This is a genomic window from Rhodanobacter glycinis (assembly GCF_900114325.1).
GTDB classification, from domain to species: domain Bacteria; phylum Pseudomonadota; class Gammaproteobacteria; order Xanthomonadales; family Rhodanobacteraceae; genus Rhodanobacter_A; species Rhodanobacter_A glycinis.
In genome coordinates this window covers 1-40,864 of the sequence record NZ_FOSR01000022.1, presented here as the reverse complement: position 1 = coordinate 40,864, position 40,864 = coordinate 1, and the positions used below count along the sequence as shown (strand labels likewise).

Below are 40,864 nucleotides of genomic sequence, written 5' to 3'. Positions count from 1 at the left end.
GCGCCTTGCGCCAGCGTGGACAGGGCCGCGCCGTAGCCAAGATCGGCCGCGCGCTGGTTATCGTCCAGATGCTTGAAGTGGCCGAGGGTGAGGGCACTTTCGTAATCGGTGGTGGCGAGCTGGGCGTGGCCTTGGGTTGGCGTGTCGTCGAAGCGCAGTTGGCGGTAGCCGCCACTGCCGCTGGCGCTCTGAGCCAGGTCCTGGCTCTTGAAGCCTGAGAGCACGCCGGCGTGCTCGTTGCCGGTGAACCAGGCCGCGGCGTTGCCCGTGGCGCCGCTGGGGCCGCCGGATTGCTGGTTGAACGGGGCATCCGTATTGCCCTGGCCGTTGTACAGGCTGGCCATGACGATGGGGCGGTCGATGTCGCCTTCCAGATAACCCAGCCACACTTCCTGACCGACGCGCGGCAACGCGACGCTGCCCCAGTTAGCGCCGGCCAGTGGCGTGGTGACGCGCGCCCAGGTGCCGGCGCTGGCGTCGGCGGGAGCGTTGGCATCGCGCGGGTGATCGAGCCGGTTGGCGGCGTTGCCGCCACGCTGCCAGTGTTGTTGCACGATGACGCGATGGTCGCGGTCGGTGTGGATGGGGTTGCCATTGCCCACGACGACGGCACTCTGCGCACCGCTGACGCTGGCGACGGGATGGCGGCGCAGGCCGTAGCCAGCGGGCGTGTGCGGGCGGTAGGTGCGCGCGATGGGCAGGGCGATGAAGGTGTTCTGGTAGAGCGGGGTGTGGTCGTTGGCGACGTCGCCGTTTTTGGCTTCGTTATCGCGGCTCGTTTGGGAGGCTGTCGCGAGCACCCGCCCCTCACCCTGCCCTCTCACACCCGCAAGGGGACTCCCTGGGGTCGCCGCAGGGGGGAGGGTTTGCATCGCGTTGCCGAGCGCTTTTTCGATGGCGCCCTGCACATCCGCATCGAGGTTGTTGCGGGCGTGGTGTTCGACGCGCAGGCAGGCCAGCGCGTCGGCGGTTTGGGTGGGATGATCGACGAGCTGGAAGCTTTGCCCGGGTGCGAGACGGCGCACGCTGCCGCTGCCGTCGATCAAGGCGGAGTCGACGTGACGCGCATCCAGATGTTGTTGCGCGTGGCGCTGGCCGGTGGCGAGGTTGGGCCACGCGTAGGGGCCGGCGGTGTCGTCGTCGGTCGCGTCAACAGCTGGGCCATCGACTTGCGCCTGCGCGGGGCGGGTGGACAGCGTGCGGTAATCCCAACTGGCGCGGGCCAGTTGACCGGTTTGCCAGCGCCGGGCCGGCGCCCAATGCTGGATGGTGTCGTCTTTTTCGGTGGCGTTGCTGCGGTGGTAACGCACGCTGGGGGCACGGCCGGGCTGGAACGCGGTGTTGCTGTCGGCCAGCACCAGGGTGTGCGTGCCCAGGCTGGGCGAAGCGGCATCGCCGGCATGCTCGAACCAGTAGAACACGCCCTCCTCGGCCAGCAGACGCTGGACGAAGGCGGCGTCGGATTCCTGGTATTGCGTGGTCAGGCTGCGCTTGAGGTAGACCGAGCGATCGGCCAACTCCCAGCGCCAGGCCGGCGTCACCACGCCCTGGGTGTAATGGCCGAACACCTGCTCGACGATCTCGATGACGCTGGCATCGTGGAAGGCATAGCTGTCCTGACGAAGATGCAGCAACGACAGCCACGGTTCGATCACCAAGGTGTAGCGCGCCATGCCGCCATTGCTGCCCACGCGCTCGAACGCGGTGACGTGGCCATGAAACGGGCGCAGGTCGGTGCGCGAGTCGGCGGTGAGCAGTTCCACCAGCACCGGCGCGCCGAGCAGCGCATCCAGCGGCAGCATGGCGTTGGGCGACAGTGCGCTCAGCTCGAAGCGGAAGCCGCCCTGGTCCACCGCCTCCCAGCCGTCCAGCCGCTCGGCCACCAGTACGTCGCTGCCCAGCGGCGTATGCAGGCGCAGCAGGCGGTTGCTCTGCCGTACCGAGCCCCAGAGAAGTTGCAGAATGTCCGTCGCTGCCATGTCGTTGCGTCCTGCTCGAATGTCCGGAATCGTGGGTGACTTCAGTCGGGGTCTTACTTCAGCGAATACTTGAAGGCGCCGTGCTTGTCTGCGCCGACCTTGATCTTGACGATCGCGCCGCCTTCGGCCATGCGCGCCAGCACGCTGTCGGCCACCTCGGGCAACAGGCTGCCGTTCAAGATGTGGTCGACGTTGCGCGCGCCCGAATCCACTTCGGTGCAACGCGCCAGCACGGCATCCACCAGCGCCTCGTCCCAGGCGAATTCGGCCTGGTGGTTGGCGGCCACGCGCTGGCCGATGCGGTCGAGCTTGAGGCGGATGATCTGCGCCAGCACGTCGTCGCTGATCGGGTAATACGGAATCACCTTCATGCGACCGAGGAAGGCCGGCTTGAACGCCTTGTACAAAACCGGGCGCAGCAGCTCGGCCAGCGCGTCGGCATCAGGGAGTTCCTCGGCCGGCTTGTTGAGGCAGGCCTGCATGATCTCGCGCGAACCGACGTTGCTGGTGAGGATGATCAACGTGTTGCGGAAGTCGATCTCGCGGCCTTCCGCGTCATCCATCACGCCCTTGTCGAACACCTGGAAGAACATCTCCAGCACGTCCGGGTGAGCCTTCTCGATTTCGTCCAGCAGCACCACCGAATACGGGCTGCGGCGCACCGCTTCGGTAAGCACGCCGCCTTCGCCGTAACCGACGTAGCCGGGCGGCGAACCCTTCAGCCCGGAAACCGTGTGGGCTTCCTGGTACTCGCTCATGTTGATGGTGATGAGCTTGCGCTCGCCGCCGTAGAGAATGTCGGCCAGTGCCAAGGCGGTCTCGGTCTTGCCCACGCCGGAAGGGCCGACGAACAGGAACACGCCCTTGGGCTTGTTCGGGTCTTCCAGGTTGGCACGCGCGGTGCGCACGCGCTGGGCAATGGCTTCGAGTGCGTGGTCCTGGCCGATCACGCGCGCCTGCAATGCGGGCTTCAACTGGCGCACGGTGCGGATTTCGTCCTTCACCATCTTGCCCAGCGGAATGCCGGTCCACGCGGCGACGATTTCGGCGATGACGATGCCGTCGACCTGGATCGGAATCAGCGGGGCTTCGCCTTGCAGTGCGGCCAGCTCGTCGTAGAGTTGCTGCAGTTTGGCCTTGCCCGGGTGCACGTCGGCAGGCTTGCTCGCGCTTTTCTTCTTCTTTGCGGCAGCAGGTTTGTCGGCCTCGGCAACTGGCGTATCGATGGTGGCCTCGGGTGCGACGGCGGTGCCCGCTTCCAGCTCGTTGCGCAACGCCTTGATCTGCTCGACCACGGCACGCTCGGCTTCCCAACGCTGCTCGTCGGACGCCAGCTTCGCTTGCACCTCGGCTTGCTGCGCTCGCAGCGCAGCAAGGCGCTTGTCATGCGTGCTGCCGGCGGCCTCTTCGCGCTCCAGCGCACCGACTTCGGCGGCCAGCCGGGCGAGCTGTTTGCGTGCGTCGTCGATCGCGGCGGGCGTGGCGGTCTGCCCCAGCGCCACGCGGGCGCAAGCGGTATCGAGCACACTGACGCCCTTGTCCGGCAATTGGCGGCCAGCGATATAGCGATGCGATAGGCGGCAGGCTTCGGTGACGGCTTCGTCGAGAATGCGCACGTTGAAGTGCTTTTCCATCAGCGGCACCATGCCGCGCAACATCGCGGCGGCCAGTTCCTCGCTGGGCTCTTCGACCTTGATGACCTGGAAGCGGCGGGCCAACGCGGCGTCTTTCTCGAAGTACTTCTTGTATTCGCCCCAGGTGGTGGCGGCAATGGTACGCAGCTCGCCGCGCGCCAGCGCAGGCTTGAGCAGATTTGCCGCGTCGTTCTGGCCGGCCGAGCCGCCGGCACCGATCATGGTGTGCGCCTCGTCGATGAACAGGATGATCGGCTTCGGGCTTTTCTTCACTTCATCGATCACGTTTTTCAGGCGGTTTTCGAACTCGCCTTTCACGCTGGCACCGGCCTGCAGCAGGCCCATGTCGAGCGTGTGCAGCTCGACTCCCTCCAGCGGCGGCGGGACGTCGCCGTCGGCGATCTTCAGGGCCAGGCCTTCGACCACGGCGGTCTTGCCCACGCCGGCTTCGCCGGTGAGGATCGGGTTGTTCTGGCGGCGACGCATCAGGATGTCGATGGCCTGGCGGATCTCGGTGTCGCGCCCGACCACCGGATCGAGTTTGCCGTCGCGCGCGCGCTGGGTAAGGTTGGTGGTGAACTGGTCCAGCGCGGGCGTCTTGCCCAACGCGTTCGGCGCAGGTGCCGCAGCATCGCCTTCGTCGCCCTCGCCGGCCTGCGCATCGGCAAAGCCCACGCTTTCGCCGGCTTCGCTCGAGCCCCGGGTGAGTTTGGCGAAATCGTGCTTGATCTCGTCCAGCTTGAACCGTGCGAACTGCGCCGAGGCACGCTGCGCCAGTTGCGCCAGTTCAGCCTGGGTAAGCAGCGCCAGCAGCAGATGACCGCTGCGAATGCGAGTGGTGTGCGAGTCCAGCGACGCAATCAGCCAGGCATGCTCGAACAGCGTCGGCAGGCGCGAGGAGAACACCGGGGTGCGCGTATTGCCATCACGGAAACGCGAAATCTCGGTGGTGAGGTCGCGCTCCAATTGTTCCAGGCTCACGCCGCTGTGGCGGGCGATAACGGCAAAGTCGCTGGCCGACTGTTCCAGCAGCGCCAGGAACAGATGCTCCAGATCCACCTCGTAATGCCCGCGCGCCATGCACAGGTTGGCGGCGCGTTCCGCGGCATGGCGGCAGGTATCGTCCAGTTTGCCGATCAGGGTCTTGAGGTTGATGCTCATCCGGTGAGTGCCTTAGTTCAGAGTGTGTACGAGATAGCTGGCGTCGGCGCGATGGTCGTTCGCGGGCTGGGTATTGACGATGGCATCCCAGCCAAGCCGGCCGCCGTTGAGAGGCGTGAGCCCGGTGGAACGCACGTCGTCCTTGTGCAGCACCAGGCGCACTTCGTATTCGAGTGAGTCGCCACCCAGCAGGGTCAGCCACTTGGCCAGTGCCGCAGAGGCCTTGCCGCCGGGCAGGAATTCCTCGAAACGCGCGCGCCGCAGCGGACCGACCCACAGGCGCATGCGCAGGTCGCGCTGCCATACGCGCTCGCCGGACAAGGCATTGCGGCCGAGCACGGCATTGCCTTCGCCCAGGCGTGAACGCTGTTCGGGGGGCACCGCGTACCACGCACCCACGAATTGCTCCAGCCGGATATCGGCGTCGAAGTACTCGCGCAACATGCGCTGCAGGAAGGCCGCGGACAACGGGCGCTGGCCGATGCCGGCGCTGTAATAGGCGATGGCCTGGTCGAATACCGCACCTTCGCCTTCCGCCAGGCGTGAACGCAATGCCGGCGAACCCATGCCGGCCAGCGACATTACCAGCGGCAGGAAGCGCTCGCGCTTGTCCAGTTCATACTGGAACGCCAGCCGGTACTTCTTCCACGCGCCGTAAAACAAGGCCATGGCGCGGTTGTTGAAGATGTCGAGGAAGGCGCGCGCGGCATGGTCGCGGTGATAGGTCTCCCGCTCGCCAAGCTGCTCGGTATAGCCGTACGGCAACACGCCACGCCCACCCAGCATGCCCATGAAGGCCGGGGTGAGGTCGACTTCCGCCAGCGCATTCCAGGCCGGCGACTGGCCATCCTCGGACATCGGCAGCGGCGTGTCGTCCGCGGCATAGGCGCGCAGCTGCTCGATTTCGCTGGCCGGGAAACCCATCGACAAGGTGTTGCGGAAACGCAGCTTGCGCGTCACCACGTCCTGCGGACGCGCACCGTTGCGCACGAACAAGTGCTCCAGTACGCGCACGGCCTGGAAAAACTGGAAGCGATGCGGCGCGTCGAGCAGCCGCTGCGCTACACCAGGGTCGATTCGCCGCTTCGCGCCGGACATCGGATCAGTTCCTCGCCGCTGCGACTGGACAGCAGGACAAGTTGGGTGAAGCTGTTGGCGTGCACGTACAGCCCGAAGAAATGGTCGAGCACGCTCGCGAACGCATGAATGCCGGTACCGACGAAATGATCCTCGTCGATGCCGATGCGGATTTCCGTGCCACGGGCCACGCTGGCGAAATGCCGGCCGGGCAGCCACGTGGTCACGGCTCGGTGTTCCAGGCTGGCGATGCCGTCGATCTGCCGCGCCGACGTAGCCGAGCGCGGCAGGTCGTACAGGCGCAGCATTTCCTTCAACGCCGTGGCGCCCCCTTCGACCAGCGAGATGTGATTCAGCGACAAGTGCGAAATCAGTCGCCACTGTGCGCCGCGGCCCGTGTCGAAACGCAGCGACGCGGTAGGTTTGCGCAACAGCGAAATGCTGCGCGCCACCGAACCGCCTTCCATGGTGAGATCGCCACCAGGCACGCCATAGGCCAGCTGCGATGGCAGGTCGCGATTGCTGCAGGTCAGCTCCAGGCTGAGCACGTCGGTCTTGGGCGTCACCGGGTCGAAATTCACGTCCACCATCGACAGCTCCAGCTCGTAGCCGGGGCTCTGCTGGGCCACCGCATCATTGCGGGTAGCCACCCAGTAATGCTCGGTTCGCTCGGGATTCTCACCGTGGCGCAACGAATAGAACGGGCGGAATTCGACGACGGACTCGCCTTGCGCGGTCTGCTGCACGCGCGCCACGCTGTCGATCGCGTGTACTTCGTAGGCGTAAGCGCGGCGGGCGTCGGCCACCACCGGATAGGACGTGCTGGTGTGGGTGACGCGAATCGGCTCGGCATGCTGCTGGAACAGATTGACCACCGGCGTGCAGCCAAGCAGCACGTTGGCCGGCGCCAGTCCTTCGAGCAAACGCGCCGGTACCGAATCGGAAGCCACGTCGCGCAGGATCAGGTGCAGCGCGAACTGCTTGCCACCGAGGGCACCAGCGCGGCGCAAGTCGATGTCGAAGAAACCGAACTTCTCGGGGAAGGCGAACAGTTCGGTCAACAGGCGATACGCCGGGTGCGAACGCGCCGGGTAATCGATCAGCGCCTCGTCGTCGGCCATGCCGACCGGCGCGAACGGATTGCCATCCAGGCGCGTCCAGCGCCCGCCGTCGCCCGCCTCCACGTAGGCGCGATCCACCTTCAACGCGAGCGTGTCACGCAATACCGCGCAGAACGAGGGCTCGCCATCGATGAACACGCGCGCCCGCTCCACGCCAAGAGCGCCCAGCGATGCGTGCTGGGACTGCAGTTCGAAACGCAGCGTGATCTGTGCACACGACTGCGCCGGCAGGCGTACATGCGGCGGCACCTGGGCCACCGGCTGGAATTGCGCTGCGGCAATGCGCAGCGGTGTGAGATGGACGTCGTAGGCAGTGCGGAAGCGACACGGTCCGCCACGCACCGGGCGCGACAACAGTTCGGTGCCACGCGGAATCGATACCGGTGCCGACAACTGCGCCCCGGACTTGCCGAGATCGAAGTGCGCGATCGAGCAGGAGGGAAACGGGCGCAGGTAGTGCGGGTAAAGCACTTCCAGCAGCGCCTCGGTGAACTCGGGGTAGTCGTCCTCGATCTTCTTGGAGATGCGCGCGCCCATCAGTGCAAACGACTCGATCAGTCGCTCGACATGCGGGTCTTCGCTGATGTCGCCGACCAGCAACAATCGTCCAGCGATCTTCGGATAGCGTTCGGCAAAATCCCGCGAATATCGCCGCAGGAATGCCAGTTCACGCTCGTAGTAGGGCAGCAGGTCTTCCATGGGTTCTCAAGGGTTTCCGGACACCTGCGTGCCCCTCAGCTTGGCTCGACTTCCGATCTTTGATGCCTGGGGGAATATTCGTTTGTCAGCACCCTGGGGGACGAGGCAAATCCTGGCTGGTCGACCACGCATGACGAGTGTCAGCCCGAATGCGGGGTCGGCCGCAGCCCATATCTCATGGCACCACGACCAAAGCCTTGTCGCCACTGTGCAACATCAGCTGGCGAATGTTGTAGGAGGCAACGATGCCGCCCTCTGACGAATCGCCGACATGCCCGGAATCATCGCCGTGAATCAGGAACCGGGAACGCCCGTACATTCGATTCTTCGAATCGTGGGTGAGCCGAAGCGAATTCTTGCCGGCGGCCGAGTCATCAACAAAATGGCTAGCGATGGTATATCGGCCTTGCGGCAACGGCCCTTCCTTCGAATGGATCTGCGCGTGAGGCACGTTGCGGCACTTTCCCTTGCCCGCATAGCCGGTGCCCACGTTCATCCCATCGTGATCGATCACACCGGTCGATTGATGATAAGTCCATGTCATGTCTGGTCTCCTTTGTCGTGATCTATCGAGGTCATGCTGCCGCACGCCGGTTGCGACTGACCGAGTACTGCAGCGTGGTGGGTTGCAGCAAGGCGTCGAAATTGATCGGTTCGCGCGATGGGTGCACCACCAGCAGGGCGCTGATGGAAAAGCGCAGTGCTCCGGTGGTGCGCTGGCCCTGGTCCAGCAGCACGCGGACATTGGTCAGGCGCGGCTCGTGCCGGGATATCGCCAGTTCCAGCGAGTGACAGATGAACGCACGGTCGTCCGAACTGGCCAGGCTGCGTCCGGAGAAATCATGGATGCCATAGGTGGCAAGCGAGCGCTGGCAGTGGGGGAAGCGCTTGAGCACGTCCTCGGCCACCACGAAGCGGTTGTTCAGCAGACCTTCGACGTCACGCGCCACCGAATCCTTGAATTCCTCGTTCGACAGTCGCTTGACCATGCCGTACGCGGCTTCGCGCGGTGCGTCATCGAACAGCTTGTCCAGCAGGCTCGGCTCGAAGCCTTTCATGATCCGATTCCTCCGCCGGGCCGTGGCGGGCCGCCGACGAACTGTCGGAAACTTTCCGCCCGAATCAATGTGGTGTCGCGGATGACCGCGACACCACACCATCCGTCAAACGATCAGACGTTGTAGGTCTTGTCGTTCTTGGTCAGGCTCCAGGCACCCTGCGAGCTGCCACCCTGGCCGCCGCCGATCTTCTGCTGGGTGTAGCGCCACTGCACGGCGGCGTACTTCAGCGCGAACGTTTCGGTGGGCAGGCCTTCGGTCTGCACCGACGGCGTCACGCTGGCCACGATGACCTTCTTCAGCAGGATCTCCAGGTACTTCACGCGCTTGCCTTCACCATCGGCACGCATGAAATCGATCGTCACCTCGTCGAAGGTGGTGCCGCCGGAGCACGACTGGAACAGCTGCGGGCTGACCACGTCGATGTCCTTGGTGAACACCATGTCGCCATGCTCGCAACGCTCGGCAGTGAAACCGCCCGAGGTGGAAGCGGTGGCCGACTTCGGCTGCGCGATGTGATGGGTCCAGGAGCTGGCCTCGATCCATTGCGGGTGATCCTTGTCCTGCGATTCACCCTTGATGGCCGGATTGCCGAACTTGATGTAGATGTCCTTCATGATTTCATCCTTGACGGAAAGTGGATAGTGAGGGTTGGAACTTCACGCGTACCCGACAGGAGGTACGCGCTTCTTGCAGTTCGGCTGGAGCGATCAGCTCTTCACCGAGGAAGGCAGCTCCGCCACGAGCCGCAGCGATACCGAAAGCTCGTCGAGCTGGTAATGCGGACGCAGGAAAGCCACCGCGCGGTAGGCACCGGGGCGGCCCGGCACCTCCGACACCTGGATGGATGCTTCACGCAACGGGAACTGGGCCTTGGCTTCCTGCGTTGCGTTGTCATCCAGCAGTACATACTGGGTGATCCAGCGGTTGAGGAACGATTCCACGCTGGAGGTCGAGGCGAAGCTGCCGATCTTGTCGCGCATCATCGCCTTCAGGTAGTGCGCCACTCGCGACACCGCGAAGATGTACTGCAACTGTGCGGAAAGCGCCGCATTGGCATTGGCCGCATCGGTGTTGTACTTGCGCGGCTTCTGCACCGATTGCGCACCGAAGAACGCCGCGTAATCGGTGTTCTTGCAATGCACCAGCGGGATGAAGCCGAGGTCGCTGAGTTCCTTCTCGCGACGGTCGGTGATGGCAATTTCGGTGGGGCACTTGAGCGCCACTTCGCCGTCGTCCGTGCGGAAGGTGTGGGTGGGCAGGTCCTCGACCAGGCCACCACCTTCGACACCGCGGATTGCCGCACACCAGCCAAAGTCTTCGAAGGCGTGGGTGAGACGCGCACCGAAGGCGTAGGCGGTGTTGCACCACAGGTACTTCATGTGGTCGGTGCCGTCCACGTCCTCGACGAAGTTGAAACCCTCGACCGTGGTGCCATCCTTCGGGTTGTAGGGCAGGCGACCGAGGAAGCGCGGCAGGGTGAGGCCGACGTAGCGCCCGTCCTCGGATTCGCGCAGCGATTTCCACTTGGCGTATTCGACCGTATCGAACACCTTGGCCAGGTCGCGCGGCTTGCCAAGGTCGGCAAAGCTTTCCAACCCCATCAATTCGGGCGCGGCCGCGGAAATGAACGGCGCATGGGCAGCGGCCGCGACGTGCGACATCTGCTCCATGAAATACATGTCCTCGGGCTGCCGGCCAATCTGGAAATCGCCCAGCAGGGCCCCGAACGGTGCACCGCCGAAGGTGCCGAATTCTTCCTCGTAGACCTTCTTGAACAACGTGCTCTGGTCGAAGTCGAGCGCGGACTTGAAGTCGCGGTTCAGTTCCTTCTTCGACGCGTTGAGCACCTTGATCTTCATCATGGCGCCGGTGGAGGTCTGCTCGCACAGGTAATGCAGGCCGCGCCAGCTGGACTCGAGCGCCTTGAACTCGGCGGCATGCATCACCGCGCTGAGCTGCTCGGAAATCATCTGATCGAGCTCGGCCACACGGGCGTCGAGGGTCCGGTTGAGGTTGTCGGAGACGACCACGGTGCCGCTCATCACCTCGCGAGCCAGCTCGGAGATGATGTCCTTGGCACGCTGGTGTTCTGCGCCGGACTTGGCGACGCGGCTCTGTTCGACGATCTGGTCGAGCAGGCCATCGCCTTCGACGACTTCGGCCTGTTTGACGGCGCTACCCGCAGCTTCGGTGTTCATGCCTGATCCTCGCCTGCTTCGACACCCAGCTGCTTGAGCTTCTCGGTGTTGGTGAGCACATCGTTGAGGATGTCCTCAAGCTTCTCGTTGCCGGCCAGCTTGTTGCGCAGATCGGCCAGCTTGCTGCGGGCCTCGAGCAGTTTGCGCAACGGCTCGACCTGCTGCACCACGGCTTCCGGGCGGAAATCGTCGATCGACTTGAACTTCAGCTCGATGCCGAATTCGCCTTCGCCGCCGATGGTATTGGGCACGCGGTAGGTGGCGCGCGGCGCCATGCCCGACATCACGTCATCGAAATTGTCGAGATCGATATTGACGAACTTGCGATCGCGCAGACGCGGCAGGGCCTGTTCGGGGTTGCCGCTGAAATCGCCCAGCACGCCCGCGACGAAGGGCAGTTCCTTCTGTTCGATGGCATCGCCCTTCTCCACCTCGTAGGTCAGCTGAACACGAGGTGGACGCACCTTCTGCAGGCGCTTCTGGATGCTTTCCTTCTTGGCCATGAGTATCTCTCCGATGATGGGCCTGTAGCGGGTAGCTCGGTGTCAGAGGCTGCCGCCAGGCAATGCCTGGAACGGGTTGTCACTGGCCGGGGCGGATGGAGCGGACGCAGGAGCGGGAGCCGCTGCGGGACGGGGTGCCGGCGCGACATGCCGACTGACGCGACGCCGAACGGGCTTGCGCTCGACCGGCTTGGCCTCGGGTGGTACCAGCACGCTCTGGCCGAGTGTCTCGCGCATTTTCGCGGCGAGCTTCTCGGCTTCGACATGCGCCGGCCCTTGCTGATTGGACTCGTCGTGCAGGCGTCCAAGGGCCTGCACGGCCACGCGCAGGCCCGCCACGGTGAGAATGCTCTCGGCATTGCTGTCGGACGGATTGCGTTGCAGCACTTCCTGCGCATCGACGATGGCACGGCCGTAGTTCTGCTGATCGAAGTTGATCTGGGCGAGGCGATACCAAGGATTCTCGCGCGTGGGGTCGGCGGCGGCCGCCTTGCTGTAAAGCGCCTTGGCGCCGTCGACATCCTGTGCGTTGTAGCGGGCATCGGCCTGCTGCATCAGCTGGTCGTAGGGATGCACGGCAACCGGCTTGGTCTTGGACCGATGCAGCATGCTGCATCCGGCAAAGGCGGGAATCAGCAGCGGCAACATCGCGGCACGTACGTGAGCCATCTTCACCGGTAAATCTCCATGTCATCCCGTATTGACGACGTCGCGGCACCTCGTGAAAGGCGCTCCAGATGCGACGGTATTCGGCCGACTTTCTATACGAGTACGCATGGTGATGCAACCCGCAATCCGCGGAAACGCAAGCCAGTTATCACAATCTGCCGATGTGTTGTTTCAACATGAAGAAAATTGCACTCATCGCCTTTATGATGATGCTGCGACTGCGTTTGCAGAGTGCAGGAGACCCGCAGCGCACGGCCGGAATCGATCGACGGCAACTCACGGGGAGCCCGATTCATACAGCGTTGTCAGGGATCGACTACAACACGTCGCGCTGTTCCCTGTGAAAATTCCACGGACATTTTTCGCATACATGGACATGCACTTCCCTCCCCGCCGCCTCCTTCACTGTCTTGCCGCATCGATGGTCCTGCTGCTCGCTGGCTGCGCCAGCAGTGGCGGCTCGATGCCGTCGTCGGCCAGCAATACGGCGAGCCAGGTCGATGATGCAGCAACCCAGGCGAACGCCACGACCGGCACGATCGAGCGGATGATGCAGGCGGTCGGCCTGGCCAAGCCCGCGCCACCCGCGCCCACCGAACAGCAATTGCCCCTGCGCATCTTCACTGCGCAGAACCTCAACGCGGGCCGGAGCCGCAAGGCGCTGGCGCTGGTGGTGAAGGTGTACCACCTGCGTTCGCTGGAGCGGTTCAAGCAGACACCGTTCGACGACTTCCTCGACAAGAGCAAGACCCAGGCGGCGCTGGGCGATGACCTGATCGACAGTCGCGAGATGCTGCTGCTGCCGGACCAGCGTTACATCAGCACCGAACACATGCCGCTGGATACGCGCTACCTCGCTTTCGTGGCGCTTTTCCGCGCGCCGGCGGCGCAACGCTGGCGTTTCGCCTACGACGTGAAGCGTTCGACTGCCAGCGGCATCACCTTGGGCGTGCATGCCTGCGCAATGTCATCCACGGCCGGCGCGCTGGTCACCGAGCTGCCGGACAATCCGGGCTCGCTGGCCTCCGTGCATTGCCCGAAGCCGGGCTCATGAGCGCGCATTTGCCCCATCACGCCGTGCTGCAAGCCACGCTTGCCGACGGCACTTGCCATGGATCGGCGCGGCACGCAGTCGCCCGCATCCACGTCAACCCACGGATCAGGACGAGGCTCACGTGAGTCAAGCAGCCAAGCTATTCTGGGGCGAGGGATTGTTCCTTCGCCCGCAACATTTCCAACGCCAGGACGCCTATCACGAGTCGCGTCTGCACGAGACCAGCCAGGCGCTGCACCCGTACGGCTGGGGCGTGCGCCAGCTGCGTTTCGACAACCAGAGCCTGGCGACCGGCACGCTGCGCCCGTTGCAGGTGTCGGTGGTCTTCCCCGATGGCGAGCTGTACACCGCCCCGGATGCCGACGAACTGCCGCCGCCGATTTCGCTGGACAGCCTGCCGCCGGGCACGCAGGAAGTCACCATCTATCTCGCCCTGCCGCTGCTGAAGGAATACGGCGGCAACTGCGCGCGCGACGCCACCGATGCCACCGCCCGTTACGTGCAGAACGACGTGGCCACCGCCGACGTCTATTCCGACGCCGCGGAAGCGGAGCTGGCCTACCTGAAGAAATCGGTGCGCCTGCTCACCGACGATCAGTCGCGCGACGCCTACGTCACGGTGCCGCTGATCCGGCTGCGCCGCAGCAGCACCGGCAGCTTCGAGGCCGATGCGCACTACGTGCCGCCCTCGGTAAGCCTGCGCGCATCACCCACCCTGTTCCTGCAACTGCGGCGCCTGCTCGACGCACTGCAGGCGAAGGCGCAGGCACTGATCGGCCTGCATCGCGAACCCTCGCAAAACATCATCGAGTTCCGCTCGGGTGACATTGCCTCGTTCTGGCTGCTGCACACCGCCAATGCCGCATTCGCGGCGCTGGCGCACCTGTACCAGCATCCGGGCCTGGCACCCGAACGATTGCACCAGGAACTGCTGCGGCTGGCCGGCTCGCTGCTGACGTTCTCGCCGGCGCACCAGCTTTCCGACCTTCCCGCATACAACCACGCCGAGCCCGGCCCCGGCTTCGACAAACTGTTCAAGATCATCCGCGAACTGATCGACACGGTGATTTCCGCGCGCTACTTCGGCATCAGCCTGACCGAGGTTCGCCCGTCGTACCACCTGGGCCGGATCGACTCGCAACGCATCGACGAGAAGTCCGCGTTCTATCTCGCCGTGGGCGCGGCCATGCCGGCCGCCGAACTGGTCAGCGTGGTGCCGGTGCGCTTCAAGATCGGCGCCCCCGACGACGTGGAGAAAGCCGTGCTGTCGGCGCTCCCCGGTGTCAGCCTCAGCCATTCGCCGCAGATTCCCGCGGCCATCCCGGTGCGCCCCGGCAGCACCTACTTCGCGGTCGAGGCGCGCGGCCCGCTCTACGAGCGCATGCTGAAATCGCAATCGATCATGATCTACGTGCCTTCGGGCATCCCCGAACTCAAGCTTGAACTGATCGCACTCACGCCATGACGGACAACCGCACGCCCCAACCCGCCGCCACGCCTGCCGCCCCGGCCGCCGGCGCACCGCGCAGCCTGCTCGACCTGATGTCGGACGGCTTCTACATGCTGCTGCTGATCAAGCGTGGCCAGGTGCCGCTGGCCGAGCAGCCGTTCGCCGACGCGGTGCGCCAGTTCCTGGCCAACATGGAACGCAACGCCAGCCGCGAGGGCATCCCCGCCGAGGATGTCCATGCTGCCAAGTACGCCTATTGCGCCGTGGTGGACGAGGCCATCCTCGGCTCCACCTGCAGCTTCCGCGAGGAGTGGGCGCGCAAGCCCCTGCAGCTGGCGCTGTTCGGCGACCACCTGGCCGGCGAGAATTTCTTCGTGCGGCTGGAACAATTGCGTGCCCAGGGCGCCGCACGGCTGCAGTCGCTGGAGGTGTGCTACTTCTGCCTGCTGCTCGGCTTCGAGGGCAAGTACCGCCTGGAAGGCAGCGAGAAACTCGGCTATCTCACCGCACGCCTGGGCGACGAGATCGTCTACCTGAAAGGCAAGCGCACCGGCTTTGCGCCGCACTGGGCGCCACCGGATCGCGTCGCCAATGTCCTGCGCCGCACCGTCCCGTTGTGGGCTGCCGCCGCCGTGCTGGTCGTGGCCGGGCTTATCGGTTACTTCTCGCTGCACGTGGCGCTGCAGAAGGACACCACCCATCGCCTGGCCGCCTACCACGACCTGGTGCAAATGCCGGCGCGCACCGCCAGCCTGACCATCACGCTGCCCTGATTTTCCACGCCTCGATCACCGGGGCGGCGGCGTTCCGTTCAAGCAAACGCCGCCATCTGGACGTCTATCCGCCCAGATGAAATTCTGTCGTTGCGCGATCAAGACAAAGCGCACAAGCAAACTCGTACCTTGCCGCCGCGCCGGTGAATTCCTACGACCGATGCAATGCCCGGTGCGCAATATCGCGCCGGCAGAACGCGCCGTCGAAACGGATCTTCTCCACGGCGGCATAGGCGTTTTCGCGCGCAGTGGCGATGTCCGTGCCGAGCGCACAAACCGTGAGCACGCGACCGCCCGCCGTCACCACGCGCCCTTGCGCATCGAGCTTCGCCCCGGCGTGGAAGACCTTGGCGTCGGGTCCAAAATCGCCGTCGAGGCCGTCGATCACGTCGCCGCTCTTCACCTTGCCGGGATAGCCGCCGGCGGCCATCACCACGCCCAGCGACGGGCGCACGTCCCATTGCGCGCGAGTGTGGTGCAGCTCGCCATCGAGCGCGGCCTCGATCAGTTCGACCAGGTCGGACTTCAACCGCAACATGATCGGCTGGGTTTCCGGATCGCCGAAGCGCACGTTGAACTCGATGACCTTGGGGTTGCCCTGCTTGTCGATCATCAGGCCGGCGTAGAGGAAGCCGATGAACGGTGCTCCCTCGACGGCCATGCCGCGCAAGGTGGGTTCGATCACCTGCTTGAGGATGCGCTGCTCGACCTCGGGCGTGACCACCGGCGCGGGCGAGTACGCGCCCATGCCACCGGTGTTGGGACCGAGATCGCCTTCGTCGCGGCGCTTGTGATCCTGGCTGGAAGCCATCGGCAGCGCGTGCTGGCCGTCGCTCATCACGATGTAGCTGGCTTCCTCGCCGTCGAGGAATTCCTCGATCACCACGCGGGCGGAGGCATCGCCGAAGGCGTGCGCACCGAGCATGTCGTGCAGTGCCAGCTCGGCGTCAGACTGGGTCAACGCCACCACCACGCCCTTGCCGGCGGCCAGGCCATCGGCCTTGATGACGATCGGTGCGCCGTGCTTGCGCACATGGGCCAGCGCGGGTTCCAGCTCGGTGAACACGGCGTAGTGCGCCGTCGGGATGTTGTGGCGGAGCAGGAAATCCTTGGCGAAGGCCTTGGAACCTTCCAGCTGTGCGGCAATCGCGCGCGGCCCGAAAATGCGCAGGCCGGCGCCACGGAACTTGTCCACCACGCCGGCCACCAGCGGCACTTCGGGGCCGACCACGGTCAGGCCGATCTTCTCGTCCTGCGCCAGCTTCAGCAGGCCGTCGAGATCGGTCACGGCCACATCGGCGTTGCGCACGCCACGCTCGCGCGCGGTGCCGGCATTGCCTGGCGCCACGATCACCTCGTCGACGCGTCGCGACTGCTTGAGTTTCCACGCCAGCGCGTGTTCGCGACCGCCGTTGCCGATGACCAGGACTTTCATGAGGTGGACTCCGAAGGGTTGCCGCGTGGATGGCTGGCTATTGTAACGGCAGAACGACGGCCTTCCTTGTCGATCGCGCGGAATGCAGCAAGACGGCGACTCGACATTCGAGTGCGAGTACCTATCCCGCTCGTCATCCCGGCGAAGGCCGGGATCCAGTGGCGGTTACGCCTGCTCAGGCCGTACAGCCACTGGATTCCTGCCTTCGCAGGAATGACAGGCAAAAACCGATTTCGACATGTGCCACACGCGACTGCGGGAGTTCGAAGTTATTCCAGACAGCGGCGTGCAAGGCCCGAATGACGCGCCGGAGCGTGGTGCCGGTACGCGTTCCGCAGGACTGCGAAGGCAGCGTTAGCCGAGCAAGGCCAGCAGCTCGGCACGCGGCAGCTTGCCGGTCTCGTTGCGTGGCAACGCCTCGACCCGGCGCAGTCGACGTGGCAGGAACACCGGATCGACCGACTGGCGCAAGGCATCGAGGATGGCCGCCTCGTCCAACGCCGGCGCCACGGCCAGCGCGGCGATGCGGCGCACGCCGATGGCATCGGCGTCCTCAAGCTGGAATACCACGCCGTCCTGTACGCCAGGCACGGCCAGCAGGCGACGGGTGAGATCGCCCAGCGACGCGCGCTTGCCGGCGATTTCCAGCAGGTCGGCATGGCGGCCGCACAGGCGGAAGCGGCGCCCCTCGTCATGCAACGTGACGATGTCGGCCAGCGTGGCCGGCATGTCGAGCTGTGGTGCCTCGATGCGGGTGCCATCCGGCTGCGGGTGCAGATGGACGTCCGGATACAGCGTCCAGTCTTCGTCGGCAGTGAGCCGTCGACTGGCAAACGCGCATGTCTCGGTGGAGCCGAACACTTCCAGCAGCGGCGCGCCAAAACGTTGCTCGGCCGCCCGCGCCAAGGCCGGCGGCATGGCCGCCGTGGCCGACAACACGGCCGCCAGCGGCGGCAATTCGACACCGGATTCGACCAGCGCGCGCAGGTGCACCGGAGTGGTCACCAGCACGCGCGGTGCCGGCACCTCGGCCAATGCAGCAGCCACATCGGCGGGAAAGAACGGCCGCCCCGCATGGACGGCCACCGCACCCAGCAGCGGCAGCAGCACCGACATCTCGATGCCGTAGGTATGTTGCGGCGGCACCGTGGCCACCACGGCAAACGCCGGGCCGGCCACGGCATGCAGCATCGCCAGGTTGCCCGCCGTGCTGGCATGCAGGTTGCGCCAGCTCTTGGCATTGGCTCGGGGCGTGCCGGTGGAACCGGAGGTATAGCCGACCGTCACCGTCTGCGCGGCGGGAATCGCCGGCGCGACAGCGGTTGCCAGCGTTGCCGCCCCGGTCTCCAGCAGCGGCAATGGCAGGTAGCCCAAGGGCGCCGGCTGCAGCGCTTGCTCGCCCAACGCATAGCAGCCGGGATGGGCCGCCATGACCTCATCGACCGCCTGTGGCGCGCGCGAGGGCGGTAGCAGGTTGGCCTGGCCGCGGCGCGCAAGGGCACAGAAAGAAACGAGAAAAGCGTAGCGGTCCTCGCACAGGTTCACCGCGGACGGCGCGTCGGGCAATCGTGCGGCCACCTGTTCCACGTGATCGAGGAACTGTGCCGCGCTCACCGCCACACCATCACGCCAGGCCAGCGTGCGTTGCGGATCGGCCATGGCCAGCAGCGGCAGCATCTGGGCTGCCTCGTCGTATTGACAGGTGTCTTGAACAATCGCCAAGCCGAGCTCCCGTATGCCCATGGAACGACCGCCCTTTTATCCCGGCAAGGATGAACGGCCGTCGCACGCCGAGGAAAAGATGATGCGAGGTTCCCCATCCTCGCTGCCACCGCTGAATCGCAACCGACTCGCCGCGCGTGGCGTTCAGGCGCGAATGACAGCGCCCGTCAACGCATCGCGAATCGTGGAGGGCCGGGTCTGTTCGCCCAAAGGCGCATCCAGCACGCCATCCAGCGCGTCACCGAAATAGTCGACCACGGTCTGCGCCGAGCGCGCCGAAGGTTCGCCATGCGGATTCGCACTGGTCGACACCAGCGCGCCACCAAACGCACGACACAGTGCGGCGGAAGGCTCGTGCGCGGTGATCCGCAGCGCGATGCCGGCATGTCCGCCGGCGACCCAATCAGGCACCTCTGCCGTGCGCGGGAAGATCCAGGTGTACGGCCCGGGCCAGCTCTGGCGCACCTGCGCCAGCACGTCGGCCGGCACCGCCGCCAGATCGATATAGCGCTCGATTTGCCCGAAGTCCGCCGCGATCAACAGCACGCCCTGGGTTGGCGGGCGCTGCTTCAACGCGAACAGCGCGTCGAACGCACGGCGGTCATGCGGATCGCAACCGAGGCCATAAACCGCTTCGGTCGGATAGGCCAGTACCCCGCCGCTGCGCAACAGCGCGGCGGCGGCATCCAGTTGCCCGAGATCGAACCGTTGCAGCATCAGGCGTCGGCCTTGGATGCCGCGGCCTTCTTCGTCGCGGCCTTTTTCGCGGCCGTCTTCCTGGTCGCCGTCTTCTTGGTGGCGGCCTTTTTGCTCGCGGCTTTCTTGGCCGGAGCCTTCGTGGTGGCTGTCTTCTTGGTGGCTGTCTTCTTCGCCACCGTTTTCTTGGCGGCGGTCTTCTTGCCGAAGCGGCCTTTCTTGACCGGCGCGGCAGCCAGCAACTCCACGCACTGCGCCTCGGTCAGCTCCTTCGGCTCCTGTTCCTTCGGGATGCGCGCGTTCTTCTCGCCATCGGTGATGTACGGGCCATAGCGACCGTTGAGCACCTGCACGCCGTTGCCGAAGTCGAGGATGATGCGGTTGGCCAGCATTTCCAGCTTGTCGGCGACCAACTGCAACGCACGCGGCAACTCGATGGTGTACGGGTCGTCCTCGGGCTTGAGCGAGGCGTAGGTGCTGCCCTGCTTCACGAACGGACCGAAGCGGCCGATGCCCACGCTCACTTCGTCGCCGTTGTCCGCGGCACCCAGCTTGCGCGGCAACTTGAACAGTTCCAGCGCATCCTCCAGGGTGATGGTGTGCATGCTCTGGCCGGGACGCAGGCTGGCAAACTGCAGTTTTTCGTCGCTGTCCTTGTCGCCGATCGCGGCATACGGTCCGAAGCGGCCCAGTCGCACGAATACCGGCTTGCCGGTCTTCGGATCGGCACCCAGTTCACGCGCGCCACTGGCTTCGCTGCGGTCAACCGTTTCGGTCTTCTCGTCCACCTGCTGCTTGAACGGCTGCCAGAAGCGCTGCATCAGCGGTATCCAGGCTTCCTCGCCGCGACTCACCGCATCCAGCTCGTCTTCCAGCTTGGCGGTGAAGTCGTAGTCCACGTAGCGGCTGAAATGCTGGGTGAGGAACTTGCCCACCGCGCGGCCCACATCGGTGGGCTTGAAGCGGCGGCTGTCGAGCAGCACGTACTCGCGGTTCAAGAGCACCTGGATGATGCTGGCGTAGGTCGACGGACGGCCGATGCCGTATTCCTCCAGCGCCTTGACCAGGCTGGCCTCGGAATAGCGCGGCGGCGGCTCGGTGAAGTGCTGGTCGGCCAGGATGTCCTGCAGCGGCACCTCCTCACCCTTCTCCAGCTTCGGCAGACGCCGACCCTCGTCCTCGTCATCCGCACTCTTCTGGTCGCGCCCTTCCTCGTACACGGCCAGGAAGCCGGGATCGACCACGGTGGTGCCAGTGGCACGAAACGCGGCATCGCCGCCGGCTGTATGCGGCAAGGCGAAATCCACCGAGACGGTGTTCAACGTGGCGTGGATCATCTGGCACGCCACGGTGCGCTTCCAGATCAGCTCGTACAGCTTGCGCTGTTCGTCGTTGAGGTAAGAAGCCACCTCGCGCGGCGTGCGCATGGCCGAGGTGGGACGCACCGCCTCATGCGCTTCCTGCGCGTTCTTCGACTTGGTCTTGTAGACCTGCGGCGCGTCGGGCAGCGCCTTGTCGCCGAAATCGCGGCCGATCAGCGCACGCAGCTCGGACAACGCATCCTCGGACAGCGCGGTGGAGTCGGTACGCATGTAGGTGATCAGGCCGACATTGCCCTCGTCGCCCAGCGAAACGCCTTCGTACAGTCCCTGCGCGACCTTCATCGTGCGACTGGTGGAGAAGCCCAGCTTGCGCGCGGCCTCCTGCTGCAGCGTGGACGTGGTGAACGGCGCGGCCGGACGGCGCTTGCGCTCCTTCGAGGCCACCTCGCTGACGGTGAGGCGACCGTGCGCGGCCTCCTTCAGCGCGGCGCGCGCGGCCATCGCATCGGCCTCGTTGGTGAGGTCGAACTGCTCGAATTTCTTGCCGTTGAGGCGGGTCAGACGCGCACTGAAATCGCCGTTTGCGTGCTGCAGCCTGGCCTCGACGCTCCAGTACTCGCGCGCCACAAAGGCTTCGATCTCTTCCTCGCGCTCCACGATCATGCGCAACGCCGGGCTCTGCACGCGGCCGGCGGACAGCCCGCGCTGCACCTTGCGCCACAGCACCGGCGACAGGTTGAAGCCGACCAGGTAATCCAGCGCGCGACGAGCCTGCTGCGCATCCACCATGTCGTGGGAAAGCTGGCGCGGTTCGGCCACCGCCGCCTTGATCGCCTTCGGCGTGATCTCGGAGAACACCACGCGATGCATGCGCTTGCCCTCGACCAGGCCACGGTCCTTCAGGATCTCGCTGATGTGCCAGCTGATCGCCTCGCCTTCGCGATCCAAGTCGGTCGCGAGATAGATGTCATCGGCCTGCCTGGCCGCCTTGGCGATCGCGTCGACGTGTTTCTCGTTGCGCTCGATGATCTCGTAAGCCATGGCGAAATCGTGCTCGGTATCCACCGCACCTTCCTTCGGCCTGAGGTCACGCACATGGCCATAGGACGCCAGGACCTGGAAGTCCTTGCCGAGGTATTTGTTGATCGTCTTGGCCTTGGCCGGCGATTCGACGATGAGCAGATTCTTTGCCATGCAGCTGGGGTTCCAAAGGTGGCCGCCGTCGCCGCGCGACGGACGCTTCTATATCTAGTGAGACCACGTCACCGCGCCGACTGTCAAGCCGGGTGACGTGAAAACGCGGTGCCATGCGGCTTGCGGGCCGGCCACACGGACCTCGACCGGCCCCGAACCGGCCCGTTGTGTCAACCGGGAAGGCGCTGGTAGCGGTTGCCCGGAAGGCCTTCGACCACGCCTTCCAGTTCCAGCATCAGCAGCATGGAGGATAGCTCCGCCGGGGCCTGTCCGGTACGTTCGCACAGCACATCCAGCGCGGCCGGGTCGTGCCCGAGGGCTTCGAGCAGGGCCTGATACTGCGGATCGCCGCGCCAGCCGGCCGTATCCGCCGCGCCACGGCCGGCCGATGACTCCCCGACTCCGAGCCGCCGTGCCAGCTCGCAACCCAGCTCGCGCGCCAACGGGACCAGAACTTCCGCCACTTCCTCCGGGGTTTCCACCAGCCGCGCGCCGTCGCGGATCAGCCGATGGCAGCCGTGCGCCTGCGGGTTGTGGATGGAACCGGGCACCGCGAACACCTCGCGCCCCTGCTCGCCGGCCTGCCGCGCGGTGATCAGCGAGCCGGACTGCAAACCCGCCTCGATCACCAGCGTGCCCAGTGCCAACCCGGCGATGATGCGATTGCGCCGAGGAAAATGGTGCGGCCGGGCCGATGTGCCGGGCGGGAATCCGCTGACCAGCGCGCCCTGCTCCACGATGCGCCGCGCCAGGGCGTGGTGCTTGCGCGGGTAGACCCGGTCCGGGCCGGTACCGACCACCGCGATGGTCGGCGCCCCGGCATCCAGCACCGCCGCATGCGCCGCACCGTCGATGCCATCGGCCATGCCGCTGGTGACCACGAAACCCGCCCGGGCCAGCGTTTGGGCGAAATCCCGCGCGATCGCCAGGCCGCCCTGCGTGGCCCGACGCGCGCCCACGATGGCCACCTGCGGCCGCAGCAACAAGCCGGCATCCCCGGCCACGAACAGCGCCGCCGGTGGTTGCGGGATGTTTTCCAGCAAGGGTGGAAAATCCGCCTCGGTGCAGCGCCACAGCCGATGACCGGGCTCGGCCAGCCAGGCCAGGTCCGTGGCCAGCTGTGCTTCGTCCGGCTGCTCCAGCCACGCTGCCGCGGACGCGTCCAATTCGGCCGCCCGGCGACGCAGCCACGCCAGTGCGGCATCGATGCGGCCATCGGCTCCGGCCAGCGCCTCGCGCAGGCCGCCGGCTCCCAGTCCGGGCGTGCGCAAGGCGATCAGCCAGGCACGCGCTTCCTCGTCTTCACTCATGCCGCGCAGTCTACGCGACGACGAAAACGACGACGGCGCGGGATCGCCGCGCCGTCGTGTGGGTGAAGGCTGATGTGGTCACCGCGCGCCTCCCGCTCGCAAGGGAGGCCAAGCAAGAAACCATCAAGCGTGTCGCGAGATTGGCTCCTCACCCCAACCCTCTCCCCGACGGGGAGAGGGAGCAACAGCGTCAGTCGGGCATGCGCAGCTTGTCGCCCATCTTCACCGGACGCAGGCCATCCATCACCAGGCCGTAGCTGACCCGGTCGAAGGTGCGGAACACCATCACGTGACCGATGTATTCGTCGGGCAACTGCACCTTCTTGCCGGTGCCGCGATCCCAGCTGTCGTGCGCCACATCGTCGAAAGTGCGATCGCCGGGCTGCCAGATGGCGAAGGTGGTGCCGTTGTCCACGCCATCCTTCTTGCCGACCGAAAGCGCCACCACCTGGTGCGGGCCCACCGCGGCCATCGCATCGGCGAACGCGATCACGCGACCGTTCGCCGGCAACGTCTTGGGCGCATGCGGGTAGTAGTACGGATCGTAGGCCGGGCCATCCAGCGGCATCACGCGGTCGCCGGCACGGATTTCGCGGTTGGCGTCGAGCAGCAGCAGGGTGGACGGATCGCCACCGCGCAACGTCTCGGCGGTGCCGATCACGGTGACTTCCACGCCGAGATCATCGCCGCGGCCGTAGTGGCCGTCATTGCGGAAATCTTCCGACCACGGCGAACGCACGAGTGCCACATTGCTGTCGAGCAGGTGGCCGGCGATGTCGCTGTCTTCGCCGTTGGAGCCCTTGCCGTCGAAACCGCGGAACACATGCGTGGGCCGCACGATGGCCCAACGCTGGCCACGCTCGGCCTTGAGGCCGCGCACGTAGATGTTCTGGCCCACGGTGCCGCGCAGCTGGTTTTCCTCGAAGCCGACCACGTAGGGCGCCGAACTCACCTCGTTGGAGTTCATCACCCGCATGTCCTTGAGGAACATCTTCAGCTGCGACAGCGGGATCGCCGGGATCGCATTGCCCTCGCGATGCACGCTCGGCTGCAGCGTCAGGTGCGGACCGTTGATGAACGACAGGTTGAGCACGTCACCCGGATAGATCAGGTGCGGATTGCGTACCTGCGGATTCGCCTGCCAGATTTCCGGCCACAGCCAGGGCTTGGACAGGAATTTGGCGGAAATGTCCCACAGCGTGTCGCCGCGGCGAACGGTGTAGGTATCCGGATGGTTGGTGCGCAATTGCGCACCGGCAGCGTAAACAGCCACAGTGACCAGCATGCCGGCCAGCAGCCCGATGGACTTTCTCAACATAAGCGGGAATCCCCCCTCTCCCGGTGTTCGGGCGAGTGTAGCCTAACCTTGACGGGCCGCAACCGGGAACAGTTGGCATAACTGCCTGCCGGACGCGGGCTTGCCGACGTACAATAAGGCACATTCTAGATGGCGTCAGGGCTTCGATTTTAGCGATTCGCCCGCATTTTGACGTCAGGGCCGCGCCAACCCAGCGAGGGCCCCAGCCTTAAGGTGATTTCCATGTCCGTGCTATCCATCCTCGAATTTCCCGACCCCCGCCTGCGCACCAAGGCCGCGCCGGTGACCACGTTCGACGGCACGCTGAAGCAGCTGGTCGCCGACATGTACGAGACCATGTACGCCGCCAACGGCGTGGGCCTGGCCGCCACCCAGGTCAACGTGCACCGGCACCTGCTGGTGATCGACATGAGCGAGGACCGCGACCAGCCGCTGACCCTGATCAATGCCGAGATCCTCGAGAAGGACGGTGCGCAGGTCTACCAGGAAGGCTGCCTCTCCTTTCCCGGCATCTACGCCGACGTCACTCGCGCGCTGAAAGTGAAAGTGAAGGCGCAGGACCTGGACGGCAAGGAATTCATCTACGAGGCCGAGGGCCCGCTGGCCGTGGCCGTGCAGCACGAGATGGACCACCTGGCCGGCAAGGTTTTCGTGGACCACCTCTCGCCGCTGAAGCGCGCGTTGCTGCTCAAGCGCCTGGAGAAGCACCGCAAGGCCAGCGCTTGAGCGCCCCGTTGCGGCTGGTTTTCGCCGGCACGCCCGACTTCGCCGTTCCCTGCCTGGAAGCCTGCCGCGCCAGCGGCGCCGAAGTCGTGGCCGTCTATACCCAGCCCGACCGTCCCGCCGGCCGCGGCCGCAAACTCACGCCCAGCCCGGTGAAGCAGGCCGCGCTCGCCGCCGGCGTGCCGGTCGAGCAACCCGAGTCGCTGAAATCCGTCGAAGCGCAGGCCACGCTGGCCGCCTACGCGCCCGACCTGCTGGTGGTGGTGGCCTATGGCCTGATCCTGCCGCGCAAGGTGCTGGCCATTCCCCGTCTCGGCTGCTGGAACGTGCACGCCAGCCTGCTGCCGCGCTGGCGCGGCGCGGCGCCGATCCAGCGCGCGATCCTCGCCGGCGACAGCGAATCCGGCGTCGACCTGATGCGCATGGAAGCTGGCCTCGACACCGGCCCGGTGCTGCTGGAAATGCGCACCCCGATCAGCCGCGAAGACACCGGCGGCTCACTGCATGACCGCCTCGCCGCGCTGGGCGCCGAAGCGCTGGCCGAAGGTCTGCGTCGCACCCTGTCCGGCGAAGTGCTGGCCGCCACGCCGCAACCCGACGAAGGCGTGATCTACGCGCACAAGCTGGACAAGGCCGAATCGCATATCGATTTCAGCCGCCCCGCCATCGAACTGGAACGCCAGGTGCGCGCGTTCGATCCATGGCCCGGCAGCGATGCCGAGATCGCCGGCGAACGCCTGCGCGTCTGGGCCGCCCACGCCCTCGATATCGCGCACGAAACCGCACCGGGCAGCGTGCTGCACGCCAGTCGCGAAGGCATCGAGATCACCTGCGGCGAAGGCGCCTTGCGCATCACCGCCGTGCAACGCGCCGGCGGCAAGCGCATCAGCGCCGCCGACTACCTCAACGCGCGACCCGAGCTGCGCCAACCAGGCACGCTCTCCCCGCAGGGAAGAGGGCTGGGGTGAGGGGCGGGTGCTCGCCATGAACTCCATGGATTCGGCTTTTGTGGGTTTTGTCGCAACTGACCGAGCCGTTTCGTCCGCCCGCCACCCACCCTGCGGACCTTTTCCTGCACCCTCCCCGCCGCGTCACAGGGCACTCGGAAGAGCAGCGCGCCGCCGCCACGTGATGTACGGTACAATACCGTACATCGCTCTCGCGAGATTCGTCATGACCGCTAATGCCGACCGCCTCGACCTGCGCCTCAGCGCCGAGGACAAGGACCGCTTGCGCCGTGCCGCCGCACTGCGTGACGTGCCGCTGGCCGCCTTCGTCCGCGAGGCCGCCCTGCGTGAAGCCGATATCGTCATCGTTCACCCGCCCAAAGCAGCGCGCGGCAGCCTGGCGGAGCGCCTGCGCGGACGTGCCGGCTCGCGGCTGAGTACCGACGCCATCATGCAGCTCACCCGCGGTGCATGAAGCGCATCCTGGTAGATGCCAACGTCCTGCTGGACGTGCTCACCGACGATCCGCAGTGGTACGGCTGGTCGGCGAGCCAGCTGGACGCTGGCGCGGCCCACGCCGAGCTATGCATCAACCCCATCATCTACGCGGAAATCTCGGTCGGTTTCGAGCGTATCGAAGCGCTGGACGATGCCTTGTCGCCCGATGCCTTCACCCGGCTGGAACTGCCGTGGGAAGCAGGCTTCCTCGCCGGCAAAGCCTTCCTGAACTACCGGCGGGCCAAGGGTAGCCGCACATCGCCACTGCCGGATTTCTACATCGGCGCGCATGCCGCCATCGAAGGCATGGCGCTGTTGACGCGCGATGCCAAACGCTTCCGAACCTACTACCCCAAGCTGGAACTCATCAGCCCGTGACCGACACCCGCGCCCTCGCCGCCCAAGCCCTCGCCGAGATCGCCCTCAAGGGCGCTTCGCTGCGCGACGCCATGGAGCGCCACGCGCGCAAGCTTCCCGATTCGCGCGACCGTGCCTTGTTGATGGCGCTGCTCAGCGAAGGGGCGCGCTGGTGGCTGCGTTTCGATCCCGCGCTGGATCGCCTGCTGGAAAAGCCGTTGCGACAGAAGGAACCGGTGGTGCATGCGCTGCTGGTACTGGGGCTGGTGCAACTGGAGATTCTCGGCCTGCAAGATTACGCCGCCGTCGCGGCCACCGTCGAAGCCACGCGGGCATTGAAGAAGCCGCGCCTGGCCGGGTTGGTCAATGCGGTGCTGCGCCGCTGGCAACGCGAACGCGAAAGCCTGCTAAGCACGCTCGACGTCGATCCACGCACTCGCCATGCACATCCCGCGTGGCTGGCCACGGCCATCACCCGGGACTGGCCGGCACAGGCCGACACCGTGATGGCTGCCGACAACTGCGAGCCGCCGTTGATGCTGCGCGCGAACCGTCGCTTCGGCAGCCGCGAGGCCTTGCTTGAGCGCCTGCGTGTGGACGACCAGACGGCCACTGCCCACGACTGGCTGGCCGACGGCATCGTGCTGCCGCACAGCGTGGACGTGACCCGCCTTCCCGGTTTCGACGACGGCGCGTTCGCCGTGCAGGACGGCGCGGCACAGGTCGCCGCCGACCTGGCCGAGCTGCGTGACGGCCTGCGCGTGCTCGATGCCTGCGCCGCTCCCGGCGGCAAGGCCTGCCATCTGCTTGAGCGTGCCGACATCGACCTGACCGCACTCGAATTCGACGCGGCTCGAACCGAGCGCATCCGCCAGAACCTGATGCGGTTGCGGCTGAACGCGAAACTGGTGATGGGCGACGCGGGTGCTCCCAAGGGTTGGTGGAAAGGCCTGCCCTTCGATCGCATCCTGATCGACGCACCCTGCTCGGCCACCGGCGTGCTGCGCCGCCGCCCCGATGTGCGCCTGCACCGCCGCGGCAGCGACATTCCCGCACTGGTGGCGCAGCAGCAGCGCATCCTCGCCGCGTTGTGGCCGCTGCTGGCACCGGGCGGGCGGCTGCTCTACATCACCTGCTCGCTGTTGCGCGCCGAGAACGAAGGCGTGATCGCGCCTTTCCTCGCCGCACACGCGGATGCGAAAGCGATACCGTTCGAACTGCCCGTGGGCCAGGCCGCCGCCGTGGGCTGGCAGATCCTGCCCGGCGATGGCGATCTCGACGGCATGTACTATGCCGCCATCGAGAAATCCTGAAGCCGTTTCCGGCCGCAGCGCGCCCTCCCGCTTCCAGCAACCGAGCCATGACGCCATCTACCCAAGCCACTCCACAGGAACGCCGCCAGTTCTGGTTGCTGATGTTCGCCGCGCTGGTGCTGATTGGCGTCGGCATGGGCTTGCGCGATCCATGGCCGTCTGACGAACCACGCTTCACCCTGGTGGCGAAGCACATGGTGGAAAGCGGTGACTGGCTGTTCCCGCACCGCGGCACCGAACTGTATGCCGACAAGCCGCCGATGCTGATGTGGCTGGAAGCGGCCAGCTTCGAGGTCGTGCGGTCCTGGCGGGTGGCATTCCTGCTGCCCTCGTTGCTGGCCGCGCTGGGCAGCCTGGTGCTGATCTACGACCTGGGCCGCCGCCTGTGGAACCGCCAGGCCGGCTGGTATGCGGCGGCCGGTCTGCTGCTGGCGTTCCAGTTCGTCTACCAGTGCAAGCGGGCGCAGATCGATCCGCTGGTGATGTTCTTCATCACCGCCGCGAACTACGGCCTGCTGCGCCACCTGCTGTGCGGTCCCAACTGGCGCGCCTACTGGTTGGGCTGTTTCTGCGCGGGCCTGGGCGTGATCACCAAGGGCGTGGGTTTCCTCGCGCTGCTGATGCTGTTGCCTTACGTGGCGGTGCTGCGCTGGCGCTGGGATGGCGTGACGCGAATGCCGCAAGGCGCGTGGTGGCGCTGGCTGCTTGGACTGGTGGCGACCCTGGCGGCGATCGCCTTGTGGCTGCTGCCCATGCTGTGGGCGGCACATGTGCGTCGCGACAACCCGATCTATCCCGCCTACGTCGATGACATCCTGTTGCACCAGACGGCTGGCCGTTACGCGCATGCATGGCATCACATCCACTCGGCGTTCTATTACATCCCGATCGTGCTGTTCAGCTGGTTGCCGTTGTCGCTGACTTATCCGGGCACGCTGCCGCGCTGGTGGCAACAACTCAAGGCGAAGGACGCGCGTATCGGCGTGCCGCTGGGCTGGATCGTGCTGGTGCTGCTGTTTTTCGACGCGTCGGCAGGCAAGCGCGACGTGTACATCCTGCCGGTATTGCCGATCGTCGCGTTGATCAGCGGGCCGTTCATGAAGGACCTGCTGCAACGGCGCTGGCTGCGCGTGTCCGGTCTGGTCTTCCTCGGCATTCTGGGCACCGCCGTGCTGCTGCTGGGCGGCTATGCCCTGGTCGCGCACCCCGCGTTCGCCGCGAAGCTGTCGGTATCGCGTGGTTTCGAAGGCAACGAAGCGGGCCTGTGGTGGATGTGCGTTGTCATTGGCGCAAGCCAGCTGGCGCTGCTGCTGGTGTTGCGGTTGCGTCACGCGGTGTGGGCGGTGGCGGGCGGCATGGCCGTGCTGTGGCTGGCGTGGGGCTTGTGGGCCTATCCGCTGCTCAACCCGACCAGCTCGTCGAGCGCCCTGATGGCCGAAGTGCGCGCGCATCTGGGCCCGCACGAACAGGTTGGCCTGGTCGACTGGAAAGAACAGAACCTGCTGATGCTGGATCGTCCCGCGGTCGATTTCGGCTTCAGCGTGCCGGCGCATCTGCAATTTGCCCGCGCCGTGCAATGGCAGGCGGCCGCTCCGGCCACGCGCTGGATCTTCGCCGAGCAGGACGCCATGGGCGATTGCGTGCGACGCGACCAGGCCATCAACCTCGGCCATGCCAACCGTCGCGACTGGTGGCTGTTCAAGGCGGCGGCGGTGATTCCCGGCTGCACTCCGCCGGCCTCCGATGACGACAACGTGGTGGACCCCGACGATGCCGAGCAGTGAGGCAGACCCAACGCGCTGCCAACTGATCGGTCGCGACAACGGCGCCGGACTCAGTCGCGACATGGCATTGCTGGCCGATGCGCTGCGTCACAACGGCAGCGAGGTCACGCTGTCCGCACTGGCGCATCGCGGCCGGCTGGCCGAGTGGCTGACCCGCCGTCGCCTGGCCGGAAGCGTGCCCGCCTTCGACGTGAACCTGATGCTGGAACGCATCCGCCCCGAGTTTGCCGCCGCCGCGCATCGCAACGTGCTGGTGCCCAATCCGGAATATTTTCGCCCGCAGGACCGCGCCGCGCTGGCGCAGATGGATGCGGTATGGGTGAAGACCCGCCACGCCGAAGCGCTGTTCGCCGCCCTGGGCGCACGGACGCATTACATCGGCTTCAGCAGCCCGGATCGTCATCTGTCGGACGTGCCGCGCCAGGCCTCGTTCTTCCACGGCCCCGGTCGCAGCGGCAACAAGGGCACGGCGGCCCTGCTTGCGCTTTGGGCCACCCATCCCGCGTGGCCGACGTTGACCGTGGTGTGGCGGCGCAAGCACATCGAGCACGGGGCGTTGCCCGACAACGTGCGCCTGATTCGCGAGCACCTGGACGACGCCAGCTATCGCCGTCTGCAGAACGAGCACCGCTTCCATCTGTGCCCCTCGCAAACCGAAGGTTACGGCCACTACCTGGCCGAAGCGATGAGTTGTGGCGCCGTCGTGCTGACCCTGGATGCCGCGCCCATGAACGAACTGGTCACCCCGGCGCGCGGCGTGCTGGTGCCGGCGCAAGCCAGCGGCCAGCAGGATCTGGCCACGCTGTATCGGTTTGCAGATACGGACATGGCCGCGGCGATCGAGCGCTGCATCGCAATGGATGCCAGCGAGGCCGAACGCCTGGGTCAGGCTGCACGCACGTGGTACGAGGCCAACCGTGATGCATTCCCGGCGCGCCTGCACGAGGCCATGTGCGCCATTGAGCGCACCTGACGCGCCTCGGCGCGGAATACCCACAGATGTGATCGCGGGAAGACCCGGCGCAGGCAATCATCAACCGGCCAGCGTGTGCCGGCAGCGAACGGCTACTCGGCGCTTGCCGCTCGCGCAAACTCCGCCAGATGCGTATCGATGCCACGCTCGCACCGCGTGATGTGCTGTTCCACCGTGTCGCGAAACAGGCGGTTGTTGGGCAGACTCATGTCGTCCACATCCGGCTGCGCGCGTGAGGCATGTTCCAGATGCACGGCCAGCGCCGCCCACTTCAGCTGGCGCCGGCGCACGCCCGCATTGCCCAGGCGCGCGGCCAGTTCGCGGTCTTCCGCCCCATACCCTTCCATGCGTTCGTCGAAACCGTTGACGCGCAACAGGTCATCGCGCCAGAAACTCATGTTGCAGCTCATCACGCGCCCACCGCGCCGCTGACGCGCCTTCCAGCGGGCCAGCAGCGGTGCGTGGAATGCATAGTGCCGGTTGGTGCCATCGAACGCGTGGAAGTCCGCCGCCAGCCACGGTGCAAACACCGGCCGCCGACCCGCCAGGAGACGCGCCGTCTCCGCCGCCGTGGCCTTGAGTCGGCCGCCCTGCAGGAAGAATCCGCGCTCGGCGAGCATCAGATGATCGGCCACGAACGCCGGATGCAGCAGCATGTCGCCATCGATCAGGATCACGTAGTCGCCACGGCTGGCAGCGATGCCACGATTACGACAGCGCGCCGCGCGAAAGCCCATGTCCTCCTGCCAGACATGGCGCAGTGGACACGGACATGTCGCAGCCCAGCGTTCGACCACGGTACGCGTCGGCTCGCCGGAACCGTCGTCGGCCACGACCACCTCGTCCGGCAGCCGCGTCTGCGCGGCCACGCTGGCCAGCACGCGATCCAGTGCCGCGGGCCAGTTGTAGGTGAGGACGATCAGGCTGACCTTCATGCTTCGGCTTTTTTCCGACGCGCGCGCAGGCCATGCCGCAAGATCGCCAGCGCACGCTCGGCGCGCTTCCACCATGGCGCGCTGCCGCGCAGGGCGATGTCGGCGTAGAGGCGGGCATCGTCCCAGCTGGGATTGGCGCGCGACTTGAACTCGGCCTTGGCCAGATTCAGCGCCTGCGTGTCCAGGTGCATCCGTTCGGCGTAGTGGTTGATCAGGCAGCGCGAGCGGAACTGCGCGGCGAACTCGCGCATGCGCGCCTGCTCGTGCCACCAGCCGTTGCGGCCGTGGATGCGGTAATCGACATGGCCGGTGGGCAGGTAGTACTTCTTCGCGCCGAGGATGCTGGCACCGAATACCAGGCAGTTGTCGGCGGAGATGCGCCAGTTCGCCACGAAGTCGCCCGGCAGGTCGAGCACGCGCTCGGCCAGCCGACGGCGCAATGCCAGCGCCGAGGTGGGCGCGCCGTACCAGCGCATGTGCACCCAGGTGCCGAGCACGGTGTAACCCAGGTCCGTGGCTTCCTTCGCATAGCCCTGCACGCCCGCTTCGTTGCCGACCAGGCGCACGTCGGAGAACACGAAATCGATGTCTTTGCGTGACTCGAACAGCTCGCCGACCTGACGCAGGTAATCGACGCCCCAGCGATCGTCGGCGTCGAGAAAGCACACCAGATCGCCCTCGGCGGCAGCCAATCCACGCTGAAAAGCGGCCAGCTGGCCGCCATTCTCGCCGCACAGCAGCTTCACGCGAGGATCGCGACCGTAGCGCTCGCGCAGATAATCGGGCGAACCGTCGGTGGAACCGTCGTCCACCACGATCACCTCATGCGGTGCACGCGTCTGCGCCAGCGCGCCATCCACCGCCTCGGCCACGAACTCGCGGTAGTTGTAATTGGTGACGACGACGGAGAAGGTGAGCGGCGCAGCCACGTCAGGCCTCCAGCAGTTGCCGGAAGTAGGCGATGGTCTCGCGCAGACCGTCATCCAGCGCCACCTTCGGCTGCCAGCCCAGCTTGCTTTTCGCCAAGGAGATATCCGGCTGGCGCTGGCGCGGGTCATCGGCCGGCAATGGGCGGAACACCAGTTTCGACTTGCCGCCAACCAGCGCGATCACCCGCTCGGCCAACTGCAGCATGGTGTGCTCGACCGGGTTGCCGATGTTCACCGGGCCGGTGAAACCGCGCTCCGAGGCCATCATGCGGATGAAGGCTTCGATCAGGTCGTCGACATAGCAGAAGCTGCGCGTCTGGCTGCCGTCGCCGTAGATGGTGATGTCCTCGCCCTTCAGCGCCTGCACGATGAAGTTGCTCACCACGCGGCCATCGTTGGGATGCATGCGCGGGCCGTAGGTGTTGAAGATGCGCACCACCTTGACGTCCAGGTCGTGCTGGCGGTGATAGTCGAAGAACAGCGTCTCGGCGCAGCGCTTGCCTTCGTCGTAGCAGCTGCGGATGCCGATCGGATTGACCTTGCCCCAGTAGCCTTCGGTCTGCGGGTGCACTTCCGGGTCGCCGTACACCTCGCTGGTCGAGGCCTGCAGGATGCGCGCCTTCACCCGCTTGGCCAGGCCGAGCATGTTGATCGCGCCATGCACGCTGGTCTTGGTGGTTTGCACCGGATCGTGCTGGTAATGCACCGGCGAGGCCGGACAGGCGAGGTTGAAGATGCGGTCCACTTCCACGTACAGCGGGAAGGTGACGTCGTGGCGCATCAATTCGAAATAAGGATGGTTCAGCAGGTGCGCCACGTTGCGCTTGCTGCCGGTGAAAAAGTTGTCCACGCACAGCACATCGTGGCCATCGGCCAGCAGCCGGTCGCAAAGATGTGAGCCGAGAAAGCCGGCACCACCGGTAACCAGTACTCTGTTCATCGATCCTCGCAGCCAGCAACCGGCGCCCGCAGCGCCAACGGTTTAGTGTACGCGAGCCAGCGGTTCACGCCGTGCGCGATCGCGCGCTTCCAGCCCCAATGCCAGTGCAAACGGCAACCAGATCAGCAGCCAGCCCGGCCGCGGGCTGTCCAGCAGTTGCGGCATGTCGAACTGCAGCGCCACGCTGGCATAGACCCACAGGCCCAGCACCACACGACCCAGCGGCGCGCCACGATGGCGCCAGCCACTCCACGCGACCAGTCCCCACATCACCATCATCACCAGCATGCCCGGCAGGCCCAGCATGATCGCCGCCTGGGTCAGTACATTATGGCTGTGGGTCAGATGTTCTCCGCCCACCTGGATGACGAAATCCGTGCCCTGGCCCAGGCCAACCCACGGATGCAGGGCGATCATGTGCAGCGCCTTCACCAGGATCTGCGGACGGTGCGATGCGCCCCGATCCATCAGCACTTCCGGCCGCCACGCCAGGGCGACCACGGCCAGCACGAACACGCCCAACGCCACGACCAGCGTGGCGCGGCGGCGTTGCCACAGCGGCGTCAGTACGGCGCAGGTTGCCAGCGCCAGCCACACGCTGCGCGACTGGGTCAGTGCGACGAATACCAGCAGCGATGCCACCGCCACCAGACAGGCAATGCTGCCGGCACGCCGACGTTGCGGCAGTTGCGCCAGCCATACGCAGGCCGCACCCATCGCGGCAGCGGCGTAATTCGAAGTGGCGATCACGCCACTGCCGGCAATGCGCGAATCGTCCGGCGACGGGGTCGTACGCAGGAACATCACGCTGTAGACCAATGCACACAACGCCATGCCCCAACCGACCAGGGTCAACAGCACGCGCATGCGTTGCGGCCGTTCGCCGGCCCAGAGATGGCAGCCGAGCACGAACAGCGCCACGCTGAGAATGCGCCCGAATTCGTCGCCCGTCCGCTGCAACTGGGCCCAGCCCAGCGACGCTGTGGCCCAGGCCAGCAACAGCAGGAATACGCGAAACGCCGGCTGCGGCCACAGCTCGCGCCAGACCGCCGCACGCCGCCGCAACAGCAGGTACAGCGCCGGCACATAGAGCAACAGGATCAGGCTGATCTGGTACAGCCGCCCCGGGTTGTAGGAAACGCTCGATGGCATCACCAGCATGCCGATCATCATCCAGCCGATGCCGAGGCCAAGTACGGCCTCCCCTCGACCGGGCAGGAGCTGGCGCAGATTGTTCATGCGTGATTTCGGCCCGCCTGATGATCCATCCACTCCAGCTTCCGACACCGCCGGTGGCGACCACGTTCCCTGTCCGTTCACACGCATGTCCGTCCTGCCGATCTTGTCACTTCGTTGCCACATGGCCTTACCCACAAGATATTACCCGGTGCCGGCGCGGCACACCGGCCAGACATGCCAAGCGAGATCATGCGGCAGCGTGACTGAAGACCAGTTCACCGGGGGAATCTGCCAGCATAACTACCTTACATGTTATTCATGTCGCGTCCAGCGCGCACCGGCGCATCGCAGGCTCGGCAGAAGCGGCATCCCGACTCGCCCAAGCCACATGGGCTGGCCGCTACACAAAGCCCCCCTGCATCACGAAGCCGCTGCAATCCAGCTAAAATCCCGGCATGCCAAGCCTTCCGCTGACCCTTGTCGTCATCACCCGCAACGAAGCGGCCAAGATAGCGCGCTGTCTCGACAGCGTGCCGTTTGCGGCCGAGAAGCTGGTGGTGGATTCGGGCAGCACGGATGACACGGTGGCAATCGCCCAGGCGCACGGCGCGCGGGTGATCCATCAGGACTGGCTGGGCTTCGGCCCTCAACGCAATTTCGCGACGACACAGGGCCGCAACGACTGGATGCTGGCGCTGGATGCTGACGAGTACCTGTCGCCGGAGCTGGCCGAGGAGATGCAGCAGGAATTGCCCGCGCTGATGGCCGGTGACCTTGCCGCGGCCAGCCTGCGCCGCCATACCTTGTACATGGGCCAGCCGATGCGCTGGTATCGACCCGCGATGGGCGAGAAGATGGCACGGCTGTACCACCGCAACCGGGCCCGCTGGAGCGATGCGCGCGTGCATGAATCGCTGCGCTTCGACGGCCGCTCGATCACCTTCAAGGCGCCGTTCCTGCACGACAACAATCCCAGCCTGGTGGAAAAGCAGCTCAAGGTGCTGCTGTACTCCGAGCTGAAGTGCCGCGACTGGCTGGACAAGAACAAGCCGGTACGCATGTGGCAGACGCCGTTCGTGTTCGCGCTGGCCTTTCTCAAGGACTACGTGTTCCGGCTCGGCTTCCTGGATGGTTGGCGCGGTTACACCATCGCCCAGACCGCCGCCAGTTACGCCGCCTACAAGCGCATGCGCTACTACGAAATGCGCCGCAACCCCGCCTCGCGTGACAGCGCCGCGGCCGCACTCACCCGCAGCGGACTCGATCATTGACCACCCCGGATTCCAGCAAGCGCTACCTTCTCTACGGCTCCGAGCGCTATGCGCTGGCGATCCTGCGCCCGATCCAGGCGGCGATCCGCGCTCGTGGCGATGAGGCGGCGTGGTTCTTCGACGGCCCCGGCGCCGAGGATCTGGTGGAAGGCGAGCGCCTGCTCAGCGTGGCCGAAGTGCGCGCGTGGAAACCGCGAGCCGTCATCACCTCGTCCAACGCGGTGCCGCATTTCTTCCCCGGCGTGAAAGTGGAAACCTTCCACGGTTTCGACGCTGGCAAGCCGCGGCACATCTACGTGCGGGGTTTCTTCGACCTGTACTGCACCACCGGCCCGCGCGACACTGCGCAGTTCCGTGCCATTGCCGACAAGGTCGGCCACTTCAGCGTCACCGAGACCGGCTTCCCCAAGATCGACCCGTTCATGCGCGAGATCAGCGGCCCGCTGCCGCCGGTGCGCCAGCCGCCGGTGATCCTCTACCACTCCACTTTCTCGCCCTCGTGGAGCGCCGCCGAAACGCTGTACGAGGAAGTGAAGCGGCTGTCGCGCGACGGCCGCTGGCGCTGGATCGTCACCTTCCACCCGAAGATGAATCCGGAGACCACGGCGAAGTTCAAGGCGCTGCAGAACGCGTACCTCACGTTCGCCGAGAACGACAACATCCTGGAACTGTTCCCGCAGGTCGACATGATGTGCTCGGACACCTCGTCCGCGCTGAACGAGTTCCTGCTCACTGGCAAGCCGGTGGTGACTTTCAAGAACCGCCGACCCGGCCCGCAGCTGATCGATATCGACGACCCGAAGGAGTTCGAGCCGGCGATCGAGCGCGCACTGGCCAGGCCACCCGAGCTGATGCAGGCGATCCGCGACTACGCCGACGCCATCCACCCCTACCGCGACGGCCGTTCCAGCGAACGCGTACTGGATGCCATCGATGCCTTCATCGCCGGCGGTGGCCGCAACCGCCGGCGCAAACCGCTGAACCTGTGGCGAAAGCTGAAAATAAGGCGCCGTATCGGATACTGGGGCCGGGCCTGACATCTTCGCCTCGTCCATGGCCGATCACGGCTCGCACGCACCCAAACCGCTAGGAGCTTGGGTGGTAGAAACTTTCGAGGCGAAAAAGTGGCTGCGTGAGGACAGATTTTCGACGATTCGCCGGCCCATAGTGGTTCTATGGGCCAAGAAGCGACGAAGCGCTTCATAACAGCGAAGCTGGTCAAATATGGACCACGCAGACGCTTTTGCAGCCCGGAAGATTTCTACCGCCCAAGCTCCTAGAATCACGGCCTTGCCGCCGTTAGCCCAGAGGATCGTTCGTGCCATCCAGCGCCTACAGCCGACTCGAACACCTGCGATCACTCTGGCCGTGGCTGCCGCTATGGCTGCTGGTTGCCCTGCTGGCGATCTTCTCGCACGGGCCGATGCCGCTGTACTCCACCCGTACGCTGGCGGTGGCCTGGGACATGTGGAGCCACGGCCAATGGCTGGTGCCGCACCTCAATGGCCAGCCGTATAGCGAAAAGGCGCCGCTGCTGTTCTGGCTGATCCATGCCGGCTGGTTCGTGTTCGGCGCAAACGATATATGGCCGCGCGTGCTCGAAGTGGCGTTCGGCGCCATCGAGCTGGTGTTGCTGGCGGTGCTGGCGCGCCGCATGTTCCCGGCCCGGCCGTGGGTGGCAAAAGCGGCGCCGTGGATGCTGCTGGCCTTGTCCTACGCGTTCCTGTTCGGCCTGCAGATCATGTACGACGCGCTGCTGGCCATGTGGGTGCTGGCGGCACTGGTGTGCCTAGTACCGAAGGCGCAGCGCGAGGAACCGCGCTGGCTGCTGTTCGGCGTTTGCATCGGCCTGGGGCTGCTGACCAAGGGCCCGGTGATGTTGCTGCACGTGCTGTTTCCGTGGTTGCTCGGCCCGCTGTGGAGCGACTGGGCCCGCAGCCATCGCGCCCGCTGGTACGGCTTCGGCGCGTTGTCCGTGCTGCTGGGCCTCGTGATGCTGCTGGCCTGGGCGTTGCCGGCCGGGTTTGCCGGTGGCGATGCATACCGCCATCGCCTGTTCTTCACCCAGACCGCGGCACGCGTGGTCCACGGCGTGAAATCGGCCGAGCCGCTGCAGAGCCACGCGCATGCCGTGCCCTGGTACGTGCTGATGCTTCCGGTGCTGCTGTTCCCGTTCATCGGCTGGCCGCGCGCCTGGGTGGCACTGGCCATGCTGCGTCGACCACTGTCGCCGGGCCTGCGGTTCGCGCTGTGCTGGGTGCTGCCCACTTTCGTGGTGTTCTCGCTGGTCCGCGGCAAGCAGCTGTATTACCTGCTGCCGGAACTGGCCGGCACCATGCTGCTGCTGGCCGGCGCGGTGGCCTTGCTGCGCGAGCGCCGCGCCGGGCTGGCCAACCACGTGTGGCTGGGCACCTGGCCACTGGGCGTGGGCAGCATCGCGCTGGGACTGTTCATGTTCGTGTTGCCGCCGCTGGTGACGGCCCATCGCCTGCATGGCGAATGGATGGTCGGCGCGGCTCCGTACAGCCGCTACTTCGGTGCCCTGTTCGTGCTGCTGGGTCTGCTCCTGCTGCTGCGCGGACGGGGCGAGATGCGCCGGCTGGCCTTTGCCGGATTGATCGGCACGCTGGCACTGAACACGCTGTTCACGCTGACCCTGTGGCATCGCTACGACCTGCGCCCGACCACGCAATTGCTGGCCATGGCCGGCGCCCAGCATCACGCCATCGGCTATGTGGGCAGCTACGACGGCGAATTCCACTTTGCCGCCCGACTGACCCAGCCGATCACCGAACTGCGCGACACGGCGTCCATCCAGGCCTTCGCCAAGGCGCATCCGGACGGGCTGATCGTGGAGCACCCGCACACGCTGACGCCGGCGGCCCTGCGTTATGCCTTGCTGGCGCAGCCGTTCCGCTCGTCGTGGGATGTGGTGTGGCCGGCCGGCACGCTGGCGGACCTGCGCAGCGGCGTCACGCCGCCGGAGCCGTCGCAGCCGCCACGCATCCATTCCGCCGACGACTGGCGCTACCGCACCCTGCCATGAATATCGACAGCCTGCGCGCCCAATGCGGCGGGCCTCGCGATGGCGCCCTGCTGCGACTCACGCTGGGCAACGCGCTGCTGGACGCCGGCGATGCCGCCGCGGCCGTAGTCGAGTTGCGCCAGGCACTGGCCTTCGACCCCGCCTATTCGGCGGCCTGGAAAGGACTCGGCAAGGCCTTGCTCGCCGCCGGTGACGACGCGGGTGCCGCCTACGCCTGGCAGCGAGGCATCGACGCCGCACGGCAACGCGGCGACAAGCAGGCGGAAAAAGAGATGGCCGTGTTTCTGCGGCGACTGGAAAAAACCTGAGCAACCTCGCCCCAGGCGAAAAGGTAGGCGCACCTTAGTGCGCGATGCTTTTTGTACTTGGACCGAATCGAAACCGGGAAAAGCCAGAAGCATCGCGCACAGGGTGCGCTCCTTCACCGACCCTGCGGCGGGGCCGCAAGAGCTATACCAGTCCCGCTCCTTCGCGATAGGGATTGGGCAGGTTGTTCGCCGTATAGCGCCGGTAATGCCATTGATATTGGGTGAATGCCCGCTCCACGCACGCCTCGACACCGCGATTGAGCGCGCCGCAGGCGGTCGCCGTATCCGTGTCGGCCAAACCCTCCGGCGCCGGCAGGAAATGGATGCGATACCCCACCCCGCGTGGCAGCCGCTCGGCGAAGGCGAACAGCACGGCGGCCCCGGTGCGCGCGGCCAGTCGCGGCAGCAACACCATGGTCAGTGCATCGCGACCGAAGAACGGCGCCAGCTGACCCTCGCCGGCACGCGGCTTCTGGTCGGGCAGGATGCCGACCGTGCCGCCCGCGGCCAGCCGCTTGTACAAGGTGCGCACACCCGCGCCTTCCGCACGTACCTGCTCCGGCGCCAGCGCTCCGCGCACCTTGCGCAGCAGTGGCTCCAGCGCGGCAAGGTGGGGCGGCCGATACAGGATCGCCATCGGCGTGCGACGGCACAGCCAGTAGTTCAGCAGTTCCCAGCAGCCCAGGTGCGGCGCGGCGATGATCACGCCCTTGCCGGCCGCCAGCGCGGCATCGAACAACTCACCGCCGCGCACCTCGCGTACCAGCGACAGTGCACGCTCGGCGCCACCGCCCCAGATCTTCACGATCTCCGCGCCTGACTTGCCGACCTCGGCCAGCGCTTCGCGGCGCAGCCGGCCACGCGCCGCACGATCCAGCTCGGGCCGTGCAATCGCCAGGTTCACCGCTGCGGTATGGGCCATCGTCCCATGCCGCCAAAGCGCCAGACGGCCGAAAAACGAGCCCACGCCATGCAGCGTACGCAAAGGGAGACGCCCAAGCAGGCGCAGCAACAGGTACAGGAGATGGATATCGAATCGCATGCGCCGCGCAGTGTAGCGGCTGCACGCCATGGCGATGGAAATCGCCTGAAGGAAAGTCTGATTTTGCTCGTTATCCCAGCGGCTCTCGACGGCCGAAGGGCCGGTCAAGCTGGGATCCAGCGACTGTAATCTCTTGAGTGCAAAGGCGCTGGATTCCTGCCTGCGCACACTGCTGTCCGGAATAAATCCAGCCATGGGAGCGAGAAGCGTTGCGGGCCAACGGTTGGGGGTGTACACCCCCGA

At 66.0% G+C, this 40,864-nt stretch carries 35 protein-coding genes; 14 read left to right on the top strand and 21 right to left on the bottom strand.

Features of this window, described 5'->3' with window-relative positions; translation table 11 throughout:
- The 10 genes from BMY90_RS16355 to BMY90_RS16310 form a co-directional block, all read right to left on the bottom strand.
- Window positions 1-1,979: type VI secretion system Vgr family protein (locus BMY90_RS16355; protein ID WP_092705238.1), on the bottom strand; the 1,979-nt coding region annotated here is incomplete at its 3' end.
- Between the two features lie 53 nt (window positions 1,980-2,032).
- Window positions 2,033-4,774: a type VI secretion system ATPase TssH gene (gene tssH, locus BMY90_RS16350; protein WP_092705237.1), complete on the bottom strand. Its 2,742-nt coding sequence runs from the start codon at window positions 4,772-4,774 to the stop codon at window positions 2,033-2,035.
- A gap of 12 nt (window positions 4,775-4,786) precedes the next feature.
- Complete coding sequence (gene tssG, locus BMY90_RS16345) at window positions 4,787-5,872, bottom strand: type VI secretion system baseplate subunit TssG (protein ID WP_092705236.1); 1,086 nt, start codon at window positions 5,870-5,872, stop codon at window positions 4,787-4,789.
- A complete protein-coding gene (gene tssF / locus BMY90_RS16340; protein ID WP_092705235.1) occupies window positions 5,836-7,671 on the bottom strand; it encodes a type VI secretion system baseplate subunit TssF in 1,836 nt (611 codons plus the stop codon). The genes tssG and tssF overlap by 37 nt, the downstream gene beginning before the upstream one ends.
- Window positions 7,672-7,846: 175 nt before the next feature.
- Window positions 7,847-8,215, bottom strand: a complete 369-nt coding sequence (locus BMY90_RS16335) for a tlde1 domain-containing protein (protein WP_008210601.1) — start codon at window positions 8,213-8,215, stop codon at window positions 7,847-7,849.
- A 31-nt stretch (window positions 8,216-8,246) separates the two neighbouring features.
- On the bottom strand, window positions 8,247-8,729 hold the full coding sequence (tssE, locus tag BMY90_RS16330) for a type VI secretion system baseplate subunit TssE (protein WP_008210600.1): 483 nt from the start codon (window positions 8,727-8,729) through the stop codon (window positions 8,247-8,249).
- A gap of 113 nt (window positions 8,730-8,842) precedes the next feature.
- Complete coding sequence (locus tag BMY90_RS16325; protein WP_008210599.1) at window positions 8,843-9,346, bottom strand: Hcp family type VI secretion system effector; 504 nt, start codon at window positions 9,344-9,346, stop codon at window positions 8,843-8,845.
- Between the two features lie 93 nt (window positions 9,347-9,439).
- Window positions 9,440-10,930: a type VI secretion system contractile sheath large subunit gene (gene tssC, locus BMY90_RS16320; RefSeq protein WP_092705234.1), complete on the bottom strand. Its 1,491-nt coding sequence runs from the start codon at window positions 10,928-10,930 to the stop codon at window positions 9,440-9,442.
- Window positions 10,927-11,433 (bottom strand): type VI secretion system contractile sheath small subunit, encoded by a 507-nt coding sequence (gene tssB, locus BMY90_RS16315; RefSeq protein WP_008210597.1) that lies wholly within the window; start codon window positions 11,431-11,433, stop codon window positions 10,927-10,929. Before tssB ends, tssC begins: the two co-directional genes overlap by 4 nt.
- A gap of 42 nt (window positions 11,434-11,475) precedes the next feature.
- A complete protein-coding gene (locus BMY90_RS16310) occupies window positions 11,476-12,108 on the bottom strand; it encodes a tetratricopeptide repeat protein (protein ID WP_139201783.1) in 633 nt (210 codons plus the stop codon).
- 415 nt (window positions 12,109-12,523) lie between these two features.
- Here BMY90_RS16310 and tssJ point away from each other — a divergent pair, with 415 nt between their 5' ends.
- From tssJ to icmH, 3 genes are all read left to right on the top strand, one after another.
- Window positions 12,524-13,156: a type VI secretion system lipoprotein TssJ gene (tssJ, locus tag BMY90_RS16305; protein ID WP_175481605.1), complete on the top strand. Its 633-nt coding sequence runs from the start codon at window positions 12,524-12,526 to the stop codon at window positions 13,154-13,156.
- 121 nt (window positions 13,157-13,277) lie between these two features.
- Window positions 13,278-14,621 carry a type VI secretion system baseplate subunit TssK gene (gene tssK / locus BMY90_RS16300; RefSeq protein WP_008209983.1) on the top strand — a complete coding sequence of 448 codons (1,344 nt, stop codon included), beginning with the start codon at window positions 13,278-13,280 and terminating at the stop codon, window positions 14,619-14,621.
- Window positions 14,618-15,379, top strand: coding sequence for a type IVB secretion system protein IcmH/DotU (gene icmH, locus BMY90_RS16295; RefSeq protein WP_008209985.1), 762 nt, complete (start codon window positions 14,618-14,620; stop codon window positions 15,377-15,379). The genes tssK and icmH overlap by 4 nt, the downstream gene beginning before the upstream one ends.
- A gap of 151 nt (window positions 15,380-15,530) precedes the next feature.
- On the opposite strand, the gene purD is transcribed toward icmH, so the two are convergent.
- From purD to BMY90_RS16265, 6 genes are all read right to left on the bottom strand, one after another.
- Entirely contained in the window at window positions 15,531-16,814 is a 1,284-nt protein-coding gene (purD, locus tag BMY90_RS16290) for a phosphoribosylamine--glycine ligase (protein WP_008209987.1), read from the bottom strand.
- Window positions 16,815-17,168: 354 nt separating this feature from the next.
- Window positions 17,169-18,536 carry an AMP-binding protein gene (locus BMY90_RS16285; protein WP_037099112.1) on the bottom strand — a complete coding sequence of 456 codons (1,368 nt, stop codon included), beginning with the start codon at window positions 18,534-18,536 and terminating at the stop codon, window positions 17,169-17,171.
- A 144-nt stretch (window positions 18,537-18,680) separates the two neighbouring features.
- Window positions 18,681-19,253, bottom strand: a complete 573-nt coding sequence (tsaC, locus tag BMY90_RS16280) for an L-threonylcarbamoyladenylate synthase type 1 TsaC (RefSeq protein WP_092705231.1) — start codon at window positions 19,251-19,253, stop codon at window positions 18,681-18,683.
- Window positions 19,253-21,748, bottom strand: coding sequence for a DNA topoisomerase I (locus BMY90_RS16275; RefSeq protein WP_092705230.1), 2,496 nt, complete (start codon window positions 21,746-21,748; stop codon window positions 19,253-19,255). The genes tsaC and BMY90_RS16275 overlap by 1 nt, the downstream gene beginning before the upstream one ends.
- Window positions 21,749-21,918: 170 nt before the next feature.
- Entirely contained in the window at window positions 21,919-23,058 is a 1,140-nt protein-coding gene (gene dprA / locus BMY90_RS16270; RefSeq protein WP_092705229.1) for a DNA-processing protein DprA, read from the bottom strand.
- 190 nt (window positions 23,059-23,248) lie between these two features.
- On the bottom strand, window positions 23,249-24,376 hold the full coding sequence (locus tag BMY90_RS16265; protein WP_008214009.1) for a LysM peptidoglycan-binding domain-containing protein: 1,128 nt from the start codon (window positions 24,374-24,376) through the stop codon (window positions 23,249-23,251).
- Window positions 24,377-24,598: 222 nt separating this feature from the next.
- Here BMY90_RS16265 and def point away from each other — a divergent pair, with 222 nt between their 5' ends.
- The 7 genes from def (at window position 24,599) to BMY90_RS16230 (ending at window position 30,971) form a co-directional block, all read left to right on the top strand.
- Window positions 24,599-25,102, top strand: a complete 504-nt coding sequence (gene def / locus BMY90_RS16260; RefSeq protein ID WP_008214010.1) for a peptide deformylase — start codon at window positions 24,599-24,601, stop codon at window positions 25,100-25,102.
- Window positions 25,099-26,067: a methionyl-tRNA formyltransferase gene (fmt, locus tag BMY90_RS16255; protein ID WP_092705228.1), complete on the top strand. Its 969-nt coding sequence runs from the start codon at window positions 25,099-25,101 to the stop codon at window positions 26,065-26,067. The genes def and fmt overlap by 4 nt, the downstream gene beginning before the upstream one ends.
- Before the next feature lie 205 nt (window positions 26,068-26,272).
- Window positions 26,273-26,521, top strand: coding sequence for a type II toxin -antitoxin system TacA 1-like antitoxin (locus BMY90_RS16250; RefSeq protein ID WP_092705227.1), 249 nt, complete (start codon window positions 26,273-26,275; stop codon window positions 26,519-26,521).
- Complete coding sequence (locus BMY90_RS16245; protein WP_008214015.1) at window positions 26,518-26,922, top strand: type II toxin-antitoxin system VapC family toxin; 405 nt, start codon at window positions 26,518-26,520, stop codon at window positions 26,920-26,922. The genes BMY90_RS16250 and BMY90_RS16245 overlap by 4 nt, the downstream gene beginning before the upstream one ends.
- A complete protein-coding gene (gene rsmB, locus BMY90_RS16240) occupies window positions 26,919-28,214 on the top strand; it encodes a 16S rRNA (cytosine(967)-C(5))-methyltransferase RsmB (RefSeq protein WP_092705226.1) in 1,296 nt (431 codons plus the stop codon). Before BMY90_RS16245 ends, rsmB begins: the two co-directional genes overlap by 4 nt.
- A gap of 47 nt (window positions 28,215-28,261) precedes the next feature.
- The gene (locus tag BMY90_RS16235) at window positions 28,262-29,998 is read left to right on the top strand and encodes an ArnT family glycosyltransferase (RefSeq protein ID WP_092705225.1); all 1,737 of its coding nucleotides are present in this window, start codon (window positions 28,262-28,264) and stop codon (window positions 29,996-29,998) included.
- Entirely contained in the window at window positions 29,985-30,971 is a 987-nt protein-coding gene (locus BMY90_RS16230; RefSeq protein ID WP_092705224.1) for a glycosyltransferase, read from the top strand. Before BMY90_RS16235 ends, BMY90_RS16230 begins: the two co-directional genes overlap by 14 nt.
- A 92-nt stretch (window positions 30,972-31,063) precedes the next feature.
- Here the strand turns inward: BMY90_RS16230 and BMY90_RS16225 are convergent, their stop codons facing one another.
- Genes BMY90_RS16225 through BMY90_RS16210 form a run of 4 tightly spaced genes read right to left on the bottom strand, consistent with a single transcriptional unit; the run spans window position 31,064 to window position 35,014 of the window.
- Window positions 31,064-31,906, bottom strand: coding sequence for a glycosyltransferase family 2 protein (locus tag BMY90_RS16225; protein WP_092705223.1), 843 nt, complete (start codon window positions 31,904-31,906; stop codon window positions 31,064-31,066).
- Window positions 31,903-32,835, bottom strand: a complete 933-nt coding sequence (locus BMY90_RS16220) for a glycosyltransferase family 2 protein (protein WP_092705222.1) — start codon at window positions 32,833-32,835, stop codon at window positions 31,903-31,905. Before BMY90_RS16220 ends, BMY90_RS16225 begins: the two co-directional genes overlap by 4 nt.
- A 1-nt stretch (window position 32,836) precedes the next feature.
- On the bottom strand, window positions 32,837-33,775 hold the full coding sequence (locus tag BMY90_RS16215) for a UDP-glucuronic acid decarboxylase family protein (protein WP_092705221.1): 939 nt from the start codon (window positions 33,773-33,775) through the stop codon (window positions 32,837-32,839).
- Window positions 33,776-33,817: 42 nt separating this feature from the next.
- Window positions 33,818-35,014 carry an O-antigen ligase family protein gene (locus tag BMY90_RS16210; RefSeq protein WP_175481604.1) on the bottom strand — a complete coding sequence of 399 codons (1,197 nt, stop codon included), beginning with the start codon at window positions 35,012-35,014 and terminating at the stop codon, window positions 33,818-33,820.
- 395 nt (window positions 35,015-35,409) lie between these two features.
- Here BMY90_RS16210 and BMY90_RS16205 point away from each other — a divergent pair, with 395 nt between their 5' ends.
- The 4 genes from BMY90_RS16205 (at window position 35,410) to BMY90_RS16190 (ending at window position 39,579) form a co-directional block, all read left to right on the top strand.
- Window positions 35,410-36,225, top strand: a complete 816-nt coding sequence (locus BMY90_RS16205; RefSeq protein ID WP_092705219.1) for a glycosyltransferase family 2 protein — start codon at window positions 35,410-35,412, stop codon at window positions 36,223-36,225.
- A complete protein-coding gene (locus tag BMY90_RS16200; RefSeq protein WP_092705218.1) occupies window positions 36,222-37,262 on the top strand; it encodes a CDP-glycerol glycerophosphotransferase family protein in 1,041 nt (346 codons plus the stop codon). The genes BMY90_RS16205 and BMY90_RS16200 overlap by 4 nt, the downstream gene beginning before the upstream one ends.
- 281 nt (window positions 37,263-37,543) lie before the next feature.
- Window positions 37,544-39,271 (top strand): ArnT family glycosyltransferase, encoded by a 1,728-nt coding sequence (locus BMY90_RS16195; protein WP_092705217.1) that lies wholly within the window; start codon window positions 37,544-37,546, stop codon window positions 39,269-39,271.
- Window positions 39,268-39,579 carry a tetratricopeptide repeat protein gene (locus BMY90_RS16190; protein ID WP_092705216.1) on the top strand — a complete coding sequence of 104 codons (312 nt, stop codon included), beginning with the start codon at window positions 39,268-39,270 and terminating at the stop codon, window positions 39,577-39,579. Before BMY90_RS16195 ends, BMY90_RS16190 begins: the two co-directional genes overlap by 4 nt.
- Before the next feature lie 142 nt (window positions 39,580-39,721).
- On the opposite strand, the gene BMY90_RS16185 is transcribed toward BMY90_RS16190, so the two are convergent.
- Window positions 39,722-40,621: an LpxL/LpxP family acyltransferase gene (locus BMY90_RS16185; RefSeq protein WP_092705239.1), complete on the bottom strand. Its 900-nt coding sequence runs from the start codon at window positions 40,619-40,621 to the stop codon at window positions 39,722-39,724.
- Window positions 40,622-40,864 lie beyond the last annotated feature (243 nt).

Coding starts and splice junctions, on each gene's coding strand:
- def (WP_008214010.1), top strand. CDS start 24,599: ATGTCCGTGCTATCCATCCTCGAATTTCCCGACCCCCGCCTGCGCACC.
- tssJ (WP_175481605.1), top strand. CDS start 12,524: ATGGTCCTGCTGCTCGCTGGCTGCGCCAGCAGTGGCGGCTCGATGCCG.
- BMY90_RS16185 (WP_092705239.1), bottom strand. CDS start 40,621: ATGCGATTCGATATCCATCTCCTGTACCTGTTGCTGCGCCTGCTTGGG.
- tssH (WP_092705237.1), bottom strand. CDS start 4,774: ATGAGCATCAACCTCAAGACCCTGATCGGCAAACTGGACGATACCTGC.
- BMY90_RS16250 (WP_092705227.1), top strand. CDS start 26,273: ATGACCGCTAATGCCGACCGCCTCGACCTGCGCCTCAGCGCCGAGGAC.
- tssE (WP_008210600.1), bottom strand. CDS start 8,729: ATGAAAGGCTTCGAGCCGAGCCTGCTGGACAAGCTGTTCGATGACGCA.
- BMY90_RS16245 (WP_008214015.1), top strand. CDS start 26,518: ATGAAGCGCATCCTGGTAGATGCCAACGTCCTGCTGGACGTGCTCACC.
- tssG (WP_092705236.1), bottom strand. CDS start 5,872: ATGTCCGGCGCGAAGCGGCGAATCGACCCTGGTGTAGCGCAGCGGCTG.
- BMY90_RS16275 (WP_092705230.1), bottom strand. CDS start 21,748: ATGGCAAAGAATCTGCTCATCGTCGAATCGCCGGCCAAGGCCAAGACG.
- tssB (WP_008210597.1), bottom strand. CDS start 11,433: ATGGCCAAGAAGGAAAGCATCCAGAAGCGCCTGCAGAAGGTGCGTCCA.
- BMY90_RS16225 (WP_092705223.1), bottom strand. CDS start 31,906: ATGAAGGTCAGCCTGATCGTCCTCACCTACAACTGGCCCGCGGCACTG.
- BMY90_RS16335 (WP_008210601.1), bottom strand. CDS start 8,215: ATGACATGGACTTATCATCAATCGACCGGTGTGATCGATCACGATGGG.
- BMY90_RS16190 (WP_092705216.1), top strand. CDS start 39,268: ATGAATATCGACAGCCTGCGCGCCCAATGCGGCGGGCCTCGCGATGGC.
- BMY90_RS16325 (WP_008210599.1), bottom strand. CDS start 9,346: ATGAAGGACATCTACATCAAGTTCGGCAATCCGGCCATCAAGGGTGAA.
- icmH (WP_008209985.1), top strand. CDS start 14,618: ATGACGGACAACCGCACGCCCCAACCCGCCGCCACGCCTGCCGCCCCG.
- BMY90_RS16215 (WP_092705221.1), bottom strand. CDS start 33,775: ATGAACAGAGTACTGGTTACCGGTGGTGCCGGCTTTCTCGGCTCACAT.
- BMY90_RS16235 (WP_092705225.1), top strand. CDS start 28,262: ATGACGCCATCTACCCAAGCCACTCCACAGGAACGCCGCCAGTTCTGG.
- BMY90_RS16210 (WP_175481604.1), bottom strand. CDS start 35,014: ATGAACAATCTGCGCCAGCTCCTGCCCGGTCGAGGGGAGGCCGTACTT.
- dprA (WP_092705229.1), bottom strand. CDS start 23,058: ATGAGTGAAGACGAGGAAGCGCGTGCCTGGCTGATCGCCTTGCGCACG.
- tssF (WP_092705235.1), bottom strand. CDS start 7,671: ATGGAAGACCTGCTGCCCTACTACGAGCGTGAACTGGCATTCCTGCGG.
- purD (WP_008209987.1), bottom strand. CDS start 16,814: ATGAAAGTCCTGGTCATCGGCAACGGCGGTCGCGAACACGCGCTGGCG.
- BMY90_RS16205 (WP_092705219.1), top strand. CDS start 35,410: ATGCCAAGCCTTCCGCTGACCCTTGTCGTCATCACCCGCAACGAAGCG.
- BMY90_RS16230 (WP_092705224.1), top strand. CDS start 29,985: ATGCCGAGCAGTGAGGCAGACCCAACGCGCTGCCAACTGATCGGTCGC.
- BMY90_RS16265 (WP_008214009.1), bottom strand. CDS start 24,376: ATGTTGAGAAAGTCCATCGGGCTGCTGGCCGGCATGCTGGTCACTGTG.
- tssC (WP_092705234.1), bottom strand. CDS start 10,930: ATGAACACCGAAGCTGCGGGTAGCGCCGTCAAACAGGCCGAAGTCGTC.
- tsaC (WP_092705231.1), bottom strand. CDS start 19,253: ATGCTGCAACGGTTCGATCTCGGGCAACTGGATGCCGCCGCCGCGCTG.